This is a genomic window from Microbispora sp. NPDC049633 (assembly GCF_040675265.1).
In the GTDB taxonomy this organism is placed as follows: domain Bacteria; phylum Actinomycetota; class Actinomycetes; order Streptosporangiales; family Streptosporangiaceae; genus Microbispora; species Microbispora maris.
Map to the genome: position 1 here is coordinate 1 of NZ_JBFAOO010000039.1, position 49,867 is coordinate 49,867.

At 72.1% G+C, this 49,867-nt stretch carries 51 protein-coding genes and 1 tRNA gene; 35 read left to right on the plus strand and 17 right to left on the minus strand.

The annotated features are described in order from the left end of the window. From AB0J39_RS13025 to hisF, 8 genes are all read left to right on the plus strand, one after another. Positions 1–557, plus strand: a 557-nt coding sequence (locus AB0J39_RS13025; protein ID WP_363463860.1) for an aminotransferase class I/II-fold pyridoxal phosphate-dependent enzyme, incomplete at its 5' end; no start/stop codon positions are given. After that, on the plus strand, positions 554–1,159 hold the full coding sequence (hisB, locus tag AB0J39_RS13030; RefSeq protein ID WP_363463861.1) for an imidazoleglycerol-phosphate dehydratase HisB: 606 nt from the start codon (positions 554–556) through the stop codon (positions 1,157–1,159). The genes AB0J39_RS13025 and hisB, both read left to right, overlap by 4 nt. Then, a complete protein-coding gene (locus AB0J39_RS13035; RefSeq protein ID WP_346227694.1) occupies positions 1,159–1,311 on the plus strand; it encodes a hypothetical protein in 153 nt (50 codons plus the stop codon). Before hisB ends, AB0J39_RS13035 begins: the two co-directional genes overlap by 1 nt. Further along, positions 1,308–1,940, plus strand: coding sequence for an imidazole glycerol phosphate synthase subunit HisH (gene hisH / locus AB0J39_RS13040; RefSeq protein WP_363463930.1), 633 nt, complete (start codon positions 1,308–1,310; stop codon positions 1,938–1,940). The genes AB0J39_RS13035 and hisH overlap by 4 nt, the downstream gene beginning before the upstream one ends. 108 nt (positions 1,941–2,048) lie before the next feature. Further along, positions 2,049–2,414 carry a hypothetical protein gene (locus tag AB0J39_RS13045; RefSeq protein ID WP_346227696.1) on the plus strand — a complete coding sequence of 122 codons (366 nt, stop codon included), beginning with the start codon at positions 2,049–2,051 and terminating at the stop codon, positions 2,412–2,414. A gap of 4 nt (positions 2,415–2,418) precedes the next feature. Further along, entirely contained in the window at positions 2,419–3,144 is a 726-nt protein-coding gene (gene priA, locus AB0J39_RS13050) for a bifunctional 1-(5-phosphoribosyl)-5-((5-phosphoribosylamino)methylideneamino)imidazole-4-carboxamide isomerase/phosphoribosylanthranilate isomerase PriA (RefSeq protein WP_363463862.1), read from the plus strand. Continuing rightward, positions 3,141–3,560, plus strand: coding sequence for a RidA family protein (locus AB0J39_RS13055; RefSeq protein ID WP_363463863.1), 420 nt, complete (start codon positions 3,141–3,143; stop codon positions 3,558–3,560). The genes priA and AB0J39_RS13055 overlap by 4 nt, the downstream gene beginning before the upstream one ends. Positions 3,561–3,563: 3 nt before the next feature. Further along, positions 3,564–4,334: an imidazole glycerol phosphate synthase subunit HisF gene (hisF, locus tag AB0J39_RS13060; RefSeq protein WP_363463865.1), complete on the plus strand. Its 771-nt coding sequence runs from the start codon at positions 3,564–3,566 to the stop codon at positions 4,332–4,334. 41 nt (positions 4,335–4,375) lie between these two features. Here the strand turns inward: hisF and AB0J39_RS13065 are convergent, their stop codons facing one another. After that, positions 4,376–4,606, minus strand: coding sequence for a hypothetical protein (locus AB0J39_RS13065; RefSeq protein ID WP_363463866.1), 231 nt, complete (start codon positions 4,604–4,606; stop codon positions 4,376–4,378). Between the two features lie 234 nt (positions 4,607–4,840). Between AB0J39_RS13065 and AB0J39_RS13070 the strand changes: the two genes are divergently transcribed. Continuing rightward, a complete protein-coding gene (locus tag AB0J39_RS13070; protein ID WP_363463868.1) occupies positions 4,841–5,128 on the plus strand; it encodes a chorismate mutase in 288 nt (95 codons plus the stop codon). 172 nt (positions 5,129–5,300) lie between these two features. Here AB0J39_RS13070 and AB0J39_RS13075 read toward each other — a convergent pair whose 3' ends face one another. From AB0J39_RS13075 to AB0J39_RS13085, 3 genes are all read right to left on the minus strand, one after another. Further along, positions 5,301–5,462: a hypothetical protein gene (locus tag AB0J39_RS13075; RefSeq protein ID WP_167530286.1), complete on the minus strand. Its 162-nt coding sequence runs from the start codon at positions 5,460–5,462 to the stop codon at positions 5,301–5,303. A gap of 136 nt (positions 5,463–5,598) precedes the next feature. After that, on the minus strand, positions 5,599–5,763 hold the full coding sequence (locus AB0J39_RS13080) for a hypothetical protein (protein ID WP_363463870.1): 165 nt from the start codon (positions 5,761–5,763) through the stop codon (positions 5,599–5,601). A 101-nt stretch (positions 5,764–5,864) separates the two neighbouring features. After that, positions 5,865–6,500, minus strand: a complete 636-nt coding sequence (locus tag AB0J39_RS13085; protein WP_363463871.1) for a TIGR03085 family metal-binding protein — start codon at positions 6,498–6,500, stop codon at positions 5,865–5,867. A 264-nt stretch (positions 6,501–6,764) separates the two neighbouring features. Between AB0J39_RS13085 and AB0J39_RS13090 the strand changes: the two genes are divergently transcribed. Both AB0J39_RS13090 and AB0J39_RS13095 read left to right on the plus strand, forming a co-directional pair. Continuing rightward, complete coding sequence (locus AB0J39_RS13090) at positions 6,765–8,555, plus strand: ABC transporter ATP-binding protein (protein ID WP_363463932.1); 1,791 nt, start codon at positions 6,765–6,767, stop codon at positions 8,553–8,555. Continuing rightward, complete coding sequence (locus AB0J39_RS13095; RefSeq protein WP_363463873.1) at positions 8,552–10,348, plus strand: ABC transporter ATP-binding protein; 1,797 nt, start codon at positions 8,552–8,554, stop codon at positions 10,346–10,348. The genes AB0J39_RS13090 and AB0J39_RS13095 overlap by 4 nt, the downstream gene beginning before the upstream one ends. 19 nt (positions 10,349–10,367) lie before the next feature. Here the strand turns inward: AB0J39_RS13095 and AB0J39_RS13100 are convergent, their stop codons facing one another. After that, complete coding sequence (locus AB0J39_RS13100) at positions 10,368–12,026, minus strand: TIGR03767 family metallophosphoesterase (protein ID WP_363463874.1); 1,659 nt, start codon at positions 12,024–12,026, stop codon at positions 10,368–10,370. 243 nt (positions 12,027–12,269) lie between these two features. Between AB0J39_RS13100 and hisI the strand changes: the two genes are divergently transcribed. From hisI to AB0J39_RS13170, 14 genes are all read left to right on the plus strand, one after another. Next, positions 12,270–12,620: a phosphoribosyl-AMP cyclohydrolase gene (hisI, locus tag AB0J39_RS13105; RefSeq protein ID WP_346227706.1), complete on the plus strand. Its 351-nt coding sequence runs from the start codon at positions 12,270–12,272 to the stop codon at positions 12,618–12,620. After that, entirely contained in the window at positions 12,617–13,243 is a 627-nt protein-coding gene (locus AB0J39_RS13110; protein ID WP_363463877.1) for a Trp biosynthesis-associated membrane protein, read from the plus strand. The genes hisI and AB0J39_RS13110 overlap by 4 nt, the downstream gene beginning before the upstream one ends. Before the next feature lie 155 nt (positions 13,244–13,398). Beyond that, positions 13,399–13,536, plus strand: a complete 138-nt coding sequence (locus AB0J39_RS13115; RefSeq protein ID WP_363463878.1) for a hypothetical protein — start codon at positions 13,399–13,401, stop codon at positions 13,534–13,536. Positions 13,537–13,627: 91 nt separating this feature from the next. Next, positions 13,628–13,981, plus strand: a complete 354-nt coding sequence (locus tag AB0J39_RS13120) for a CD225/dispanin family protein (RefSeq protein ID WP_363463880.1) — start codon at positions 13,628–13,630, stop codon at positions 13,979–13,981. 5 nt (positions 13,982–13,986) lie between these two features. Continuing rightward, positions 13,987–14,418, plus strand: coding sequence for a DUF2752 domain-containing protein (locus tag AB0J39_RS13125; RefSeq protein WP_363463882.1), 432 nt, complete (start codon positions 13,987–13,989; stop codon positions 14,416–14,418). Positions 14,419–14,562: 144 nt separating this feature from the next. Next, positions 14,563–15,387: an indole-3-glycerol phosphate synthase TrpC gene (gene trpC / locus AB0J39_RS13130; RefSeq protein WP_363463883.1), complete on the plus strand. Its 825-nt coding sequence runs from the start codon at positions 14,563–14,565 to the stop codon at positions 15,385–15,387. 47 nt (positions 15,388–15,434) lie between these two features. Beyond that, on the plus strand, positions 15,435–16,658 hold the full coding sequence (trpB, locus tag AB0J39_RS13135) for a tryptophan synthase subunit beta (protein WP_363463934.1): 1,224 nt from the start codon (positions 15,435–15,437) through the stop codon (positions 16,656–16,658). Positions 16,659–16,680: 22 nt separating this feature from the next. Further along, complete coding sequence (gene trpA, locus AB0J39_RS13140) at positions 16,681–17,475, plus strand: tryptophan synthase subunit alpha (RefSeq protein ID WP_363463884.1); 795 nt, start codon at positions 16,681–16,683, stop codon at positions 17,473–17,475. A gap of 137 nt (positions 17,476–17,612) precedes the next feature. Next, positions 17,613–18,182, plus strand: coding sequence for a MauE/DoxX family redox-associated membrane protein (locus AB0J39_RS13145; RefSeq protein ID WP_363463885.1), 570 nt, complete (start codon positions 17,613–17,615; stop codon positions 18,180–18,182). Between the two features lie 51 nt (positions 18,183–18,233). Further along, entirely contained in the window at positions 18,234–18,980 is a 747-nt protein-coding gene (locus AB0J39_RS13150; protein ID WP_363463886.1) for a thioredoxin domain-containing protein, read from the plus strand. Then, positions 18,977–19,936: an ADP-ribosylglycohydrolase family protein gene (locus AB0J39_RS13155; RefSeq protein ID WP_363463888.1), complete on the plus strand. Its 960-nt coding sequence runs from the start codon at positions 18,977–18,979 to the stop codon at positions 19,934–19,936. Before AB0J39_RS13150 ends, AB0J39_RS13155 begins: the two co-directional genes overlap by 4 nt. A gap of 91 nt (positions 19,937–20,027) precedes the next feature. Further along, positions 20,028–21,032: a prolipoprotein diacylglyceryl transferase gene (gene lgt, locus AB0J39_RS13160; protein ID WP_363463890.1), complete on the plus strand. Its 1,005-nt coding sequence runs from the start codon at positions 20,028–20,030 to the stop codon at positions 21,030–21,032. Beyond that, positions 21,029–21,748 carry a VIT1/CCC1 transporter family protein gene (locus tag AB0J39_RS13165; protein ID WP_363463891.1) on the plus strand — a complete coding sequence of 240 codons (720 nt, stop codon included), beginning with the start codon at positions 21,029–21,031 and terminating at the stop codon, positions 21,746–21,748. The genes lgt and AB0J39_RS13165 overlap by 4 nt, the downstream gene beginning before the upstream one ends. Continuing rightward, entirely contained in the window at positions 21,745–22,653 is a 909-nt protein-coding gene (locus AB0J39_RS13170) for a hypothetical protein (RefSeq protein WP_363463892.1), read from the plus strand. Before AB0J39_RS13165 ends, AB0J39_RS13170 begins: the two co-directional genes overlap by 4 nt. On the opposite strand, the gene AB0J39_RS13175 is transcribed toward AB0J39_RS13170, so the two are convergent. Next, the gene (locus tag AB0J39_RS13175; RefSeq protein ID WP_363463894.1) at positions 22,627–24,201 is read right to left on the minus strand and encodes a bis-aminopropyl spermidine synthase family protein; all 1,575 of its coding nucleotides are present in this window, start codon (positions 24,199–24,201) and stop codon (positions 22,627–22,629) included. The genes AB0J39_RS13170 and AB0J39_RS13175 overlap by 27 nt on opposite strands. Before the next feature lie 159 nt (positions 24,202–24,360). On the opposite strand from AB0J39_RS13175, the gene gltB reads away from it, so the two are divergent. From gltB to AB0J39_RS13195, 4 genes are all read left to right on the plus strand, one after another. Next, positions 24,361–28,887, plus strand: a complete 4,527-nt coding sequence (gene gltB, locus AB0J39_RS13180; protein ID WP_363463896.1) for a glutamate synthase large subunit — start codon at positions 24,361–24,363, stop codon at positions 28,885–28,887. 13 nt (positions 28,888–28,900) lie between these two features. After that, positions 28,901–30,385, plus strand: coding sequence for a glutamate synthase subunit beta (locus AB0J39_RS13185; protein WP_363463898.1), 1,485 nt, complete (start codon positions 28,901–28,903; stop codon positions 30,383–30,385). Between the two features lie 179 nt (positions 30,386–30,564). Then, the gene (locus AB0J39_RS13190) at positions 30,565–32,202 is read left to right on the plus strand and encodes a S8 family serine peptidase (RefSeq protein ID WP_363463900.1); all 1,638 of its coding nucleotides are present in this window, start codon (positions 30,565–30,567) and stop codon (positions 32,200–32,202) included. A gap of 123 nt (positions 32,203–32,325) precedes the next feature. Beyond that, positions 32,326–32,742 (plus strand): DUF2784 domain-containing protein, encoded by a 417-nt coding sequence (locus AB0J39_RS13195; RefSeq protein WP_363463902.1) that lies wholly within the window; start codon positions 32,326–32,328, stop codon positions 32,740–32,742. On the opposite strand, the gene AB0J39_RS13200 is transcribed toward AB0J39_RS13195, so the two are convergent. After that, positions 32,663–33,517, minus strand: a complete 855-nt coding sequence (locus AB0J39_RS13200) for a hypothetical protein (protein ID WP_363463904.1) — start codon at positions 33,515–33,517, stop codon at positions 32,663–32,665. The genes AB0J39_RS13195 and AB0J39_RS13200 overlap by 80 nt on opposite strands. 107 nt (positions 33,518–33,624) lie before the next feature. Between AB0J39_RS13200 and pyk the strand changes: the two genes are divergently transcribed. From pyk to AB0J39_RS13215, 3 genes are all read left to right on the plus strand, one after another. After that, a complete protein-coding gene (gene pyk, locus AB0J39_RS13205; protein WP_363463905.1) occupies positions 33,625–35,055 on the plus strand; it encodes a pyruvate kinase in 1,431 nt (476 codons plus the stop codon). Positions 35,056–35,211: 156 nt separating this feature from the next. Beyond that, on the plus strand, positions 35,212–37,011 hold the full coding sequence (locus AB0J39_RS13210) for an ABC transporter ATP-binding protein (RefSeq protein WP_363463908.1): 1,800 nt from the start codon (positions 35,212–35,214) through the stop codon (positions 37,009–37,011). Then, the gene (locus AB0J39_RS13215) at positions 37,008–38,891 is read left to right on the plus strand and encodes an ABC transporter ATP-binding protein (protein WP_363463910.1); all 1,884 of its coding nucleotides are present in this window, start codon (positions 37,008–37,010) and stop codon (positions 38,889–38,891) included. The genes AB0J39_RS13210 and AB0J39_RS13215 overlap by 4 nt, the downstream gene beginning before the upstream one ends. Before the next feature lie 46 nt (positions 38,892–38,937). Here the strand turns inward: AB0J39_RS13215 and AB0J39_RS13220 are convergent, their stop codons facing one another. The 7 genes from AB0J39_RS13220 to AB0J39_RS13250 form a co-directional block, all read right to left on the minus strand. Then, entirely contained in the window at positions 38,938–39,363 is a 426-nt protein-coding gene (locus tag AB0J39_RS13220; RefSeq protein WP_363463911.1) for a thioesterase family protein, read from the minus strand. Next, a complete protein-coding gene (locus AB0J39_RS13225; RefSeq protein WP_363463913.1) occupies positions 39,360–40,505 on the minus strand; it encodes an acyl-CoA dehydrogenase family protein in 1,146 nt (381 codons plus the stop codon). Before AB0J39_RS13225 ends, AB0J39_RS13220 begins: the two co-directional genes overlap by 4 nt. A gap of 74 nt (positions 40,506–40,579) precedes the next feature. Beyond that, on the minus strand, positions 40,580–41,863 hold the full coding sequence (locus AB0J39_RS13230; protein WP_363463914.1) for an ABC transporter substrate-binding protein: 1,284 nt from the start codon (positions 41,861–41,863) through the stop codon (positions 40,580–40,582). After that, positions 41,824–42,858 (minus strand): branched-chain amino acid ABC transporter permease, encoded by a 1,035-nt coding sequence (locus AB0J39_RS13235; RefSeq protein WP_363463936.1) that lies wholly within the window; start codon positions 42,856–42,858, stop codon positions 41,824–41,826. Before AB0J39_RS13235 ends, AB0J39_RS13230 begins: the two co-directional genes overlap by 40 nt. 85 nt (positions 42,859–42,943) lie before the next feature. Continuing rightward, positions 42,944–43,834, minus strand: a complete 891-nt coding sequence (locus AB0J39_RS13240; RefSeq protein WP_363463916.1) for a branched-chain amino acid ABC transporter permease — start codon at positions 43,832–43,834, stop codon at positions 42,944–42,946. Then, positions 43,834–44,610 (minus strand): ABC transporter ATP-binding protein, encoded by a 777-nt coding sequence (locus AB0J39_RS13245; protein WP_363463918.1) that lies wholly within the window; start codon positions 44,608–44,610, stop codon positions 43,834–43,836. Before AB0J39_RS13245 ends, AB0J39_RS13240 begins: the two co-directional genes overlap by 1 nt. Positions 44,611–44,714: 104 nt before the next feature. Further along, complete coding sequence (locus AB0J39_RS13250) at positions 44,715–45,581, minus strand: ABC transporter ATP-binding protein (protein ID WP_363463920.1); 867 nt, start codon at positions 45,579–45,581, stop codon at positions 44,715–44,717. 187 nt (positions 45,582–45,768) lie between these two features. Between AB0J39_RS13250 and AB0J39_RS13255 the strand changes: the two genes are divergently transcribed. Continuing rightward, positions 45,769–46,950, plus strand: coding sequence for a helix-turn-helix domain-containing protein (locus AB0J39_RS13255; protein WP_363463921.1), 1,182 nt, complete (start codon positions 45,769–45,771; stop codon positions 46,948–46,950). Positions 46,951–46,959: 9 nt separating this feature from the next. On the opposite strand, the gene AB0J39_RS13260 is transcribed toward AB0J39_RS13255, so the two are convergent. Continuing rightward, positions 46,960–47,139 carry a hypothetical protein gene (locus AB0J39_RS13260; protein ID WP_363463923.1) on the minus strand — a complete coding sequence of 60 codons (180 nt, stop codon included), beginning with the start codon at positions 47,137–47,139 and terminating at the stop codon, positions 46,960–46,962. A 33-nt stretch (positions 47,140–47,172) separates the two neighbouring features. Then, positions 47,173–47,246: transfer RNA gene (locus tag AB0J39_RS13265), tRNA-Leu, on the minus strand. Between the two features lie 118 nt (positions 47,247–47,364). Between AB0J39_RS13265 and AB0J39_RS13270 the strand changes: the two genes are divergently transcribed. Together AB0J39_RS13270 and AB0J39_RS13275 are read left to right on the plus strand one after the other, a co-directional pair. After that, entirely contained in the window at positions 47,365–47,961 is a 597-nt protein-coding gene (locus AB0J39_RS13270; RefSeq protein ID WP_363463925.1) for a response regulator, read from the plus strand. Between the two features lie 208 nt (positions 47,962–48,169). After that, complete coding sequence (locus AB0J39_RS13275) at positions 48,170–49,474, plus strand: ABC transporter substrate-binding protein (RefSeq protein ID WP_363463927.1); 1,305 nt, start codon at positions 48,170–48,172, stop codon at positions 49,472–49,474. Positions 49,475–49,539: 65 nt separating this feature from the next. Here the strand turns inward: AB0J39_RS13275 and AB0J39_RS13280 are convergent. Continuing rightward, positions 49,540–49,867 (minus strand): hypothetical protein (locus AB0J39_RS13280; RefSeq protein WP_363463929.1); only part of this gene is annotated, 328 nt, incomplete at its 5' end.

Genomic DNA, 49,867 nt, shown 5'->3' on the forward strand with positions numbered 1-49,867 from the left:
TTGAGGTGATCGAGCGGATCCTCGCCGCGGCGCCCGGCATGGTCGTGGTCGACGAGGCGTACGCCGAGTTCGCCCGCACCGGCACGCCGTCGGCGCTGACCCTGCTGCCGGGCAACCCCCGGCTGATCGTCACGCGGACCATGTCCAAGGCGTTCGCGATGGCCGGCACCCGGCTCGGCTATCTCGCCGCCGACCCGGCGGTGGTCGACGCCCTGCTGCTGGTCCGCCTGCCCTACCACCTGTCCACGCTGACCCAGGCGGCGGCGCGGGTGGCGCTGGCGCACCGCGAGGAGCTGCTCGGCACGGTGGACGCGCTGCGCGCCGAGCGGGACGCCACCGTGGACTGGCTGCGGGAGCGCGGCCTCACGGTCGCCGACTCCGACGCCAACTTCGTGCTGTTCGGTACGTTTGCGGATCGGCGGTCCGTGTGGGAGGGACTGCTCGATCGCGGGGTGCTGATCCGGGAGACCGGCCCCGCGGGCTGGCTGCGCGTGTCGATCGGCACGCCGGAAGAGATGGCGGCGTTCCGCGCCGCGCTGGAAGGGGTCCTCGCATGACCGAGCTCAACGAGCGCCGCGGCCGCGTCGAGCGCACGACGAAGGAGACGTCGGTGCTGGTCGAGGTGGGCCTCGACGGCACCGGGATCGTCGACGTGTCGACCGGCGTCGGCTTCTACGACCACATGCTCGCCCAGCTCGGCAAGCACGGCCTGTTCGACCTGACCGTGAAGACCGAGGGCGACCTGCACATCGACGCCCACCACACCATCGAGGACACCTCGCTCGCGCTCGGCGCGGCGTTCCGCGAGGCCCTGGGCGACAAGTCGGGCATCCGGCGGTTCGGCAACGCCTCCTGCCCGCTGGACGAGTCGCTGGCGCAGGTCACGGTCGACCTGTCCGGCCGGCCCTACCTCGTCCACACCGAGCCCGAGGGCATGGCCCCGATGATCGGGCCCGACTACGACACCACCATGACCCGGCACATCCTGGAGTCGTTCGTCGCGCAGGCGGCGGTCTGCCTCCACGTGCACGTGCCGTACGGGCGCAACGCGCACCACATCGTGGAGGCGCAGTTCAAGGCGCTCGCGCGGGCGCTGCGGGAGGCGTCGGAGCGGGACCCGCGGGCGAGCGGGGTGCCCAGCACCAAGGGCGTTCTCTGATGACCTTCGCGTCCGGAGGCATGATCTTCATCGGCCTCTTCCTGATCGGCGGGGTCATCTCGGGCATACGACAGGGCCTCAAGCTGCTGGCGGCGCTCGCCGGCGTCGGCGCGGCCCTGGCGATCACCGCGGGGGTGATGTGGTGGCAGTGAACAAGCGGGTGGTCGTGCTCGACTACGGCTCGGGCAACCTCCGCTCGGCCGAGCGGGCGCTGGCCCGGGTGGGGGCGGACGTCACCGTCACCGCCGACTTCGACGCGGCCCTCGACGCGGACGGGCTCGTCGTCCCCGGCGTCGGGGCGTTCGCGGCGTGCATGGAGGGCCTGAAGGCCGTGCGCGGCGACCAGATCGTCGGCCGCCGCCTGGCCGGCGGGCGCCCGGTGCTCGGCATCTGCGTCGGCATGCAGATCCTGTTCGAGAAGGGCGTCGAGCACGGCGTCCACACGGAGGGCTGCGGCGAGTGGCCGGGCACGGTCGAGCGGCTCGACGCGCCCGTGCTGCCCCACATGGGGTGGAACACCGTCACCGTGCCCGAGGGCAGCGTGCTGTTCCGCGGTCTGGACGAGGACGCGCGCTTCTACTTCGTGCACTCCTACGGTGTGCGCGACTGGGTGCTCAAGGCCGGCGACGGCTTCCACGAGCCGCTGGTCACCTGGGCCGAGCACGGCGTGCCGTTCGTGGCCGCCGCCGAGAACGGCGCCCTCATGGCCACCCAGTTCCACCCGGAGAAGTCCGGGGACGCGGGGGCCGTGCTGCTCGACAACTGGCTGAGCACGTTGTGAGCGTGTCCGGCACGCGAAATCTCGAGGCAGCGGTGCGACACTGGGGAACGGCGGGGCTGCGGCGCGTACGGCCGGCCAGGCCGTGACCGGACCTGAGCGGGAGGCCCGATGAGCAAGGAACGGGCCCGCCGGAGGGCGGAGCGCGAAGCCGAGCGCGAACGCCTCGCGGCGGCCCGCGCCGCTCGCGAGGCGAAGGCCGCCAGGCGCCGCGAGGTGCGCGACCGGCTCGTCGGACCCGTCGCCGGAGCCGTGGCCGCGGTGCTGCCCCGGCGACCGGTGCGGGTGGCCCGGCAGCGGGGCTACCTCGCCCGCCGCCGCCGCACGGAGAACGGCGTCGTCGCCGTGCTGTGGTTCCTCGTCCAGGTGCTCGCCTGGATCCTGCTCGACTCGTGGACGGCCCGGCTGGGCGTGTTCCTCGGCTCGATCCTGCTGCTCCCGGTGCTCGTCACCATCGTTTTCGACCGGAGGTCATGACCCAATGTCGCTCGTATTGCTCCCCGCCGTCGACGTCGCCGACGGCCAAGCCGTCCGCCTCGTGCAGGGCGAGGCGGGGACGGAGACCTCGTACGGGGATCCGCTCGCCGCCGCCCTCGCCTGGCAGAAGGCCGGCGCGGAGTGGATCCATCTGGTCGACCTCGACGCGGCGTTCGGCCGGGGGAGCAACCGCGAGCTGCTCGCCTCCGTCGTCGGCGCGCTCGACGTGCACGTGGAGCTGTCCGGCGGGATCCGCGACGACGCCTCGCTCGAGGCCGCGCTGAGCACCGGCTGCCGCCGCGTGAACATCGGCACCGCCGCGCTGGAGAACCCCGAGTGGTGCGCCAAGGCGCTCGCCGAGTACGGCGACCGCATCGCCGTGGGGCTGGACGTGCGCGGCACCACGCTGGCCGCCCGCGGCTGGACGCAGGAGGGCGGCGACCTGTGGGAGGTGCTCGACCGGCTGGAGTCCGAGGGCTGCCCCCGCTACGTCGTCACCGACGTCACCAAGGACGGCACGCTGCGCGGCCCCAACCTCGACCTGCTGCGCCAGGTGTGCGCGCGTACCGACCGCCCGGTCATCGCCAGCGGCGGGGTGTCCTCGCTCGACGATCTGCGGGCGATCGCGACGCTCGTGCCGGACGGCGTCGAGGGCGCCATCGTGGGCAAGGCGCTGTACGCCCAGGCGTTCACGCTGGAGGAGGCGCTCGCGGCGGTGAAGAACGCATGAGTGAGCAGATGCCCGAAGGGCGGATCTCCTCCGGCGGCCCCTGGGAGGACCGTTACGGCTACGCCCGCGCGGTCGTGGCCGGGCCGCACGTGCTCGTGTCCGGCTGCACCGCCACCGTGGGCGGCGAGGTCCAGCACGTGGGCGACGCCTACCAGCAGACGCTCACCGCCTTCTCCATCGCGCTGGACGCCGTCGAGAAGGCCGGCACCACCCGGGCCGACGTGGTGCGCACCCGCCTGTACGTGGTGAACGCCGGCGACTTCGACGCCGTCGGCAAGGCCCACGGTGAGATCTTCGGCGACGTACGGCCCGTCTGCACGAGCGTGCAGGTCGCCGGGCTGGTCGACGAGCGCATGCTGGTCGAGGTCGAGGTAGAGGCGTACCGGGCGGTGGAACGTGGCAACGACGGGGGCTGAGCGATGACGGTGGCGGTGCGGGTGATCCCCTGCCTGGACGTGGACGCGGGCCGGGTCGTCAAGGGGGTCAACTTCGAGAACCTCAGGGACGCCGGCGACCCCGTCGAGCTGGCCGCGCGCTACGACGCCGAGGGGGCCGACGAGCTGACCTTCCTCGACATCACCGCGTCCTCGGGCGAGCGGGAGACCATGCTCGACGTGGTACGCCGTACGGCCGAGCAGGTGTTCATCCCGCTGACCGTCGGCGGGGGAGTGCGTTCGGTCGACGACGTGGACCGGCTGCTGCGCGCGGGCGCCGACAAGGTGGGCGTCAACACCGCCGCCATCGCCAGGCCGGAACTGCTGACCGAGGCCTCCCGCAGGTTCGGGTCGCAGTGCATCGTGCTGTCGGTGGACGCGCGCCGGGTTGTCGACGGGCCGCCCACGCCCTCCGGTTTCGAGGTGACCACCCACGGCGGACGCCGGAGGACCGGCATCGACGCGGTGGAGTGGGCCAGGCGCGGGGAGGAGCTCGGCGTCGGCGAGATCCTGCTCAACTCGATGGACGGCGACGGCACCAAGTCGGGATTCGACCTGGAGATGCTGCGGGCCGTACGAGCGGCGGTGAGCGTCCCGCTGATCGCCTCCGGCGGCGCCGGGCGGCTGGAGGACTTCCCGCCCGCGGTGGACGCCGGAGCGGACGCCGTGCTGGCCGCCTCGGTCTTCCACTTCGGCCAGCTGAAGATCCACGAGGTCAAGGACACGCTGCGCGCGGCCGGTCACCCGGTCCGCTGAGCGCCGCCGGGGGCCGGATCCCGGCCCCCGGTCGCCGCTCCTCAGTCGATGTCGACGATCGCCGTGGGGTAGGCGTCCGGGCCGGTGCCGAGCGAGGAGGACGCCATCGACTGGTACTGCCACTGGCTCTGGTGGGAGCCACCGAAGCCGCACCCGCCGTCGCCCCAGCAGGTCGTGGCGGCGGACGCCTCGTGGGCCGGCTGGGCCGCCGCGAGACCGACGGCCGCGAGGAACGCCAGGCCCAGCAGGCTCGGGAAACGCTTGGCACGCATGGCTGTCTCCTGTCCGTAGAGGGATCCTGCGGCGCTCCGGAGCCCCGCCTTATCATGGTCAGCCGATCGTGGAGGAAGCGTCCATACCAATCGCCCCAAATAGGGCGATAACGGGCGAAAACCGGCATGTGTGATTGTGTGGCCTTTTATCGGTCATGCCCGGCTGACGTGCCCTAAGGTTGCCAGTGATCATCCAGTGATTCGGTGATCATCGCTGACCATCGGAGGGAACGCATGTCCGACCCCACCTCGCTCGACGAGGTCCGCCACCGGATCGACGAGATCGACGCCCGTCTGACGACGCTGCTGGCCGAACGGCAGCGACTCGTCCGCGCGGCGGCGGCGTTCAAGACAGACGAGCAGGCCGTACGGGCTCCCGACCGGGTGGAGCGCGTCGTGACGGCGGCGCGGGAGAGGGCGGAGCGCGAGGGGCTGTCCCCGGAGGTCGCCGAGGCCGTCTGGCGGGCGATGATCGGGGCGTTCGTCGAGTACGAGCTCACCGAGCACCGGCGGGCCGGGTAGGTCGCGCGGAGGGTCGCGGAAGGATCGGAGGGTCGCGGAAGGAGAGGCCGGCGGAGCAAGGCGGATGCCCTGCCGGCCCTTGTGTGCGCGGAGAGCCTCGCGGCTCGGGTCAGTCGAAGTGGTTATTGGCGGGGCCGCCGGGACGGAGAGCGGGAGCGGGGGGTCCGCCGCCTCAACTCAGGACCGAGGTGAAGAAGGTCGCCAGCCGGCTGGCTCCGGTGTTGACCGTGTCGAACACGCCTCGCACGGCACCTGCCGCCGCTTGCGGCTGGCTGTAGAGGTAGAAGACCACGAACGCGATGGCCGCGTACGTAAGAACCTTCTTCGCCTTCATCGGGGGGCCTCCTGCAGTCGGTATCCCGGTCGTTTGTACCCGGCGGCAGTTTTGATCATAACTAGCCGCGAGGACATGAGGCCGTTCCGCCCTCATCGTGAGACGGGCGGGGACGGCCTCGTGGCGGACCGCCCGATCAGCCCGAGAACAGCGAGGTGAAGAACGCGGACAGGCTTTCGGCCCCCGTGGTGATGCCCCCGAACAGGCTCCTGACCGCGCCGGCGGCGTTCGCGGGCTGCGTGAACAAATAGAAGATCACGAACGCGATGGCCAGGTAGGTCAGGACCTTCTTGAGGTTCATCCGGGGCTCCCAAACGCTCCCACTCATCGTGGCTGGTCCCATGCTGCCCCATTGCGCGACGTTTACGTGGAGGATTCCGGACAAGTCTGGAGAGTCCTTTCTCATGGCCCCAATCGGGCCACCCGCAGCCGGGCGACGGCCGCGTCGTCCCCGTCGTACGTCACCCGGGCGTGCGCCTGCCGGCCGAAGGCGAACAGCATCAGCTCCGACGGCTCGCCGGTGACCACCACGGCCGGCTCGGCCATGCGCCCGGCCGCCTTCGCCCCGTCGGGACGGCGGAGCACGACCCCCACCGGGGCCTTGCGCAGGAAGAGCCGGGCGGTTCCGCGCAGCCGGTGCCAGAGGGCCTCCTGCAGGTCCCTCGGGACGACGCGGGGCTCCCATCCGGTCTGCGCCCGGCGCACGTCCTCGTGGTGGACGAACAGCTCGACGGTGTTGACGATCTCGTCCAGACGGGGGACCAGGCCGTACGGAGTCCAGCGCGGCGGCCCCTGCCGGACGAGCCCGACCAGTTCGGAGTAGGGGTGGCGCCGCTTGAGGCGCTCCTGCACGGCGGCGGTGTGCCCGGCCAGGAGCGGCAGCGCGATGCCGGGCGCGGCGTCGAGCCGGCGCTCGCGCAGGACGAGGTGGGCCGCGAGGTCCTCGGTCGTCCATCCCTCGCACAGCGTGGGCGCCCCGGGACCGAGGCGGTCGAGCAGGTCGCAGAGCGTCGCGCGCTCCGTCTGGGCGTGTGTCACGTGATCAGCCTATGCGCCGGTCACGCCACCCGGATCTGAAGACCGGGCACGACCGAGGAATAAACGGCTTGATCAGGATGATAGGGAGTATCTAGGACCATGGGCTCGGGTGGCGTCGGTCTGGTGACCGATCCGGCGGCGTCCCCGAGTGGGTAACGTCCCCCTCCGGGGCGCTCGCAGGGAGCGGCCCCGGCTGGTCCCCGATCGGAAGGAACGCACCGCGTGCCGACGAAGGAGTCTCCCGCGCGGCCCCGCAGCTCAGTCATGCTCCAGGGTCTCAAGGTCATCGGTGTGGCGATCAGAACCGAGCCGAGGATCTTCACCGGCGCGGTCCTCGCCAGCGCCCTGTACGGCGCGATGACCGTCGTCTCGTCCTGGGCGCTCGGCTGGGCGACCGACAACGCCGTGCTGCCCGCCTTCCGGGACGGCGCGGCGAGCAGCGGCGCGCTGGTCACCGCGGCCCTGCTGATCGTGGGCGTGGCGGTGCTCAAGGCGGCGGGGATCATGGGCCGGCGCATCATGGCCGGCATCCACCAGTACCGCATGCAGGCCCACTCCCGCCGCGCGGTCACCCGGCAGTACCTGCGGCTGCCCCTCGCCTGGCACCACCGTCACCCGACCGGGCAGCTGCTGTCCAACGCCAACTCCGACGTCGAGGCGGCCTGGGGGCCGCTCGCGCCGCTGCCGATGGCGGTGGGCGTGGTCGTGATGCTCGTGACGGCCGCCGCGGCGATCGTGCTGGTCGACCCGGTGCTCGCCCTCGTCGGGTTCCTGATCTTCCCGGCCGTGGCCGTGCTCAACCTGGTCTACCAGCGCAGGCTCTCGCCGCTCGCGATGCGGGCGCAGCAACTGCGGGCCGAGGTGAGCGAGGTCGCGCACGAGAGCTTCGACGGCGCGCTCGTCGTCAAGACCCTCGGCCGCGAGGACGCCGAGACCGCGCGGTTCCAGGCGAAGGCCGACGCGCTGCGGGACGCCAACGTCGCCGTCGGCCGGGTCCGCGGGCTGTTCGACCCCATGCTGGAGGCGCTGCCCACGCTGGGCGTGCTGGCCGTGCTGCTCGTCGGGTCGCTGCGGCTGGAGTCGGGCGGCGTGGCGGCCGGCGACCTGATCCAGGTCGCCTACCTGTTCACCCTCCTCGCCTTCCCGATCCGGGCGCTCGGCTGGGTGCTGGCCGAGCTGCCGCGCAGCGTCGTCGGCTGGACGCGGGTCAGGGACGTCCTCGACGCCTCCGGCTCCATGGAGTACGGCACGGCCCGGCTGGACGCCTCCGGTCCGGCCGGGGTGGAGGCCGAGGGCGTCGGCTACGCGTACGTGCCGGGGAGCCCGGTGCTGACGGACGTGACCTTCACGGTCGCGCCGGGCCGCACGATCGCGGTCGTCGGACCGACCGGAGCGGGCAAGTCGACGCTCACCCAGCTGCTGGCGCGGCTGATCGACCCCGACAAGGGCGTCGTCCGCGTCGACGGCGTCGACCTGCGCGCGGTGGCCAGGGGCGGGGTCAGCGACTCGGTGGCGCTCGTCCCGCAGCAGACGTTCCTGTTCGACGACACCGTGCGCGGCAACCTCGCGCTCGGCGCGGCGGTGCCCGACGAGCGGATCTGGGCCGCGCTGCGGCTCGCGCAGGCCGACGGCTTCGTCAGCGCGCTGCCGTCCGGCCTGGACACCAGGATCGGCGAGCGCGGCGCGACGCTGTCGGGCGGGCAGCGGCAGCGCCTGGCGCTGGCCCGCGCGATCGTGCGCGAGCCCCGGCTGCTCATCCTCGACGACGCCACCTCCAGCGTCGATCCACAGGTGGAGAAGCGCATCCTGTACGGCCTGCGCGACGGCGCGGCCGAGGCCACCGTGATCGTGGTCGCCTACCGGATGGCGACGATCGCGCTGGCCGACGAGGTCGTGTACCTGGAGCAGGGCGTGGTCGCCGACCACGGCACCCACGAGGAGTTGCTGACGCGCTGCGCGGGCTACCGCGACCTCGTCACCGCCTACGAGCGCGAGGAGGCCGAGCGGGCCGAACTCGACATCCGCGACGACACCGATGAGGAGGTCATCGCATGACCGTCACGGCCACAGGACAGACTTCGTCCCTCCGGTCGGCCGACCGGGGCGCGCTGGAGACGCTCAGGCAGGGCCTGCGGCTGTCGCCGGAGTTCCGCCGCGGGCTCACCGGGACGCTCGTGCTGGCCGTGCTGGCCACGCTGGGTAAGGTCGTCGTGCCGATCGCCGTGCAGCAGGTCATCGACCGGGGCCTGGGGTCGGGCGTGCCCGACCTGCCGTTCATCCGGAACGCGGTCGCGCTGTGCGCGCTCGCGGTGGTGTTGACCGCGTTCTGCGGCTACCTGATGAACGTGCGGCTCTACCGCTCCACCGAATCGGGCCTGGCGGCCCTGCGGGGCAAGGGCTTCCGTCACGTGCACGACCTGTCGGTGCTGACGCAGAACACCGAGCGGCGCGGCGGCCTGGTCTCCCGGGTGACCGGCGACGTGGACCAGATCAGCACGTTCATGCAGTGGGGCGGGCTGATGGTCATCGTGTCGGCCGGCCAGCTGGTGGTGGCGACCGTGCTCATGGCCGTCTACTCCTGGCAGCTCACGCTGCTCGTGTGGGCCTGCTTCCTGCCGCTGATGCTGGCCCTGCCCCGGTTCCAGCGCCTGGTGGCGAAGGCGTACACCCGGGTGCGCGAGCGCGCCGGCGACGTGCTCGCCGCCGTCAGCGAGTCGGTCGTCGGCAGCGCGGTGATCCGGGCGTACGGCTCGGAGGACCGCACGGCCGAGCGGATCGACACGGCGGTGGACGGCATGCGCGCGGCGCAGACCCGGGCCCAGAAGATCGTCGGGTTCACGTTCCCGACCACCGAGCTGGTCGCCTCGATCTCGGTGGCGCTGGTGGTCGTGGCCGGGGTCTGGCTGGGCGTCGCCGACTCGATCACGGCGGGGCGGCTCATCGCGTTCCTGTTCCTGATCACGCTGTTCATCAGCCCGCTGCAGACCGCGACCGAGGTGCTGAACGAGGCGCAGAACGCGATCGCCGGGTGGCGGCGCATCCTCGGCGTGCTCGACACCCCGGCCGACGTGGCCGACCCGGTGAACGGCGCGACGCTGCCGCGCGGCCCGATCTCGGTCCGCTTCGACGGCGTGGGCTTCGCCTACCCGGGCGGACCGCCCGTGCTCCACGACGTGTCCGTGGACATCCCGCCGCGCACGCGGATCGCGGTGGTGGGGGAGACCGGCTCGGGCAAGACGACCTTCGCCAAGCTGCTCACCCGGCTCATGGACCCGACCTCCGGCCGGATCCTCGTGGACGGTGTCGACCTGCGCACCCTGAGCTTCTCCTCGCTCAGGGAGCGGATCGTGATGGTTCCGCAGGACGGCTTCCTGTTCGACTCGACGCTGGAGGACAACATCCGCTTCGGCCGGCCTTCGGCGACCCGGGAGGAGATCACCCGGGCGCTGACCGAGCTCGGCCTGGCGGACTGGCTCGACGGCCTGCCCGCCGGCCTGGACACCCCCGTGGGCCAGCGGGGCGAGTCGCTGTCGGCCGGGGAGCGGCAGCTCGTCGCCCTCGCCCGGGCCTACCTCGCCGACCCCGACCTGCTGCTGCTCGACGAGGCCACCTCCGCCGTGGACCCCGCCACCGAGGTGCGGCTCGCCCGCGCTCTCGACGGCGTCACCCGGGGCCGTACGGCGGTCTCGATCGCCCATCGCCTGTCCACCGCCCAGGCGGCCGACGAGGTCCTGGTGTTCGAGCACGGCCGGATCGTGCAGCGCGGCCCGCACGCCGTCCTGGTCGAGCAGCCCGGCGTGTACGCCGACCTCTACGCCTCCTGGACGACCGCCACCACCACACGCTGACGCGGGCTGCCGGCCGCCTTCAGCGCCTTCTCAGCAGAAGCTCGGTGTTGCGGTCACCGGGCAGGCCGGCCAGCCCGCTCCGCGTGCCGGGGGAGTTGAACGAGAGCTCCCGGTAGAGCGCGGCCAGGCCGCTCTGGGACAGGTCGCCGAAGTCGGTGCGGTGCGGCGCGGCCGACTCCACCAGCGTGGTGAACAGGGACAGTGTCCCGTCGCGGTTGTCGGCCAGCTCGACGACTCTCGCCAGCTGCGGGTAGTCGACGTGGGAGGCGGTGGAGATCTCCCAGAAGCCGCCCTGCGGGACGATCTTGTTGAGGTGGGAGTGGCCGTTGATCCACGCGGCCACGTTGCCGTGCTTCCTCAGCACTGCCAGCAACTCCTGCCCGCCGTGGCGCTTGTCGTGCGGGCGGGCCGGATCGGGGGCGAGGTTGGTCATGGACCAGCTCGGGTGATGACTGAAGATCAGGGCGATGTCGTCCGCGTGGGTCTTCAGGGTCCGCTCCAGCCAGGCCAGCTGCCGGGTGCCGACCGATCCGCGGTAGTCGCCGCCGCGGTCGGTGGTGTCCAGGCTGACGCCGACGACCCCGTCGGCGATCCGGAAGGAGTAGTCCAGCCGGCCGCTGTCGAGGTTGTCCCGCGTGTAGCCATGGCCGACGGGTCCCGCGCCGGTGTACGCCGGGTCGAGGTGGGCGGCGATGTAGGCGTGCGGGCTCAACGGGGCGCGGCGCTCGTCGGCGGTGACCGTCCGGGCCTTGCCCCGGTAGCGCTTCCACGCGGCGCGGAAACGGGCGCCCGTGGGGTCGCCCCGGCGTAGCGCCCGGTAGACCGCGCCGGCCTCGGAGGCGGGCAGGGCGAACAGCTTGCGCGAGCCGGTGGCCAGGTCGGCGAAGAAACCGCCGGCCGCGGAATAGGCGCCGCCGAAGAGCCGGTCGTGGTTGCCGACGGTGGAATACCACGGCACGGCCAGGCCGGGGCTGCTCACCTCGCGAATGGCCGCCTCCAGGAAGCCGTCCAGGTGAGGGAACCCTGCCCGCTTGTCGATGTCGCGCACGCGGGAACCGGGCTGCCAGTAGAGGCCCAGGCCGGAGCTCTGCACGCCCTCGTACGCGCCGGGGTCGCCGGTGTTGGGGGTGAATCGGCCGCCGGTCATGGCGGTGAGGAACCACTCCATCTCGATCCGGGAGTTGTTGTCGGTGTTGTCACCGGTGGTCATGACGAAGCCGATCGGCGCCCGGGTGGCCGGGCCGTACCGCAGGGTGTTGACCTGTTCGATCAGCGAGACGGCGCCGACGGCGGTCAACGCCTCCTGCGGGCGCCAGGAGCTCATGTCTCCCGCGCGCAGGAACTCGTAGCGCTGCGGGTTCTGCACGTCGGTGATGTGCAGGTCGGTGAACTGGACGAAGCAGGCCAGCGCCGTACGGCGGTCGGCCCTGCCCTTCCTGGCCTCGGCCAGCTCCGTGCGTGTCACGCGGCGCCAGCCGGGGCCGTCGGACAGCCTGCGGTATCCGCCGGCGCCGTGCGGCCTGGCGACGGCGCGGATCGTCGTCAGGGGGGTGGTGGCCGAGGGCGTCGCGGCCGAGGAGGCGGCAGGAGTGGAGGCGAGTGCGATCTCCAGCGCGACGCCCGAGGCGGTCATGCCGGAGGCGACGAGGAAGGCGCGGCGACTGAGGGCGGGATCCATGATGCTCCCCGGTGGTGGCGTCGAGGGATGCGTCCACTGGGGATGGTTGACACCGGGAATGACTCCCGGCCTAACACGGCTGAAACGCCGTCCAGCCATATAGCGCCGAGAAATGACCGCATGTCATCCGGACACCTGATGGCAGCAGGCCGGAAGCCTGCCGCTTTCCCGCCGTTCAGAAGAGCGCGGCCCGGTAGCGGCGGCGGAGAGGGGGGCGGCCGGGACCTGCGGCACAATTGCCTCATGGCCCTCGACCCGAAGATCGCCGACCGGCTCAAGCGCACCCCGGACGGCCTGGTGCCCGCGATCGTCCAGCAGCACGACACCGGCGAGGTGCTCATGCTCGCCTGGATGGACGACGAGGCGCTGCACCGCACCCTCACCACCGGCCGGGCGACCTACTGGTCCCGCAGCCGGGGGGAGTACTGGGTGAAGGGCGACACCTCCGGCCACGTGCAGTGGGTCAGGCACGTGGCGCTCGACTGCGACGGCGACACGATCCTGCTCAAGGTCGACCAGGTGGGGGCGGCCTGCCACACCGGTGACCGCACCTGCTTCGACGCCGACGTCCTCGATGTGAGCGGCGCGCCGTGACCGCTCCGGCGCCCGTCCACGACCGGACGCGCAGGGCTCGGCGCTCGCTGCTCGCCTGGCTGACCGCCTGCGCGGTGGGCGGCGGGCTCGCGCTGCTGGCCGCGGGCCGCGTCTGGGTCACGCTCGGCACGGCGGGGAGCCCCGCCGGAGCGGGCGGCGGCACCCTAACCGGCAACGACCTGGTCGCCTGGCTGACCCCCGCGGCGCTGGCCGCGCTCGCCGCCGTGCTGGCCGTACTCGCGGCCCGGGGGGTCGCGCGGCGGGTGACGAGCGTGGTCGTGGCCCTCCTCGGCGCGGCGGTCGCGGCCGGGGCGTGGGACGGCACGCGCGGCGGCACCATCGCCGCGGCGGCCGCCGGGCACATGACGACCGCGGTGACGTCCGCCGGTCACATCTCCGTGGAGTCGCGCGCCTGGGTGTGGCCGGTGCTGGCCGCCGCAGGCGGGATCGTCCTGGCCGGCGCGGGCGCCGCGGCGGCGGTGCTGAGCGCGCGCTGGCCCGGCATGTCGAGCAGGTTCGAGCGGGGGGCCGGGCGCGCGGGAACCGGCGGTCCGGCCCGGGTGAAGGACGCCGACAGGGCGATGTGGGACGCCATCGACGAGGGCGACGACCCCACCGCGTGAACGCCCCCGCAAGGGCGGCAGCGCCAGCGCGGGCGATGTTGGACCGTTCCCAACTGTTTGATCACAAGTTGCCCACAAAGCTCGGTTTTGCCCTGAACGGCCCTTCCTTCTCGCTAAGCTTCCCGCCGACCTGAAGGATTTCACGGGAGCTTCGGATGAGCTACCAGCACCAGCCGTACGGGTGCCCGCCTTCCCCGGGGCGGGACACCGGCGGCCCGCTCCTGTGCGCCCTCGCGTCGTTCATCGGTGTGATTCCCGGCCACGTCGCTGTGGACCGGATCGCGGTGCTCTGATCAAGCCCCCGCGGCGGACGCGAAGAAGCGGCCGCCGATCCGGCTTCCGTCTCATACCGAACTCTCTCCCTACCGACAGCAGGAGCGACAAATGAGCTACGACCCCGGCAACCCCGGCGGCTTCCCTCCGCCCCCGCCTCCCGGCGGCGGTTACGGCGCCCCGATGCCGCCCGGCGGTGCCCCCCCGAACAACCACCTGGTGATGGCCATCGTCACGACGATCCTGTGCTGCCTCCCGCTGGGTGTCGTGTCGATCGTCTTCGCCAGCCAGGTCAACTCCAAGTGGATGGCGGGCGACTACCAGGGCGCGGTCGCGGCCTCGGAGTCGGCCAAGAAGTGGTGGATGGCGTCGCTGATCACCGGCATCGTGCTGCTGGTCCTGTACATCCTCTTCGTCGTCGTGCTGGGGGTCTTCAGCTTCAGCACCTCGACCACGTCATACTGAGGGTCATGACATCGACCGTCCCGGCGCGGCGCCCGGCGGACCGCTTGCGGTCCCTGCTGGCGCCGCTCGGCGTGGCGGCCGTCGCGTCGGCGGCGGCCGCGTACGTCGCCGCCGTGGACCCGAACGAGCCCGGGCACTATCCGACTTGCCCGCTCCTCTTCCTCACCGGGCTCTACTGCCCCGGATGCGGTTCGCTGCGCGCCGTCCACGCCTTGGGACACGCCGACGTGCTGAGCGCCCTGCACCTCAATCCGCTGCTGGTCGCGGCCGTCCCGTTCCTGTTCTACCGGTGGGCCCTCTGGGCATTACGATCATGGCAGGGACGGCCTGTGCGCACGAACCTCGCGCACCCCGCGTACCTGTGGGGACTTCTCGCCATCGTGATCGTTTTTTGGGTAATACGGAACACGCCTTTCGGGCATTTCCTCGCACCCTGAATCGACCCGGTGGCGGATCGACGCGAGACGGGCCGATACCATCGCAGGGCAGGACACGCAGAGCAGCCGACCGGAGGGACCCTTACGCGTGAGCGAGCGGACAGGCAAATCGCGCGAGCTCCGAGCCGAGAGCGAGGAGGACGCGTGAGTGTTCTTGAGGACATCATCCTGGGCGTGCGGGAGGACCTCGAAGAGCGGCAGCGCGACGTGCCGATCGAGGAGCTCAAGCGGCTCGCCGCCCGTGCCCCCGAGCCCCGTGACGCCTATGCCGCGCTCGGCGGCGACCGGGTGTCGGTCATCGCGGAGGTGAAGCGGTCGAGCCCCTCGAAGGGCGCGCTCGCCGCCATCGCCGACCCCGCCGCGCTCGCGGCGGACTACGAGGAGGGCGGCGCCCACGTCATCAGCGTGCTGACGGAGCGGCGCAGGTTCGGCGGCACCCTCGCCGACCTCGCCGCCGTGCGCGCGGCCGTGGACATCCCCATCCTGCGCAAGGACTTCATCGTCACCTCCTATCAGCTGTGGGAGGCCAGGGCGCACGGCGCGGACCTCGCCCTGCTCATCGTGGCGGCCCTCGACCAGCAGGCGCTCGTCTCGCTGATCGAGCGGGCCGAGTCGATCGGGCTCGCCCCGCTCGTCGAGGTGCACACCGAGGAGGAGCTGGTCCGGGCGGTCGACGCCGGCGCGAAGATCATCGGGGTCAACGCCCGCAACCTCAAGACGCTCGAGGTGGACCGCGAGGTGTTCGCCAAGCTCGCGCCCAAGGTGCCGGACGGCGTCATCAAGATCGCCGAGTCCGGCGTGCGCGGCCCGCACGACCTGCTCGCGTACGCGCGGGCGGGGGCGGACGCGGTGCTGGTGGGCGAGAGCCTGGTCACCGGCAAGGACCCCAAGGCCGCGGTCAACGACCTGGTGACCGCCGGCGCCCACCCGGCCTCGCGGCAGGACACCGGCTCCGAGAGGCACTCGTGAACGACAGCGCTGCAGAGGGAGGCCGCGTGACCCCGACGGAAGGGACCATGATCACCCCCGCCGACCTGGCCGGTGGCGGGGTCCGCGGCGACGACCCGGACGTCCACGGCAAGTTCGGCAGGTTCGGCGGCAGGTATGTCCCCGAGGCGCTCATCCCGGCCCTCGACGAGGTCGCCGCGGAGTACGAGAAGGCCAAGACCGACCTCGAGTTCATCCGCGAGTTCGACCACCTGCTGCGCACGTACGCCGGGCGTCCGACCACGCTGACCGAGGTGCCGCGGTTCGCTGAGCACGCGGGCGGCGCGCGGATCGTGCTCAAGCGCGAGGATCTGACCCACACGGGCGCACACAAGATCAACAACGTGCTCGGCCAGGCGCTGCTGACCAAGCGGCTCGGCAAGCGGCGCGTCATCGCGGAGACCGGGGCGGGGCAGCACGGCGTCGCCACCGCCACCGCCGCGGCGCTGATGGGCCTGGAGTGCGTCATCTACATGGGCGCCGTCGACTGCGAGCGCCAGGCGCTCAACGTGGCCAGGATGAAGCTCCTCGGCGCGACGGTCGTGCCGGTGACCAACGGCAGCCAGACCCTCAAGGACGCCATCAACGAGGCGTTCCGCGACTGGGTCACCAACGTCGACCACACCCATTACCTGTTCGGCACGGTCGCCGGGCCGCACCCGTTCCCGGAGATCGTCCGGGACTTCGCCCGGATCATCGGGGTCGAGGCGCGCCGTCAGGTCCTCGAGCTGACCGGCCGCCTGCCCGACGCCGTCTGCGCCGCCGTCGGCGGCGGGTCGAACGCCATCGGCGTCTTCCACGCCTTCATGGAGGACCAGGACGTCAAGCTGTACGGCTACGAGGCCGGCGGCCGGGGCCTGGACACGGGCGAACACGCGCTGACCCTGACCGAGGGCAGCGTCGGCGTGCTGCACGGCGCCCGCACCTACGTCCTGCAGGACGAGGAGGGCCAGACGATCGAGTCGCACTCGATCTCGGCCGGCCTCGACTACCCCGGCGTCGGCCCCGAGCACGCGTGGCTCAAGGACACCGGCCGCGCCACCTACGAGGGCGTGACCGACGAGGAGGCCATGGAGGCCTTCGCCCTGCTCGCCCGCACCGAGGGCATCATCCCGGCCATCGAGTCCTCGCACGCGCTCGCGGGCGCGCTGCGGCTGGGCCGCGAGCTCGGTCCCGACGCCGTCATCCTGGTGAACCTGTCGGGCCGCGGCGACAAGGACATGGGCACCGCGATGAAATACTTCAACCTCTGATCAGCATCGACAGGACATCCCGATGACGACACTCCAAGCGGTGTTCGACAAGGCCCGCGCCGAGGACAGGGCCGCGCTGGTCGGCTACCTGCCGGCCGGCTTCCCGACCAAGGACGGCGCGGTCGCCGCGGCGACCGCGATGGTCGAGGCCGGCTGCGACGTGATCGAGATCGGCCTGCCGTACTCCGATCCGCTCATGGACGGCCCGACCATCCAGGACGCGGTGCACCGGTCGCTGACCAACGGCACCCGCATCGCCGACGTGCTGCGCACCGTCGAGGGCGTGGCGAAGTCGGGGGCCGCGACGCTGGTCATGACGTACTGGAACCCGATCGACCGCTACGGCGCCGAGCGCTTCGCGCGCGACCTCGCCGCCGCGGGCGGCGTCGGGACCATCACCCCCGACCTGACGCCCGAGGAGTCCGAGCCCTGGCTCGCCGCGAGCAAGGAGGCCGGCATCGACACGGTCTTCCTCGTCGCGCCCAGCTCGCCGGACGAGCGCATCGAGCGGGTCGCCGCCTGCTGCACCGGCTTCGTGTACGCGGCGTCGCTGATGGGCGTGACCGGCGCGAGGGAGACCGTCAGCTCGGCGGCCGAGGGCCTGGTCAAGCGCACCAGGGCGCACACGGGGCTGCCCGTCTGCGTCGGCCTGGGCGTCGGCAACGGCACCCAGGCGGCCGAGGTCGCGGCGTACGCCGACGGCGTCATCGTCGGGTCCGCCTTCATCCGGCGCCTGCTCGACGCCCCGGACGAGAAGTCCGGTCTCGCGGCCGTTCGCGAACTCGGGTACGAACTCGCCCGGGGTGTCCGGCGCTGATCCGCCCTGAGGTTTCCTTCCCGTAGGTGCGCCACGACCGGCCGAGATAAGGCGGCTTACCATGCTCTTATCCAGCACATGGTGAGGTTGGGTCCCGGTACTGTTCAGTCGGTGTTGCCTACCGGGCGAGGAGACTCATGGTTCAGTTGGCATCCGGCACCTCGGTGTCCGAGCGGTTACAGCCTGCGAAGCCCGCGCTCTCCTGGGTCACGACCGCCGCACGGGTCGTGCTCGCCGGCGTACTGATCGTCGCCGGTGCGCTCAAGATCGGCGCGCCCGCGTTGTCGGTGCAGGCGGTGCGGGCCTACCAGCTCCTGCCCGACTCCGTCGCGCAGGTCGTGGGGTACGGCCTGCCCGTCTTGGAGATCATCACCGGCCTGCTGCTGCTCGTCGGCCTGTTCACACGCGCGGCGGCGGTCGTCGGCGGGGTGCTGATGGTGGCCTTCGTCGTCGGCATCGCGTCGGCCTGGGCCAGGGGGCTGCGCATCGACTGCGGCTGCTTCGGCGGCGACGGCACGCTGGCCGCGGGACAGGACCCCGACTACTTCTGGGAGCTGCTGCGCGACCTCGGGCTGCTCGTCTGCGCGGCGTGGATCGTCGTCAGGCCGGCGGGCCGCTTCTCGCTGGACTCCGCGCTGGGCTTCACCGGGGAGCGGGATACGACGGACGAGGACGGCTCGGACGACGGTGAGAACGACGGCGCGTGACCGCGGACGACCGCGGAACGTGGCCGAGGGGATAGCCAGGGGGGAAGTTTCGTGAGCAAGCGTACGAGCGAGGCGGCCAGGGCCCGCATCGCGGCCCAGCGGGAGGCCCTGCGCAAGCAGGAGCAGCGCAAGCGCGTCACGATGATCGTGACCATCGCGGTGGTCGCCGTGATCGCGGTCGCCTTCGCCGTGTGGTCGGTGCGCCAGGGGGCCTCGGAGAAGGTCGCGGGCGGCCTCGCTCCCGTCAGCGTGGAGAAGGACGGCACGGTCGTGATGGCCAAGTCCGGCGTGAACGCGCCCGTGGTCGACGTGTTCGAGGACTTCCAGTGCCCGGCGTGCAAGCAGTTCGAGGAGACCAGCGGCTCCACGCTGAAGAACCTGGCGGCCGAGGGCAAGGCCAAGGTCGTGTACCACCCGATCACGATCTTCGGGCAGGAGCCCACCAAGGGCAACTCGCTGCGGGCGGCCTCCGCGGCCCGGTGCGTGACCGACGGTCAGCAGTGGCTGGCGTACCACGACAAGCTCTACAAGAACCAGCCGAGTGAGACCGTGACCGGCTTCACCGCCGACGAGCTGATCAAGTGGGGCAAGGAGGCCGGCGTCACCGCCGACGATTTCGACACCTGCGTGCGGGAGCAGCGCAACGTCGCCGCTCACCAGCAGTTCACCGAGAAGACCATGAGCACGCAGAAGCTGACCGGCACGCCGACCGTCAAGCTCAACGGCAAGGACCTCGACACCAACGTCGCCTTCGTGCCGGCCTCGCTGCGCGACGCGGTGGAGAGCGCCGGCAAGTGACCTCCCGGGAGCGGAGGATCCACGCGGCGATGCTCGCCTTCGCGGCGGGCGACGCGCTCGGCGTGCCGTGGGAGGGCCGCCCGCCGGAGCGCGTCGACCCGGCCGAGGTCGTCCGGCTGCCCGCGCCGGACCGGGGCTGGCCGCGCGGCGCGACCTCCGACGACACGGCGCAGATGGTGCTGGTCGCCCGGTGCCTGGCCGATACGGGCGGGCGCCCCTCCTCGTTGGACTTCCTCACCCGGCTGGCCGGCGCGGCGCCCGCGGTGCGCGGCCTCGGGCCGACGACGCGGCGTGCCCTCGCGCGCTTCGCCGAGACGGGGGAGATCCCCGCGCCCTCGGCGGACGATCTGCCCACCAACGGCGCGGCCATGCGCGTCGCCCCGGCCGGGTGGGCCGTGCCGCCGGACCGCCCCGGACGCCGCCGGGACCTGTGCGAGGTGCTGTCCGTCGCGACGCACCGGGCGCCCGCGGCCGTGGCGGCGGCCTGCGTGATCGCGGCCATGGCGTCGTACGCGGTCGAGGGGGCCGGCCCGGCGGACCTGCTGGACGCGGCGGCGGCCGAGGCCCGCTGGGCGGGTGAACGCTACGGCCCGATGGACACCGTTATGGACACCGTTATGGACACCGTCATGGACACCGTGACGGCCGCCGCGCGCGGGCGGTGGTCGCCCCCGCCCGAGGGGGTCTCGCTGGACGCCGTGGAGACGGCCGCCGCGGTGGTCCACGTGATTCGCGAGGCTCCGGACCCGGCTGCCGCGCTGCCGTACGCCGTGTCGCTAGGCGGGGACGCCGACACGGTCGCGGCGCTCGCGGGAGGCGTACTCGGCGCGTGCGACCCCGAGGGGGTGACCGGGCTGGGCTGGCTCGGGCTGGTGGATCTCGGTGAGTACCCCGGCCTGGAGGACCTCGCCGCGCGCCTGTCCGCCCTCCGCGAGGACGCCGCCGCCGGACTCTGAACGGGGTGCGCCGGGGGGTCGGCGCAGGTCGGGCAGGCGATGCCCGTGCCTCGCTCCGGGGCCGCCCTCTCTTGCGGTAACGTCACGTTACATGCCCCTCCTCGCCTCGATTCCCAGCCCGTCACAGGGGGTCTGGAATCTCGGACCGATCCCGATCCGCGCGTACGCGCTGTGCATCGTGCTCGGTGTCATCGTCGCCGTCTGGATCGGCGAACGCCGCTGGCGCGCCCGTGGCGGCGCCCCCGGGACGATCACCGACCTCGCGGTCTGGGCCGTGCCGTTCGGCCTCGTCGGCGGACGTCTCTACCACGTCATCACCGACTGGCAGATCTACTTCGGCTCGGACGCGCCCAAGCGGCCGATCGACGCCCTGTTCATCTGGGAGGGCGGCCTCGGCATCTGGGGCGCGATCGCCCTCGGCGCGCTCGGTGTCTATATCGCCTGCCGCCGGCGCGGCATCTCCTTCACCGCCGTCGCCGACACCCTCGCCCCCGGTGTGGCCGTGGCCCAGGCCATCGGCCGCTGGGGCAACTACTTCAACCAGGAGCTGTTCGGCGGCCCCACCGACCTGCCGTGGGGCCTGGAGATCGAGCCGGGCCGCCCCGGCACCGTCCCCGGCGCGACCACGTACCACCCGGCGTTCCTGTACGAGTCGCTGTGGGACCTCGCGCTCGCCGTCGTGCTGATCCTGGCCGCCCGCCGGCTCACGCTGCGGCACGGCCGGGTGTTCGCGCTGTACGTGGCGGGCTACACGCTCGGCCGGTTCTGGATCGAGGGGCTGCGGGTGGATCCCGCCCACCAGATCCTCGGCCTGCGGCTGAACCAGTGGACCTCGATCGTCATCTTCCTGTGCGCGCTGGCGTACCTGTGGCTGGCCCGCAACCGCGCGGGCGAGGAGCCGCTGGGCGCGCAGATCGGCGACGGCGACCCCGCCCACGCCGACCCCGCTCACGGGCGGGACCAGGCCGACGAGCCGGAACTGCTGCGTGAGGAGGAACAGGACGAGACGCCAGGGGATCCCCAGGAGACGGCGGCCGCGGGCGCGAACGCCGCGAACGAGGCCGGCCCGGCGGAGGGGGAGGCCGACCGGCGATGACGAAGGCCACGACGGGGGCGCGGGCCGAGATCCATCACGAGCACCGGGACGTCAACGGCGGCTGGTTACGCCCGGCGGTGTTCGGCGCGATGGACGGGCTGGTCTCCAACTTCGCGTTGATCGCGGGCGTCGCCGGCGGCACCGCCGAGACCAGGATCATCGCGCTCGCGGGCATCGCCGGCCTGGCCGCCGGAGCGTTCTCCATGGCGGGCGGCGAGTACGTGTCGGTCGCCAGCCAGCGCGAGCTCGCGCAGGCCGAGATCGACGTCGAGCGGCGGGAGCTGGAGCGGCACCCGGAGGCCGAGGAGGCCGAGCTCGCCCGCATGTACGAACAGCGGGGTGTGGACCCGGAGACCGCCAGGGAGGTCGCCCGGCAGATCTCCCGCGACCCGGAGGAGGCCCTGGCCGTCCACACGCGGGCCGAGCTGGGCGTGGACCCCGGCGACCTGCCCTCTCCGGTGCTCGCCGCCGTGTCGTCGTTCCTGTCGTTCAGCCTGGGCGCGATCGTCCCGCTCCTGCCGTACCTGCTGGGTGTGCGGGGGCTGTGGATCTCCGCCGTGGCGTCCATGGTGGCGCTGTTCGCCGCCGGGGCCGTGGTCTCCCGGGTGACGGCCCGCAGCTGGTGGTTCAGCGGCCTGCGCCAGCTCGTGGTGGGCGCCGTGGCCGCGGCGCTGACCTGGGGCCTGGGCTCGTTGATTGGAACCGGCGGTCTATGACCAAGCGCAAGCGCCGGTCGTCCGCGCCGGCCCCGGGCAGGACCGGGGCCGCCCTCACCGAGCTGGGGCTGGACGACCGGAAGCAGCGGGTGTTCGTGTGGTCGGTCGTCGGTGCGGGAGTGCTGGCGATCGCCCTGGTGCTGACGCTGACGATCAACGCGATCGGCGGGGCGCCGCCGCCGGCGGCGCAGGCGGCGGGCGGCGTGGTCGGGGAGGGACTTCCCGCGTCCTTCCAGTCCTGGCCGACGCTGAAGGAACTGGCCCCGGTGCGGGATCGGAAGGCCGACTCCGCGCCGCTGACCGCCCAGGAGGTGTTCGGCGCGCGGACGCTCGCGGCGGGGAAGGTCACGCTGCGCAGGCTCGCCAGCCGTCTGGACCAGTCCTGCGCCGGCGCGGTGTGGGGAGCCGACCTCGCCGACGCCCTGGCCGAGGCCGGATGCACACAGGCGGTCCGCGGCCTGTACACCACGGCCGACGGCGCGTACGTCGCGCAGTACACCCTGTTCAACCTCGCGGACGTCGCGGCGGCCGACTCGCTGGCGAAGTCGCTCACGTCGCTCTACCGGGGCGCCTGGGTGCAGCCGCTGGACTCGCCCCGAGCGAGGTTCGGCGCCTACAGCGAGGCCAACGCCTACGTCCTGGGGCACTACCTCGGGGTGGCCTGGGTCGGCAGGACCGACGGCGCGGAACCGGGGGAGAGGGACGACTTCATCATGCTCGGCCTGGCCGTGCGGGAGGCCGAGAAGGCGGTCTTCCGCCGCGTGGTCAAGGTCGCCGGGGTGCCGTCGGACCCCACGCAGCCGCCGGGCCCGGCCGACACCGCCCAGCCCTCGGAGGCTCCTCCCACCGACCCCGGCGCGACCACTTCGGTGCAGCCGTCAGCCTCCCTCCCCGCCGCCCGGTAGCCGCGTCGCGGTGATCAGCGCCGCCATCTGGGCGAACCGGTGGAGGGGGAGTTCGAGCGGCGTGGCGTCCAGTGCCCACGGCGCGGCCTCCTCGACGGCCGCCCTGGCCTGCCGCTTGGTGAGCCCGGCCGTCTCGGTGAGCGCCTCCCGCCAGGTGTTGGCGACCTTCCCGTGCGCGTTGTCCATGATCGTGCGCACCGCCCGGTCCGTGCCGCCGTCCGGCCGCGCGAGCCGTACGGCGTCGAGCACGTGGCCCGTTTCCGGGGGCGCGACAGTCAGCGAGTAGACGGGGGCCAGCAGCGCGGCCAGCGCGGCCGGGTCCGTGATCGGACCGGCCGTGAGCACGCGCACGTGCCGGGCGCGCGTCGCGAGCAGCAGGCGGGGCAGCGCCGCCTCCAGCCCGGCCGGCACGGCGATCGCCACGCGCCCGGGATCCGAGGCGTACGGCTTGGCCAGCAGGGTGGCGAGCCGGGTGCGCGGCACCTGGGGCAGCAGGCCGCGCGGCCAGTCGCCGGCGAGCAGGTCCGGCCCGAACGCCGTCACGGCCGCCTCGCCGGGCGGCGCCGCCGGGGCGGACTCGACGGCCTGGGGGCCCTGCGTGTAGATGGCCGTGGCGAGGCGGTCGAGCCGGGCGGCGATCGCCGGCCACGTCTTCGTGGTGGGGCGCAGCACGTACAGGTCCGCCGCGCTGCCGATCGCCTCCGCGCCGTGATACCGGTTGAAGTGCGGAAATATCGCCTCTTGCAGCAGGTTGAGGTCGATGAGTGCCTTCTGCACTTTGAGGGCGAGCATCGGAGTGCGCTCGGACGCGCCGTAGGCCACCAGGATGCGTCCCCGGTCGCGGTCGCGCAGGCCCTCGGCGGCGCGGGCGGCGAACAGCCCGATCCCGTCCGGCGTGTACGGCGGGTCGGTGATCGCGAGGTCGGCCCAGCCGCGCAGCGACGGCGGCAGGCCGAGGCGCAGATCCGCCCAGCGGGTGCGCACTCCCAGATCCTGGGCGTCGATGTACTCCAGGATGCGGTCGTCGATGTCGGCCACGGCGACCTCGACCTCGGGGTGGACCATCCGCACGGCCAGCGAGGTCAGATCGTGGTCGCCGACGCACAGCAGGCGGGCGCCGGGCAGCCAGAACCGCCGCCCCAGCAGCAGGGCCCGGCGCAGAACCGTCTCCGCGGTCGCGGAGACGTGGTCGAGCGCGTGCCGCCCCCGGGGGGCTCCGGCGATCAGGGTCTCCAGGCGGTCGAGCGTCTCGGCGTGCGCCGCGACCATTTCGGAGACCGGATTCCCGAGACCGGAAATATCCGTATCAATTGGGACGTTGTAGCGGTTGACCTGATCGCTGGGAATACGGACACGGTCACCGCTGTGCTCAAGGGGGAGCACCCGCAGCAGCGACTCGATCGTCCGCCGCGACGTCGCGGTCTCCCTGACCAGGTCGGACAAGGTCCACCAGCGGCCGCCGGACAGGAGCGCCAGCGCTCCGCGCAGGCGCAGGCCGTCCACGCCGGCCTCCGCGAGCAGTTCGTCGATCGCCTCATGACCACTCATGCGCAAACCATATCCACGGCGCTGACCTGTGAAGGTTCGCGAAGCGGACCTGGGGGGCACTATTCCGGCAGCGTGTTGTAATCTCTAAAGCACTCAACCCGCAGCAGGGCCAGCGTCGTCCCTCTGTTCCACGCAGACGTTGACGACGGGAGTGACTACATGCCTGCTGCCCGCCTTGGCCTTCCCGGAGGTCTCCCCGAGCCCCAGGGACTCTACGACCCCGGATTCGAGCACGACGCCTGTGGCGTAGCAATGGTGGCCGATGTCGCCGGCCGCCGCAGCTACGACATCGTCGCCAAGGCACTGACCGCGCTCCGCAACCTCGACCACCGGGGTGCCAGCGGCAGCGAGCCGGACACCGGCGACGGTGCGGGCATCCTCACCCAGATCCCCGACGCGTTCTTCCGCGCGACAGTGGACTTCCCGCTGCCGCCCGAGGGCGCGTACGCCGCGGGCACCGCGTTCCTGCCGCTGGACGAGCAGGCGAGGGCCTCCGCGGTCGGCCTCATCGAGGAGATCGCCGCCGAGGAGGGCGTCACCGTCCTCGGCTGGCGCGACCTGCCGGTGGACCGCGACCTGCCCGGCGCCACCGCACGCGCGGTCATGCCCCACTTCGCCCAGCTGTTCGTCACCTCGCCCGGCGGTGAGACCGGCGTCGACCTCGACCGGATCGTGTTCGCCTTCCGCAAGCGGGCCGAGCACGAGGCGGACGTCTACTTCGCCTCGCTGTCTTCGCGGACGATCGTCTACAAGGGCATGCTGACCTCGCTCCAGGTCGACCCGTTCTTCGCCGACCTGTCCGACGAGCGCTACGTCAGCGCCATCGCGCTGGTCCACTCGCGCTTCTCGACCAACACCTTCCCCTCCTGGCCGCTGGCCCACCCGTACCGGTACGTCGCGCACAACGGCGAGATCAACACCGTGCGCGGCAACCGCAACTGGATGCGCGCCCGCGAGGCGATGCTCGCCACCGGCCTGATCCCGGGCGACCTGCGGCGGCTGTTCCCGATCTGCGACCCCGACGGCTCCGACACCGCGTCGTTCGACGAGACGCTGGAGCTGCTGCACCTCGGCGGCCGGTCGCTGCCGCACGCCGTGCTGATGATGATCCCGGAGGCGTGGGAGAACCACACGGAGATGGACCCGGCCCGCCGGGCCTTCTACGAGTTCCACTCCACGCTCATGGAGGCGTGGGACGGCCCCGCGTCGATCACCTTCTCCGACGGCACGCTGGTCGGCGCGGTCCTCGACCGCAACGGCCTGCGCCCGGGCCGGTTCTGGGTCACCGACGACGGCCTCGTCGTGCTCGCCTCCGAGGCGGGCGTGCTGTCCGACATCCCGCAGGAGAAGGTCGTCCGCAAGGGCCGCCTGCAGCCGGGCCGCATGTTCCTGGTCGACACCGCGCGCGGCCGGATCATCGAGGACGACGAGATCAAGGCCGAGCTCGCCGCCGCCGAGCCGTACGGCGAGTGGCTGCACGCGGGCCTGGTCCGCTTCGAGGAGCTGCCCGAGCGCGAGCACGAGCACCCGACCCACGAGGCGCTGGTCAAGCGGCAGCAGACCTTCGGCTACACCGAGGAGGAGCTGCGGGTCATCCTCACGCCGATGGCGAAGAACGGCGCCGAGCCCATCGGCTCGATGGGCACCGACACCCCGGTGGCGGTGCTGAGCGAGAAGCCGCGGCTGCTGTTCGACTACTTCAGCCAGCTGTTCGCACAGGTCACCAACCCGCCGCTGGACGCCATCCGCGAGGAGCTCGTCACCTCGCTGCAGTCGACGATCGGCCCCGAGGGCAACCTGCTCGACCCCGGCCCGGCCTCCTGCCGCCGGCTCGTGCTGCCCTACCCGGTGATCGACAACGACGAGCTCGCGAAGATCGTCCACATCAACGACGAGGGCGCGCTGCCCGGCTTCCAGCCGTACGTCGTGTCCGGCCTGTTCGACGCGGCCGGCGGCGGCGAGGCGCTGGTGCGGCGGCTGGAGGAGATCCGCCAGGAGGTCTCCCGGGCCATCGAGGACGGCGCGCGGATCATCGTGCTGTCCGACCGCGGGTCGTCCCGCGAGCGGGCGCCGATCCCGTCGCTGATGCTCACCGGCGCGGTGCACCACCACCTCATCCGGGAGAAGTCCCGCACCCGGGTCGGTCTCGTGATCGAGACCGGCGAGGCCCGCGAGTGCCACCACATGGCCCTGCTCATCGGCTACGGCGCGAGCGCGATCAACCCCTACCTCGCCCTGGAGACGGTCGAGGACATGATCGCGACGGGCCGGCTCGACCTCGACCCGCGCAAGGCCGTGCGCAACCTGATCAAGGCGTACGGCAAGGGCGTGCTCAAGGTCATGTCCAAGATGGGCGTGTCCACGGTCGCCTCCTACACCGGCGCGCAGATCTTCGAGGCACTCGGCCTCGGCGCCGAGGTCATCGACCAGTGCTTCACCGGCACCACCTCCCGCCTCGGCGGCGTCGGCTTCGACGTGCTCGCGACGGAGGCCCTGGAGCGGCACGCGCGGGCCTACCCCCGCGCGGAGAACCCGCACCGGCGGCTGGAGGTCGGCGGCGAGTACCAGTGGCGCCGCGAGGGCGAGCCGCACCTGTTCAACCCGACCACCGTCTTCAAGCTGCAGCACTCCACCCGCACCCGGCGGTACGAGATCTTCAAGGAGTACACGTCCCTCGTGGACGGGCAGTCCGAGAATCTCATGACGCTGCGCGGTCTGTTCAAGCTGCGTCCCGCCGGCGCGCCCGTGCCGATCGACGAGGTCGAGCCGGTCGAGTCGATCGTCAGGCGGTTCTCCACCGGCGCCATGTCGTACGGCTCCATCTCGATGGAGGCGCACGAGACGCTGGCCATCGCGATGAACCGGCTCGGAGCCAAGTCGAACACCGGCGAGGGCGGGGAGGACCCCGAGCGGCTGTACGACCCCGCGCGGCGCAGCGCGATCAAGCAGGTGGCCTCCGGCCGCTTCGGCGTGACCAGCGAGTACCTCGTCAACGCCGACGACCTGCAGATCAAGATGGCGCAGGGCGCCAAGCCCGGCGAGGGCGGCCAGCTGCCCGGCCACAAGGTGTACCCGTGGATCGCCAAGACCCGGCACTCCACGCCCGGCGTCGGCCTCATCTCGCCGCCGCCGCACCACGACATCTACTCGATCGAGGACCTGGCCCAGCTCATCCACGACCTGAAGAACTCCAACCCGCGCGCCCGCGTCCACGTGAAGCTGGTCGCCGAGGTCGGGGTCGGGACCGTGGCGGCGGGCGTCAGCAAGGCCCACGCCGACGTCGTGCTGATCTCCGGTCACGACGGCGGCACCGGCGCCTCCCCGCTGACCTCGGTCAAGCACGCGGGCGCCCCCTGGGAGCTCGGCCTGGCCGAGACCCAGCAGACGCTGCTGCTCAACGGGCTGCGCGACCGCATCGTCGTGCAGGCCGACGGCCAGCTCAAGACCGGCCGCGACGTGATCATCGCGGCGCTGCTCGGCGCCGAGGAGTACGGCTTCGCCACCGCTCCGCTGGTCGTCTCCGGCTGCGTCATGATGCGGGTCTGCCACCTCGACACCTGCCCGGTGGGCGTGGCCACGCAGAACCCCGAGCTGCGCAAGCGGTTCACCGGCAAGCCCGAGTTCGTGGTGAACTTCTTCGAGTTCATCGCCCAGGAGGTGCGCGAGTACCTCGCCGAGCTCGGCTACCGCTCGCTGGACGAGGTCATCGGGCGGGCCGACCTGCTCGACACCACCCAGGCCGTCGAGCACTGGAAGGCCTCCGGCCTCGACCTGTCGCCGATCCTGCACCAGCCGGAGCTGCCCGAGGGCACCCCGCGCCGCAAGGTCGTCGAGCAGGACCACGGGCTCGACAAGGCGCTGGACAACACCCTGATCCAGCTCGCCGAGGGCGCGCTGAACCTCGGCGAGCCGGTGACGCTGGAGCTGCCCATCCGCAACGTCAACCGCACGGTCGGCACGATGCTCGGCCACGAGGTGACCAAGCGGTACGGCGGCGCCGGACTGCCGGACAACACGATCGACGTGTCGTTCACCGGGTCGGCCGGCAACTCGTTCGGCGCGTTCGTGCCGCGCGGCGTCACGCTGCGGCTGACCGGCGACGCCAACGACTACCTCGGCAAGGGCCTGTCGGGCGGCCGGATCGTCGTCCGCCCGCACCCCGACGCGCCGTTCGAGGCCGAGACGCAGGTCATCTCCGGCAACGTCGGCCTGTACGGCGCGACGTCCGGCGAGGTCTTCGTCCGCGGCGTCGTGGGCGAGCGGTTCTGCGTCCGCAACTCCGGCGCGACCGCCGTCGTCGAGGGCGTGGGCGACCACGGCTGCGAGTACATGACCGGCGGCCGGGCCGTCGTCCTCGGGCCGACCGGCCGCAACTTCGCCGCGGGCATGTCGGGCGGCGTCGCGTACGTGCTCGACCTGCGGCCCGAGCGGGTCAACCGCGAGATGGTCGAGCTGGAGGCGCTGGACGACGAGGACGCCGAGTTCCTGCGGGAGATCGTCGACAGGCACTTCGCGGAGACCGGGTCCACGGTGGCCAAGGCGCTGCTCGCCGACTGGGACGTCGCGCTCGGCCGCTTCTCCAAGGTGATGCCGTCGGACTACAAGCGGGTCCTGCTGGCGCGGGCCGCCGCCGAGGCCGAGGGCCGCGACATCGACGAGGCGGTCATGGCCGCCGCACACGGATAAGGGGGGTACACCGATGGCTGACCCGAAGGGGTTCCTGACACACGGGCGCGAGCTGCCGGCGCGCCGCCCGGTCGACGTCCGCATCCGCGACTGGCGCGAGGTCTACGAGGACTTCCCCAAGCCCGCGCTCACCAAGCAGGCGGCCCGCTGCATGGACTGCGGCATCCCGTTCTGCCACAACGGCTGCCCGCTCGGGAACCTCATCCCCGAGTGGAACGACCTCGTCTACCGCGACGACTGGCGTGAGGCGATCGAGCGGCTGCACGCGACCAACAACTTTCCGGAGTTCACCGGCCGTCTGTGCCCGGCGCCGTGCGAGTCGGCGTGCGTGCTCGGCATCAACTCCGACCCGGTCGCGATCAAGCGGGTCGAGGTCGAGATCGTCGACCGCGCCTTCGCCGAGGGCTGGGTCACGCCGCAGCCGCCCGCCGTGAAGACGGGCCGCAAGGTCGCGGTCGTCGGCTCGGGCCCGGCGGGCCTTGCCGCCGCGCAACAGCTCACCCGCGCGGGGCACGACGTGGTCGTGTTCGAGCGGGCCGACCGGATCGGCGGGCTGCTCCGCTACGGCATCCCCGAGTTCAAGATGGAGAAGCGGCACGTCGACCGCCGCATCGCCCAGATGGAGGCCGAGGGCACCGAGTTCCGCACCGGTGTCGACGTCGGCGTGGACGTCACGGTGGAGCGGCTCCGCGAGGAGTTCGACGCGGTCGTGCTGGCGGGCGGCGCCACGGCGTGGCGCGACCTGCCGGTGCCCGGCCGCGAGCTCAAGGGCGTCTACCAGGCGATGGAGTACCTCCCGCCGGCCAACAAGGCGCAGGAGGGCGACTTCCCCGAGTCGCCGATCTCGGCGAAGGGCAAGCACGTCGTCGTGATCGGCGGCGGTGACACCGGCGCCGACTGCATCGGCACGGCGATCCGGCAGGGGGCCCTGTCCGTCACCCAGCTGGAGATCATGCCGAGGCCGCCGGCGGCCCGCCCGGGCAGCCAGCCGTGGCCGACCTACCCGCTGCTGTTCAAGATGGAGAGCGCGCACGAGGAGCTCGAGGCCGGGGCGGGCGACCGCGTGTACGCCGTGTCCACCACGGAGTTCGCCGGCGACGACGAGGGCAACGTGCGGGCGCTGCGCCTGGTCGAGGTCGAGGGCCCGGCGGCGGGGTTCAAGCCGATCCCCGGCACCGAGCGGGAGATCCCGGCCGAGCTGGTCACGCTCGCGATGGGCTTCCTCGGCCCGGAGAAGGGCCCGCTGCTGAACGACCTCGCGGCGCTGTCCGGCGACGCGGAGTCGTTCTTCGACGCCCGGGGCAACGTGGCCAGGAACGCGTCGTACGAGACGTCGGTCGAGGGCGTGTTCGCGGCCGGCGACATGGGCCGGGGCCAGTCGCTGATCGTGTGGGCGATCGCCGAGGGCCGGTCGGCGGCGGCGGCGGTCGACCGCTACCTGAGCGGGCGGACCGTCCTGCCCGTTCCCATCCCGCCGACGGCGCGGCCTCTCGTCTGAGGGGTGATCCGGCGGCCGTGGTCCCAGGGGACCGGACCACGGCCGTCCGGCTTTGAGGGGATAAAACGGGCATATCCCTTTTCGGTGGCCGGCTTGCGAGCGTGCGCGGCCGCCGGGAGGATGCTTGAGCCCGGATCGAGGGGGCCCCGGCACCGGGGGCCCGCAACCGAGGAGGATCGTTGCACGCACGGGGGCGGCTCGCCGGGGCCATCATGTCCATCACGCTGCTCGGCGGGCTGGGGGCCGCGGGCCTGCAGGGGACGGCGGCCGCGTCCGAACCTTCGCAGGACTACCTGGTCTTCTACACCGACGGCGGCCGGGCCGCCGCTCAGCGGGCGGTCGAGGCGGCCGGAGGCACGGTGCGGGGGCGGGACGACAAGCTCGGCTACCTCGTCGTGCGCGCGTCCGACCCGGTGAAGATCGGCGCCGACCCCTCCGTGGTCGGCGTCACGCTCGACCGTCCCGTCGGCAGGACCGCGGACGTGCCCGCCTCGGCCGGCGCGCGGGCCCTCGGGACGGGCGCGGCGGACGTCAGGAAGGCGCCCGGCGGCGACCCGCTGTCGGACCGTCAGTGGGACATGAAGATGATCGGCGCCACGCCAAGCGGCTCGTACGCCAAGGCCCGGGGCAGCCACAAGGTGCTCGTGGGCGTCATCGACACCGGGATCGACGGCAAGCACCCCGACATCGCGCCGAACTTCAACCGGGCGCTGAGCCGCAACTTCGTGATCGACCAGCCCACCGACGAGAACGGCAAGAAGCTCGACGGCCCCTGCGAGCACAAGGGCTGCAAGGACCCGGCGGACGTCGACGACGACGGCCACGGCACCCACGTCGCGAGCACGATCGGCTCGCCGATCAACGGCCTCGGCGTCAGCGGGGTCGCGCCCGACGTCTCGCTGGTCAACCTCCGCGCCGGCACCGACTCGGGCTTCTTCTTCCTCAAGCCCACCATGGACGCCCTGGAGTACGCCGCCGACGTCGGGGTCGACGTGGTCAACATGAGCTTCTACGTCGACCCCTGGACGTTCAACTGCGCGAACAACCCGAGCGACAGCCCCAGGGAGCGGCTGGAGCAGCGGGCGATCCTGGAGGGGATGCGCCGGGCGGTCAAGTACGCCCGGGCGCACGGCGTCACGCTGATCACCGCCATCGGCAACTCCGGCGGCGACCTCGGCAAGCCGAAGACGGACACCGCCAGCCCGGACTTCCCGCGCGGGGCGGAGAGGAAGCGGCCCGTCGACAACACCTGCCTGAACGTCCCCGCCGAGCTCGACGGCGTCATCTCGGTGTCCTCGGTCGGCCCCAGCGGGCGTAAGGCGGGGTATTCCGACTACGGCGTCGAGCAGACCGACATCGCCGCGCCGGGCGGCGACATGTTCGACGGCGGCACCGACCTCAAGGGCGCCACCCGGGAGATCCTGGCCGCCGCCCCCGAGCACGTCCTGCGTGCCAAGGGCCTCCTGTTCGCGAACGGCAAGCCGAAGACGCCCTCGGTGATCCGCGACTGCCAGGGCGGCAGATGCGCCTACTACCAGTACATGGAGGGCACGTCCATGGCCGCGCCGCACGTCACCGGCGTGGCGGCGCTGATCATCGGCCGGTTCGGCAAGCCGGGCAAGGGCGGGCTCCAGATGGACCCCGCGCAGGTGGAGCGCCTGCTGTACGCGACGGCGATCCCGAAGGGCTGCCCCACGCCGCGGACCTACCGCTACGGCACCGGCGAGACCCACGTCTGCGAGGGGCCCACGGACAAGAACGGCTTCTTCGGCCACGGCCTGGTCGACGCCGCCCGGGCGGCCACCGTCTCGCCCTGAGCCGCGTCGTCCCGAGCACGCGTCGATCTGAGCACGCGTCGATCTGAGTACGCGCCTGAGTAGCCCGCCGGATGCCCCGGCGGGCGGCGGCGGCCTACCCTCCTTCGCGGAGGAGGGCAGACCATGATCTACCGGCTCGTCTGGCAGGCCACGATGGTGGCGCATTTCCTCGTCATCGCCTACATCGCCCTGGGCGGCTTCCTCGCCTGGCGGCGGCCCCGGCTGATCTGGCCGCACCTCGGGCTGTGCGCCTGGGGGCTGGTGCAGCTCGCCGGGCTCGTGGAGTGCCCGCTGACCGCGCTGGAGAACTGGGGGCGGGCCAGGGCGGGGGAGCGCGGCCTGCTGCCCGGCGGCTTCATCGACACCTACATCGAGGGCGTCGTCTACCCGGAGGCGTACGTCACGCACGTGCGGGTGGCCGTGATCGCCGTCGTGCTCGCCTCCTGGGCCGGTCTCGCGGTCAGGATCCGCCGACGCCGCACACGTCCTGCGCGTACGACAGGAACGTCCGCTGCACCGGAGCCGGAGGCGTCGCGATGAGGTAGCGCCTCTCTCCGCCGCCCACGACGGCGTAGACCGGGAACAGGTAGGCCTTCTTGGCCTCGGCGAAGGCGTGCCAGTCGCAGCGCATCGGGGTGACCTCCACGGGGATCTCCAGCCGCGTGGCGTCCGCCGCGAGCACCGCCACCGGCCGGCGCTTCCCGGAGCGGGGGAACAGCGTGTAGTGCGTGGTGGCGCCGAGGTCGTCGATCGTGACCGGCTCCGATCCGCCCTTCCTGGTGACGACGAGGTCGCCGTGGAGGGCCCGGCCCGCCCTGGTCCACGCGTCCCCGAACGTCACGTCCACCGACCGGCGCAGGATGTACGCCCCGCACTCGGCCTTCACCAGGCCGTCCAGGGTGGGATCGGGGTGGCGGACCGGGAACACCGCCTTGCGCGGCGGTCCGCCGGCGACCTGGACGTGCGCGACCACCGTGGCGGGCTCGACCGGCGGGATCGTCACCGGATCGCAACGCGCCTCGCCGTACGGGATTCGCAGGTCCGTGCGCGGCGTCCTGCCGAGGGTGGCGTCCACGCGGGCCGGTGGGAGCGTCGCGAACGAGCCGGTGACCAGCTGGACGTCCAGGAAGCGCACGGGCGTCGCGGTGTCGTTGCGCACGGAGACTTCCAGCGCGTGGGACGCCTCGTCGCTGCGCCATTGGTTGAGCGATACCGAAACGCCCGTCGGAGGGGCCGTCGATTCGGTACCCTGGCCTCCGCACGCGGCCAGGGTGAACAGCGCCGTTATTACCCCCCAGGTCCGGGTACGTCCCATGGCTGCCAAGGCTAGGGCACGCGGATGATCGCGTGAAGTGTCTGAACATCAGGCGACGGCTGTGTGCGCCGTCACTGCAAGTGGTCTGTACCAATTAGGGTAGTGCTGTGAGTCGTCGAGCAAAGATCGTCTGTACCCTCGGGCCCGCCACCTCCTCGCCGGAGCGCCTACGCGAGCTCATCAAGGCGGGCATGAACGTCGCCCGCTTCAACCTCTCGCACGGCAGCCACGAGCTGCACAAGGAGGTGTTCGACCGGGTCAGGGCCGCCGCCGACGAGCTGGGCTGCGCCGTCGGCGTCCTCGCCGACCTGCAGGGGCCCAAGATTCGTGTCGGCCGCTTCGCCTCCGGTCCCGTACGTCTCGGCTACGGCGACGTCTTCACCATCACCACCGAGGACGTCCCCGGCGACCGGGACATCGTCTCCACCACGTACGAGGGCCTTCCGGGGGACGTCAAGCCCGGTGACACGATCCTCGTGGACGACGGCCGGCTGAACTTCGAGGTGACCGCCGTCGAAGGGCCGCGCGTCGTCACCCGCGTCGTCATCGGTGGCATGATCTCGGACAACAAGGGCCTCAACCTCCCCGGCGTCGCCGTCAGCGCACCCGCGCTCACGGACAAGGACGAGGAGGACCTGCGCTGGGCGCTGCGCACCGGCTTCGACATGATCGCCCTGTCGTTCGTCCGGTCGCCGGACGACGCCGCGCTCGTCCACGCGATCATGGAGGAGGAGGGCGTCAGGCTCCCCCTCCTCGCCAAGATCGAGAAGCCGCAGGCCGTCGACCGTCTCGAGGAGATCGTCGACGCCTTCGACGGCGTGATGGTCGCCCGCGGCGACCTCGGCGTCGAGCTTCCGCTGGAGCAGGTGCCGATCGTCCAGCGCCGCATCATCGAGCTGTGCCGGGAGAAGGCCCACCCGGTCATCGTGGCCACCCAGATGCTCGACTCGATGATGAGCGCCCCCAGGCCCACCCGCGCTGAGGCGTCCGACGTCGCGTACGCGGTGATGGACGGCGCCGACGCGGTGATGCTGTCCGGCGAGACCTCGGTGGGCACCTACCCGATCGAGTCGGTCGCCACGATGGCCCGCATCGCGGTCGCCGCGGAGGGCACCTACCTGCAGGCCACCCACACCCTGGAGCGCCTGCCGGAGACGACCGGCGGCGCCATCGCCCGCGCCGCGGCCGAGGTCGGCGCCATCGTCGGGGCCAAAGCCCTGGTGGCGTTCACGATGTCCGGTGAGACCGCCCGGCGGCTGGCCCGCTACCGCTCGCCCATCCCGCTGCTGGCCTTCACCTCCAACCCGCAGGTACGCGGCCAGCTCGCGCTGACCTGGGGCGTGGAGACGTTCGAGGTCCCGTTCGTCCACCACACCGACGACATGGTCCGCCAGGTGGAGGCCTCGCTGCTGTCGCTCGGTGTCTGCGAGAAGGGCGACAAGGTCGTCGTCGTGGCCGGCTCGCCGCCCGGCAACCACGGGTCCACCAACGCGCTGCGCGTCCACACCATCGGCTCGGCGGTCGCCCACCCGCGCTGAGGCGGCTCCGCCGGGCTGCGCCCCGGCCCGGCTCCGCCGGGCTGTGACACCCGGCGGCGGGCGAAAACCCCTTGAAGGCGCGGCGCCCTTCGACGGAGCATGGCAGGAGCGAGTCGTCCTGTCCTGTCAGACGCCGGAGGAGCGCTGCGCCCGTTGATGGACTCCCCACAGGCACAGGCACCGGAAAAGGCACTGGGGCCCGGTGTCCGCCGGTCCTCGTGGGGCTCGTTGTGGCGGTTGCGGTCCTATTTACGCCCGTACCGGCGCAGCCTGGTGGTGTCCTGGCTCGCGGCGCTGCTCGGGATCGCCGCCGGCACGGTGATCCCGCTCGTGGGCAAGGAGATCATCGACGGACCCGTGGCCCACGGGGATCACGGCGGGCTGGTCCCGCTCGGGCTGCTGGCCCTCGGCCTCGGCGTCGCCGAGGCGGTCCTCACGTTCGTCCGCCGATGGTCGCAGGCGGGGCCGGTCCTCGGCCTGGAGACCGCCATCCGCGACGACCTCTACCGGCACCTCCAGCGGCTGCCGATGAGCTTCCACGACCGGTGGCAGTCGGGCCAGCTCCTGTCCCGGGCGACGACCGACCTGTCCACGATCCGCCGGTTCCTCGGCTTCGGCGTGCTGTTCCTGATCATGAACATCCTGCAGCTCACCGCGGTCGCCGTGGTGCTCCTGCGGATGTACTGGCCGCTCGGCCTGGTCGTCGCCGTCTCCGCCGTCCCGGTCGTGGCCCTGTCGCTGCGGTTCGAGCGGCGCTACATCGTCATCTCCCGGCAGGTGCAGGACCAGCAGGGCGACCTCGCCACACTGGTCGAGGAGTCGGCCGTGGGAATCCGCACGGTCAAGGCGTTCGGCCGGCGCGGGTACGTCTTCGCGAACTTCGCCGCCGCCGCGCGCGAGATCCGCCGCACCTCGCTGGAGAAGGTGCGACTGGCCTCGCGGTTCTTCACCTTCCTCGAGGTCGTGCCGAACGTCACCCTCGCCCTGGTCCTGCTGCTGGGCGCGATCGCGGTCGGCGCCGGCGCGCTGACGCTCGGCACGCTGGTCGCCTTCACCACGCTGGTCCTCCAGCTCGTCTGGCCGGTCGCCTCGCTCGGATACATCCTCGCCATGGGCCAGGAGGCGATGACCTCGGCCGACCGGGTGGTCGAGGTGCTCGACACGGTGCCCGCGATCAGCGGCGGCCCGGCCGTCATCGATCGCCCGCGCGGTCACGTGCGCTTCGAGGGCGCGGGGTTCCGCTTCCCGGGAGCCGACCGTCCGGTGCTGCGCGACGTGTGGCTGGAGGTGCGGCCGGGGGAGACCGTCGCGCTCGTGGGGGCCACCGGGTCGGGCAAGACCACGCTGACCGCGCTCGTGCCCCGCCTGCTCGACGTCACCGCCGGCCGCGTCACGATCGACGGGCGCGACGTGCGGGACCTGTCGCTGACCTCGCTGCGCTCGGTGGTCGCCACCGCGTTCGAGGAGCCCACGCTCTTCTCGATGAGCGTGCGCGAGAACGTGACGCTCGGCCACGGGCACGCCTCCGAGGAGCAGATCAGGCAGGCGCTGGAGATCGCGCAGGCGACGTTCGCCTACGACCTGCCGTGGGGCCTCGACACCCGCATCGGGGAGCAGGGGATGTCGCTGTCGGGCGGTCAGCGGCAGCGGCTCGCGCTGGCCAGGGCCGTGCTCGGCAGGCCGCGGGTGCTCGTCCTCGACGACACCCTGTCGGCGCTCGACGTGGAGACCGAGGCGCTGGTCGAGGAGGCGCTGCGGCGGGTGCTCGCGGAGGCCACCGGCATCGTCGTGGCGCACCGCGCCTCGACCGTGCTGCTCGCCGACCGGGTGGCGCTGCTGCGCGACGGCACCGTCACCCACGTCGGCCGCCACGGCGACCTGCTGTCGGACGTGCCGGAGTATCGCGAACTGCTCGCCCAGGACGCCGACCTCGACCCCGAGGGTTCGATCCGATGACCCGCGAAGCGGGCAACACCGAGCGAGCGGGGAACACCGAGCGAGCGGGGAACACCGAGCGAGCGGGGAACACAGCCTGGCGGGGGGTGGCGGCGGAGGACCGGGACGAGATCCCGGAGCGCGTCTCCCTGCTGCTGCGCACCCGGTCGCGCCGGCTGCTCGGCGACCTGCTGCGCCCGCACCGCCGGGCGATCGCCGTGCTCACCGCGGTCATCGTGGTGTCCAACGTGGCCGGACTGGCCCTGCCGTACCTGGTGAAGGCGGGCATCGACGACGGCATCCCGCCCATGCTGCGCGGGCAGGGCGCGGGCACGCTGCTCGCGATCGTCGGCGCGGTGCTGGCCGCGGCGCTCACGCAGGCGTTCACCCGGCAGGCGTTCCTGCAGATGTCGGGCCGGATCGGCCAGGACATCCTGCTGGAGCTGCGCCGCCGGGTCTTCGACCACTTCCAGCGGCTGTCGCTGCCGTTCCACGAGAAGTACACCTCGGGGCGGGTCATCTCCCGGCTCACCTCCGACGTGGACGCCATCGCGGAGCTGCTCGAGTCCGGATTCGACGGCCTGGTCACGGCCGTGCTCACGCTGTGCGGCACCGCCGTCATGCTGCTCGTGCTCGACGTGCGCCTCGGTCTGGTGGCGCTGCTGCCGCTGCCGGTCCTGCTGCTGTTCACCCGGTGGTTCCGCCGCCAGTCGAGCGTCGTCTACCGCCGTACGCGGGAGGCGGTCGCGCTGGTCATCGTCCACTTCGTGGAGTCGATGACCGGGATCCGCGCGGTGCAGGCGTTCCGCAGGGAGCCGCGCAACCAGGAGATCTTCGAGCGGCTCAACGACGGCTACCGGGCCGCCAACACCCGCGGCATGCGCCTGGTCGCGGTGTTCATGCCCGGCATCAAGCTGATCGGCAACGTGACGGTCGCCGCCGTCCTGCTGTACGGCGGCCTGCTCGCGCTGCGCGGCACGGTCACGGTCGGCGTGCTGGCCGCGTTCCTTCTCTACCTGCGGCAGTTCTACGAGCCGATGCAGGAGATCTCGCAGTTCTACAACGCCCTGCAGTCCGCGGGGGCGGCGCTGGAGAAGCTGTCGGGCGTGCTGGAGGAGCGGCCCTCGGTGGCCGAACCGCGCCGCCCGGTGCCGCTGCCGCGCGCCGCCGGGGCGCTGCGTTTCGAGGCCGTCCGGTTCGCCTACGGCGACGGCCCGCCGGTGCTGCCGCTGCTCGACCTGGAGATCCCCGCGGGGCAGACCGTGGCCGTCGTCGGCACCACGGGCGCGGGCAAGACCACGCTGGCCAAGCTCATCGCCCGGTTCCACGACCCGGTCGCCGGGCGGGTGCTGCTCGACGGCGTCGACCTGCGCGACCTGGATGAGGACACGCTGCGCCGCCACGTGGTGATGGTCACCCAGGAGAACTACCTGTTCAGCGGGACGATCGCGGACAACGTGCGGTTCGGGCGGCCCGGGGCGCCGGACGCGGAGATCGAGCGGGCCGTCGAGGCCATCGGCGCCCACACGTTCGTCTCGGCGCTCCCCGGCCGGTACGAGACGCAGGTCGGCAAGCGCGGCGGCCGCATGTCGGCGGGGCAGCGGCAGCTCGTCGCGTTCGCCCGGGCCTTCCTCGCCGACCCCGCCGTGCTGATCCTGGACGAGGCCACCTCCAGCCTCGACGTACCGAGTGAGCGGCTGGTGCAGCGGGCGCTGCGGACGATCCTCGCCGACCGGACCGCGCTCATCATCGCCCACCGCCTGTCCACCGTGGAGATCGCCGATCGGGTGCTCGTCATGGAGCACGGCCGCATCGTGGAGGACGGCCCGCCCGACCGTCTCATCGCCGGCGCCGGCCGGTTCGCCCGTCTCCACCGCGCCTGGCTCGACAGCCTCGCCTGACCTGCTTCCCGCGTACCGGTGCACGGCCGCTGAGCCGGCCACGCGATCACGCCGGGGGCCGGGGTAGGAGGCGTTCCATTGCGGGACGCAGGGGCGGGCCGATCTCCACGGGGCGGCGGGTGTGCCGGTCCACGAAGACGTGGGTGAAGTCGCCCTCGGCGACCAGTGTGTCCCCGGTGAACAGGCCGAGCTCGTAGCGGACGCTGGAGCGGCCCAGATGACCGATCCGCAGACCCACGCTGATCACCTGGGGGAAGGACACCGAGGCCCGGTAGGAGCAGCGCGACTCGACGCACAGCCCGATGGCCGGGCCCTCGTGGATGTCCAACCCGGCCTCCTCGATCAGCCAGGTGTTGATCACGGTGTCCATCAGCGAGTAGTGCACGACGTTGTTGACGTGCCCGTAGACGTCGTTGTCCTTCCACCGGGTGGGCACGTCCCGCCAGTGGGGGTATGCCGTCCGGTCGTTCACAGGCCCAGATCCCGGCCGACGATCTCGCGCATGATCTCGTTGGATCCCGCCCAGATCCGGGTCACCCGGGCGTCCATCCAGGCCCGCGCCACGCGGTACTCCTTCATGTAGCCGTAGCCGCCGTAGAGCTGCACGCAGGCGTCGATCACCTGGTTCTGCACCTCGGCGGTCCACATCTTGGCCTTGGCCGCGTCGACCGCCGTCAGCTCGCCGTCGGCGTGGGCGGCCACGCACTGGTCGACGTACGCCCGGGTCACCTCGACCTTGGTGACGAGGTCGGCGAGGGTGAACTTGTTGTACTGGAAGCTGCCGATCGCCTGGCCGAACGCCTTGCGCTCCTTCACGTACGACAGGGTCTCGGCGAGCACGGCGGCGGCGTGCGAGATGTTGGTGACCGCGCTGCCGAGCCGTTCCTGGGGGAGGCGCTCCATCATCGCGACGAATCCCCGGTCCACCTCGCCGATCACGTTGGCGGCCGGCACTCGCACGCCCTCGAAGAACAGCTCGGCCGTGTCGGCCTCCGGCTGGCCGACCTTGTCGAGCTTGCGCCCCCGGTGGAAGCCGGGCATGCCCTCCTCGACCGCGAACAGCGTGATGCCCTTGGCCCGTTTCTCCGGGCTGGTCCGGGCCGCGACCACGACGAGGTCGGCCTGGTAGCCGTTGGTGATGAACGTCTTGGAGCCGTCGACGATCCAGTCGGAGCCGTCCCTGACGGCGGTGGTGCGCAGTGCCGCCAGGTCCGACCCGCCGCTCGGCTCGGTCATGCCGATCGCCGTGATCATCTCTCCCGAGCAGAACGGCGGCAGCCAGCGCTTCCTCTGCTCGTCCGTCGTCAGCTCCACCAGGTACGGCGCGACCACGTCGAAGTGGATGCTGAAACTGGACGCCAGAGCCATGCCCACCCCGGCCAGTTCCTCGGTGAGCACGGCGTTGAAGCGGTAGTCGCCCGCCGCCGCGCCGTCGTACTCCTCGGGGACCTCCAGGCCGAGGAGTCCCTGCCGGCCGGCCTCCCGCCACACCTCGCGGTCGATCAGCCGGCGCTCGATGAACTCCTCGGCCCTCGGGGCGACCGAGCGGATCACGAACTGCCGCACGGAGTCGCGGAAGGCCTCGTGGTCCTCGCCGTAGATGGTGCGTCGCATCGATTCTCCAGACGATTGTTCGGCATGGGGATACTAGCCAGTGCCCCACCGGCGCGGACGTGGCCCCTCGCGGGTCAGCCCACCGGCACCGGGTAGTCCTTCGCCAGCTCGGAGACCTCCGGCTCCCTGAAGACCACCGCGCCGCCGAGCGCCGCCTTGTCGGGCTTGAGCACGTACGACGAGCGGGAGGCGGGCTTGTCGAAGAACGTGAAGTCCATCGGCGTGCCGAAGTCGCCGCCGAAGCTCGACTGCGAGCGGTGGGCGGTCAGGACGCCGTCCCGGCTGAGGTCCTTGGCCTCGCACGCCTTCTTCATCGCCTCGTCCACGATCATCGCGGCGCTCCAGCCGCTGGCCACCCCGCTGTCGAGCGTCTCGCCGGGGTACTTCGCCTGGTAGTCGGCCACCAGCTTCTGCATCGCCGGGTTCTTCGCGCTGACCGGCGTCCCCGCCGTCACGTAGTAGAAGTCCTTGAGCAGGGCCGGCGCGGCCGGCGTGCCGAGCAGCTGCGGCGAGTACGCCGAGTTGCTGCCGACGAACGGCACGTCCATGCCCTTGGCGAGGGACACGCCGACCAGCGAGGCCGTCTGCCGGGGGCCCACCGAGACGAGCACGGCCTTCACCCCGGCCGCCTTGAACGCCGCCACCTGCGCGCTCATGTCCTGGTCGGTCGCCTTGATCTTCTGCTCGACGAGCTGCAGGCCGAGCTTGTCCGCGGCGTACTTCGAGCCGTTCAGCGAGCTCTCGCCGTAGTCGCCCTCGAAGTACAGGTGACCGATCTTGTCGCCGGACTTGACGCCCTTCTCCTTCCTGAGGAACTCGACCCCGTTGATCATGTCGATGTCGTACGTCGTGCCGGTCACCTGGATGGCCCGGCTGCCGAGCAGCGTGGTCGCCCACGCCATCGGGATCGTCAGCAGCTTGTCGCCGTCGATGCGCTGCTTCAGCGCGGTGATCATCGGGGATCCGATGAACTGCGCGATCGCCGCCGACCTGGGCGCGACCTCGGTGTAGGCCGCCACCGCCTTCTGCGTGTCGTAGCCGTGGTCGCGGACGACCAGCTCGTACTTGCGGCCGCAGACCCCGCCGCCGGCGTTGACCTGGTCGAAGTACAGCTGCTGCGCCTGCGTCTGGCTCTTGCCGAACGACGCGTACGGGCCGGTCAGGTCGGTGAGCGCGCCCACGGTGATCGTGGTGGCCGTGACACCGGGGCCGGTCTTGACCCCGTCCCCGCTCACCGCCCCGGCGTTCGCGCCGCCGCCCGTCGCCTTGTCGCTGGCACACCCCGCGGCCGAGGTCGCGACGGCCAGGGACAGCAGGGCTAACGCCGCGATGCCGGCGCGGGTGCCGATTTCGCCCATTTGAGCTCCTTGAGTCGAACGCGGCCCAGCCGCGTGGCGAGCCCGGCCAGACCGCCGGGCAGGAACAGCACCACCGCGACGACGGCGGCGCCGTAGAGGATCCGCGCGGCCTCGGCGGGGGAGACCCCGCCGGAACCCGGCTCGGCCACCAGCGGCAGCGCGTCGCTGTAGCGGGTGAGCAACTGGGGGAGCAGGGAGACGAACGCGGCCCCGGCGACCGCCCCGGCGACCGATCCCAGGCCGCCGATCACGATCATCGCGAGGTAGTCGAGCGACAGCAGCATGCCGAAGTAATCCGGCACGACCTGCTGGAAGACCAGGGCGACCAGCACCCCGGCGAGCCCGCCGTACATGGACGACAGGACGAACACGCCCGCGCGGTACCGGGCGACCGGGACGCCCATGACGCCCGCGGCGATCTCGTGGTCCCTGATCGTGTTCATCGCCAGACCGGGACGGCCGCGCAGCACGCCCCGGGCGAACGCCGCCGCGCCCGCGAGCAGCGCGATCCCGAGGAACCACAGCCGTTCGAGCGACCCGAACGGCACGTTCAGCACCACCAGCTCCGGGGTGTCGGCGAAGACGAACCCGAACAGCTCCATCGGCGGCACCGGCCGCCCGTTGAAGCCGCCGGTCACGGGCTCGGCGTTGAACAGGATGTGCTGGCCGACGAAGATCAGGGCGAGCGTGGCGATGCCGAGGTAGGCGCCCCTGAGGCGGCCCGCGATCGGGCTGAACAGCCCGCCGCACACGCCCGCGACGGCCACCGCCGCCACGGCCGCGAGCGGTGTGGGCAGCCCCAGGTCCGACGACAGGTAGACGTAGGAGTACGCGCCGGCCGCGAGGAAGAAGGCATGCCCCAGGGACAGCTGCCCGGTCGCCCCGGTCAGCAGGTTGATCCCGATGGCGCCGATCGCCGCCGACATCGCGAACAGCCCCGCCTGCAGCCAGAACCCCTCCAGGTAGAACGGCACCACCACGGCCGCCGCGAGCACCGTGAGCCAGAGCGCGGCCCGGAGGGGCCGGTACGCGCGCCGTGCGGGCGTACCGGGGGTGGACGTCGCGGCTGTGGGTGTGGAGTCAGACACGGGCCCGCTCCTTCGTGCCGAACAGCCCGGAGGGCCGCAGCAGCAGGATCACGATCATCACGAGGAACGGCGCCGCGTCGCCGATGCCGCGGCCCAGGAAGGCGAGCTCGCTCTGGTAGCCGCTCATCAGCGTCTCGGTGACGCCCACGATCAGCCCTCCTGCCAGCGCCCCGGTGGTCGAGTCGAGCCCGCCGAGGATGGCCGCGGGGAACGCCTTCATCGCGGCCGCGGCCGTGCCCCGGTCGAGGCCCGGCGTCGGGAAGACGCACAGGAACATCGCCGCGACCGCGGCCAGCGCCCCGGCGACGGCCCACGCGCTGAGCGAGACCCGGCCGAGCCGTACGCCCATCAGCGCGGCGGTCTCGGCGTCCTCGGCCGTGGCGCGCATCGCCACGCCCCAGCCGGTGAACTTGAAGGCGAGCAGGAACACCACGATCAGCGCGGCCGCGACCGCGAGGGCCACGACACGGGTCTCGGCGACCGTGATCGGGCCCAGACGCAGCACCCGGTCGCCCCAGGGGTCGCCCAGGGCGAGCACCTCGGTGCCGATCCGACGGGTGAGCTCGGTCGTGAGCAGGATGTCCACGCCGATCGTGACGATGGCCAGCACGCCGCGCGAGCCGACGTGCGCCCGGCGCAGGATCAGGAACTCCACCAGCGCACCGACCACCGCCGCCGCCGCGATCCCCGCCGCCAGCGCCGCCCAGAACCCGGCCAGCGGGTGCAGCCTGGCGACCACATAACCGCCGGCCAGCAGCAGCGACGCGTGCGTGAAGTTGACCACCTCGGTCGCCTTGAAGATCACCACGAAGCCGAGCGCGATCAGCGCGTACACGGCCCCGACCGAGATCCCGTTGACGAGCAGCTCCAGGAAGACCGCCATCACGCCTCCCCGCCCAAACCGCCGGAGCCGAAGTCGCCGAGGTAGGCGCGGACGACCTCGGGGTCGCGCTGGACCTGCGCGGGCGGGCCGTCCGCGATCCGCCTGCCGAAGTCGAGCACGGTCACCGCGTCGGCGATCCGCATGACCATGCCCATGTCGTGCTCGACCAGCAGGATCGAGATGCCGAGGCTCTCGCGCGCCGACTGGATGAGGGCGGCCATCTCCCGCCGCTCGCCGCCGTTCATCCCCGCGACCGGCTCGTCCAGCAGGAGCAGCCGCGGCTCCATGCACAGCGCCCGGGCCAGCTCCACCCGCTTCTGCACGCCGTACGGCAGCAGGCCCACCGGCACGGGCAGCGCCTCGCCGACGCCCGCGAACTCGGCGATCTCCTCGACCCGCGCGCCGTGCCGTACGGCCTCGCGCCTGGCCGAGGGCAGCCGCAGACCGGCCGAGACGAATCCCGCCCTGGTCAGGCGGTGCCGGCCGAGCATGAGGTTGTCGCGGACCGTGAGGTGCGGGGACAGGGCGATGTTCTGGAAGGTCCGGGCCACGCCCAGCGCCGCCACCCGGTGCGGGCGCAGCGTGGTCAGCTCGGCGCCGCCGAAGCGCACGCTTCCGGAGGTGGCGCGGTAGACGCCCGACAGCACGTTGAAGCAGGTGGACTTGCCCGCGCCGTTCGGGCCGATCAGCGCGTGCACGCTGCCCGGAGCCACGGTGAAGCCGACCGCGTCGAGCGCGGTGAGCCCGGCGAAGCGGACCGTCACCTCGCTGACCACGAGTTCCGCCGGACCGTCCTCGGCGGACGTACCGACCGGTTGGTTTGCGGGGGACGTGCGGAGGCGCCTCGCGGGGAGTGTGTGCGATGCGCCGCGGTGGCGGGTCATGCCGTCCATCTCGCCAGCCTGGTCCTCTCGTGCCTCTCGTGGCCGTCGGCGGCGCCGGGGTCGCCGGGGTCGGTACCGACCGGTCGGTCTGTGTGGGGCGCGCCGACGCCGAGGTAGCGGCGGCGCACCTCGTCGCTGGACGCCAGGTCCGCCGCCGGTCCCGCCAGCGTCACCTCGCCCACCTCCAGCACGTACGCCCGCTCGGCCAGCGCGAGCGCCATCGCCGCGTTCTGCTCCACCAGCAGCACCGACGTGCCCTGGACGTTGATCTGCCGCACGGTGTCGGCGATCCGGGCCGCCGCCAACGGCGCGAGTCCGAGCGTGGGCTCGTCGAGCAGCAACAGCGAGGGACCGGCCATGAGCGCCCGGCCGATCGCCAGCATCTGCTGCTCGCCGCCCGACAGCAGGCCCGCGCGCTGGTGCGCCCGCTCGGCCAGCACCGGGAACAGCTCCAGCACCCGCTCGCGGGCCGCCGCCGCGCGCCTGCCGGGCACGCCCAGTGCCCCGGCGCGCAGGTTCTCCGCCACGGTCATCCGGGCGAACACCCGCCGTCCCTCCGGCACCTGGACCACGCCGCGCCGTACGACGGCCGCCGCCTGCGCGCCGTCGAGGCGGGACCCGCCGAAGGAGACTGTCCCCGACGTGATCGCGCCCCGGTGGAACCGCAGCGTCCCCGACACCGCGCGCAGCAGCGTCGTCTTGCCCGCGCCGTTCGCGCCGAGCACCGCGGCCACCGTGCCCAGGGGCACGGCCAGGTCGACGCCGCGCAGGGCGCGCACGGGGCCGTACCGCACCTCCAGACCCTTGATCTCGAGGCCCCCGGTCTTTGGGCCACCGGTCCGCCGGCCCGACTCACCAGACATCCGCGCCTCCTGTGACTTCGATGAAGGCACACCCAACCCAGCGCGGTCGAGGGCCGTCCAGCGCCGGGAGTCAAGTCGGGACCCCAGCCCATGCCCGCCGGTCGTGCCCTGTGCTCCAGCACAATCCCGCATCACGAAACGAGAACCGAACCTTGTTCCGGACGCCGCCGGCTGGCACATTCGGGACATGAGGTCCAGGACGGACTCCGAGGTCCGGGAACTGCTGCGGACCTCCGCCGCAGGACTGCTGGAACGGCTTCCCCAGCTCGCAGACGAGCTGGTGAAGCGCGGCAGGGACAGCGACGAGGCCTACCGCATGACGGTCCCCTACGAGGACCATTGGAAGAGCACCCACGAAGGGCTGCGGATCGGCATCACCGCGATCCTGCAGCCCCGGCACGAGCGGCGTGACGTCGCCTACGCCCAGACGGTCGGGCGCAGACGGGCCGAGTTCGGCCTTCCGCTGGACTCGCTCATGCGCAGCTACCGCCTGGCCGCGCAGGTCACCTGGAACGGCGTGATCGACATCATCGGCGACCAGGGCCAGGAGCGGCTGCCCGCCCTGCTGCGCAGCGCCACCCACGTGTGGCACGCCATCGACAGGCAGGCCGTGGCGGCGGCCGACGCCTACCGCCGCCGGGAGAACGAGCTGCTCGGCCGGACCAACCAGCGCGTCAACGCCATGCTCGACGCCCTCCTGGAGGGCCGCGCCGACCCGGCGGTGGCCGGCGTGGCCGCCGGCGCCCTCGGCCTGCCGGAGCACGGCCGCTATGCGGTCGTCACAACGCGGCTGCCCGCGCAGCCCGACCGGGTGCACCGCCCCGACGAGATCGGCGGGCTGCGCTTCCTGTGGCGCATGCGCCCGGACCTGGAGATGGCGGTCGTGTACCTCGGCGACCGGGAGCTGGACGACCTGGTCGCCGCCATCACCCCGGTCGTCTGCGCGAGCGCCGGTGTCAGCCCGGTGGTGGAGAGCCTCGCCGACCTCGGCACGGCCCGCCGCCTGGCGGAGGTGGCGATGCGCACCTGCTCGGGGAGCGCGCCGGAGGTCGCGCGGCTCGACCGGCGGCTGCCCGCCGCCCTGGTGGTCTGCCAGCCGGAGCTGGCCGGGCACCTCGCGGGCGGCGTCCTCGGCCCGATCCTCGCCTCACCCGACGGCGGCGTGCTGCTGGCGACGCTGGAGGCGTGGCTGCGCTGCGAGGGGTCCGCGGCCCGGGCGGCGGCCGAGCTCTACTGTCACCGCAACACCGTCTTCAACCGGGTGCGCCGCATCGAGCAGCTCACCGGCCGGTCGCTGGCCCGGCCGCTGGACGTCGTCGAGCTCTCCCTCGCCCTCGACGCCGTACGCCTCCTCCCGGGCGGCTGGTGATCGCGGGGCTCAGAACTTCGGACCCACGAACTCGTCGAGGCGGGCCACGGCGTCCCGCCTGGCGACCGAGATCTCGTTGCGTTTGTTGTAGCGCCATGCGACGCCGAGACGGTCCAGCGCCTCCCCGTACAGCCTGAGGATGCCGGCGGACTCGTTCTTGAACAGGTAGCGCGGGGTGGCAGTGACCACTGGCAGTTCTCGGGTGACCGCTAAGGGTGAGAGTGCCCCGAGTGGGATTCGAACCCACACTGAATGGATTTTGAGGCCATCGACTCTGCCGATTGGTCTATCGGGGCTATCCAGATTTGTCCGGTTTGGCAGAGGGTGGCACCCTAACGGTCGATCTTCTTGGAGATCGCTTAGGGCATCCCCTGCCGTGTTCCTAATGTAGCGGACCTCGGTAACCTCTTGTGCGTGAGTACGCAGCGGCGAGTGGTGATCGCGGAAGACGAGGCGCTGATCCGCCTCGACCTGAAGGAGATGCTCGAAGAGGACGGTTACGCAGTGGTCGGCGAGGCCGGCGACGGAGAGACGGCGGTCAAGCTCGCCATGGAGCTCCGCCCCGACCTGGTGATCCTCGACGTCAAGATGCCCGTGCTCGACGGCATCTCGGCGGCCGAGCGGATCGTCTCCGAACGGATCGCGCCGTGCCTCATCCTCACCGCGTTCTCCCAGCGTGACCTGGTCGAGCGCGCCAGGGACGCGGGCGCGATGGCCTACCTGGTCAAGCCGTTCACCAAGGGCGACCTGGTTCCCGCGATCGAGATGGCGGTCAGCAGGCACGAGGAGATCGCCGCGCTGGAGAAGGAGGTCTCCACGCTGTCGGAGCGGCTGGAGACCAGGAAGCTCGTGGAGCGGGCGAAGGGCCTGCTCATGGCCCAGCACGGGTGGACCGAGCCGCAGGCCTTCCGGTGGATCCAGAAGGCGTCCATGGACCGGCGTCTGAGCATGCGCCAGGTCGCCCAGATCGTGGTGAACGAGAGCGGCGGCGAGGCCCAGCCGCCGGCCTGAACGTCCCCCTGCTGGACTCGGAGGAGAAGACTCCTGGTCAGGGGCCGTCCCGCTAAGTTGAGGAGTTATTACGACTCCGCATCCAAGTGCGGACAGTTCTGATGCATCCCTGGTCGGGCCGTGCCCGGCCTATGTACCTTTCAGCCATTCGATCGGGACCAGTCGGCTGCGCTGACGATTCCCGGGCCTGGATGAAGGAGATGCTTTCATGATCCGCATTGCCCCCCTCGGGCGGGCGCTGGCCGTCGCCGCGGCCGCCAGCCTCGCGCTGACGGCCTGTAGCGGTGGTGAGGACAGCGCCGCGCCGGCTTCCTCGGCGCCGGCGGCGCAGTCGTCCTCGGCGCCCGCCGCCGACACGGCGCAGGGCGACGGCGTTCTCACCGTCGGCACGCTGCTGCCGCAGACCGGTTCGCTCGCCTTCCTCGGTCCGCCGGAGTTCGCGGGTGTCGGGCTGGCGGTGAAGGAGATCAACGACGCCGGCGGCGTCCTCGGCAAGCCGGTGGTCCAGATCGACACCGACTCGGGTGACACGTCGACCAACATTGCGTCCCAGTCTGTCGACAAGTTGCTGCAGCAGAAGGCCGACGTGGTCGTGGGTGCCGCCTCGTCCTCGGTGTCGCTGTCGGTCATCGACAAGATCACTGGTGCGGGCGTCGTGCAGATCTCGCCGGCGAACACCTCCGACCAGTTCACCACCTACAACGACAAGGGCCTGTACTTCCGTACGGCTCCGCCGGACGTGCTGCAGGGCCGTGTCCTCGGCGACCTTATCCTCGCCGACGGCAACGACACGGTCGGCATCCTGGCCCTCCAGGACGCGTACGGCACGGGCCTCGCGGACAACGTCCAGAAGGCGGTCGAGGGCGGCGGCGGCCAGGTCGTGGAGAAGGTCATCTACGACCCGAAGGCGGCCGACTACTCGGCGGACGTCGCCAAGATCAAGGAAGCCAACCCGAAGGCCATCGCGCTGATCGGCTTCGACGAGACCAAGAAGATCATTCCTGAGCTCGTCAAGCAGGGCCTGACCGCCAAGAAGGTCAAGTACTACTTCGTCGACGGCAACCTGTCCAACTACGGCACGGGCAAGGACGGCTTCCCCAAGGGGACGCTCGACGGCGCGAAGGGCACCCAGCCGGGCGCCCAGGTCTCCGACGACTTCAAGGCCAAGCTGATGACGGTCGACCCGAACCTCAAGGACTTCAACTACGGCCCCGAGTCGTACGACGCCACGATCCTCAGCGCGCTCGCGGCGATCGCGGCCAAGAGCGACGCGCCGAAGGACATCGCGGCCAAGCTGCAGGAGGTCTCCAGCGGCGGCGAGAAGTGCAAGGACTTCAAGTCCTGCAACGACCTGCTGTCGGCCGGCAAGGACATCGACTTCGACGGCGCGTCCGGCCCGATCGAGTTCAACGAGGCCGGTGACCCGGCCGAGGCGACGATCGGCATCTACGAGTACGGCGCCGACAACACCAACAAGAACGTCGCCTTCAACACCGGCAAGATCGCCGGCTGATCCACAGCGCGACCGACTCACAGCACGAGGGGGCCCGCTCGGTGGAGCGGGCCCCTTCCGCGTTCTCAGGAACGGCCGCAGGCGGCCAGGACGGCGTCCGACGCCGCGCGATACCGGCGCAACAGGCCCGGACGCCGGGAGGCGGCCGTGCCGGCCCGGGACAGGGTCTCCGCGACGCCGTTGACGGCCGCGACGGCGTCCGCGGCCGACGCCGGCAGGCGAGGGCCGTACATCTCCAGCGTGCCGCGCAGATAACCGAACCGGCCGCGTACGTCGCCGTCCCAGTGCTGGGCCTCCTCCCGCCCCGGCGGCAGCAGCGACAGCCCCAGATAGCCGATGGCCGACTCCGCACTGCGGAGCATCGCCCCGAAGCTGATCGAGATGGCGGCCGAC

Excerpts from the sequence above, each read along its gene's own strand:
- AB0J39_RS13175 (WP_363463894.1), bottom strand. The coding sequence starts at position 24,201 with ATGAGTGGTCATGAGGCGATCGACGAACTGCTCGCGGAGGCCGGCGTG.
- trpB (WP_363463934.1), top strand. The coding sequence starts at position 15,435 with ATGATCACCCCCGCCGACCTGGCCGGTGGCGGGGTCCGCGGCGACGAC.
- AB0J39_RS13120 (WP_363463880.1), top strand. The coding sequence starts at position 13,628 with ATGAGCTACGACCCCGGCAACCCCGGCGGCTTCCCTCCGCCCCCGCCT.
- AB0J39_RS13100 (WP_363463874.1), bottom strand. The coding sequence starts at position 12,026 with ATGGATCCCGCCCTCAGTCGCCGCGCCTTCCTCGTCGCCTCCGGCATG.
- gltB (WP_363463896.1), top strand. The coding sequence starts at position 24,361 with ATGCCTGCTGCCCGCCTTGGCCTTCCCGGAGGTCTCCCCGAGCCCCAG.
- AB0J39_RS13070 (WP_363463868.1), top strand. The coding sequence starts at position 4,841 with ATGTCCGACCCCACCTCGCTCGACGAGGTCCGCCACCGGATCGACGAG.
- AB0J39_RS13275 (WP_363463927.1), top strand. The coding sequence starts at position 48,170 with ATGATCCGCATTGCCCCCCTCGGGCGGGCGCTGGCCGTCGCCGCGGCC.
- priA (WP_363463862.1), top strand. The coding sequence starts at position 2,419 with ATGTCGCTCGTATTGCTCCCCGCCGTCGACGTCGCCGACGGCCAAGCC.
- AB0J39_RS13115 (WP_363463878.1), top strand. The coding sequence starts at position 13,399 with ATGAGCTACCAGCACCAGCCGTACGGGTGCCCGCCTTCCCCGGGGCGG.
- AB0J39_RS13240 (WP_363463916.1), bottom strand. The coding sequence starts at position 43,834 with ATGGCGGTCTTCCTGGAGCTGCTCGTCAACGGGATCTCGGTCGGGGCC.
- hisF (WP_363463865.1), top strand. The coding sequence starts at position 3,564 with ATGACGGTGGCGGTGCGGGTGATCCCCTGCCTGGACGTGGACGCGGGC.
- AB0J39_RS13200 (WP_363463904.1), bottom strand. The coding sequence starts at position 33,517 with ATGGGACGTACCCGGACCTGGGGGGTAATAACGGCGCTGTTCACCCTG.
- AB0J39_RS13210 (WP_363463908.1), top strand. The coding sequence starts at position 35,212 with ATGGACTCCCCACAGGCACAGGCACCGGAAAAGGCACTGGGGCCCGGT.
- AB0J39_RS13145 (WP_363463885.1), top strand. The coding sequence starts at position 17,613 with ATGGTTCAGTTGGCATCCGGCACCTCGGTGTCCGAGCGGTTACAGCCT.
- AB0J39_RS13230 (WP_363463914.1), bottom strand. The coding sequence starts at position 41,863 with ATGGGCGAAATCGGCACCCGCGCCGGCATCGCGGCGTTAGCCCTGCTG.
- AB0J39_RS13095 (WP_363463873.1), top strand. The coding sequence starts at position 8,552 with ATGACCGTCACGGCCACAGGACAGACTTCGTCCCTCCGGTCGGCCGAC.
- AB0J39_RS13045 (WP_346227696.1), top strand. The coding sequence starts at position 2,049 with ATGAGCAAGGAACGGGCCCGCCGGAGGGCGGAGCGCGAAGCCGAGCGC.
- AB0J39_RS13170 (WP_363463892.1), top strand. The coding sequence starts at position 21,745 with ATGACCAAGCGCAAGCGCCGGTCGTCCGCGCCGGCCCCGGGCAGGACC.
- AB0J39_RS13090 (WP_363463932.1), top strand. The coding sequence starts at position 6,765 with ATGCTCCAGGGTCTCAAGGTCATCGGTGTGGCGATCAGAACCGAGCCG.
- AB0J39_RS13225 (WP_363463913.1), bottom strand. The coding sequence starts at position 40,505 with ATGCGACGCACCATCTACGGCGAGGACCACGAGGCCTTCCGCGACTCC.
- trpA (WP_363463884.1), top strand. The coding sequence starts at position 16,681 with ATGACGACACTCCAAGCGGTGTTCGACAAGGCCCGCGCCGAGGACAGG.
- hisI (WP_346227706.1), top strand. The coding sequence starts at position 12,270 with ATGGCCCTCGACCCGAAGATCGCCGACCGGCTCAAGCGCACCCCGGAC.
- AB0J39_RS13185 (WP_363463898.1), top strand. The coding sequence starts at position 28,901 with ATGGCTGACCCGAAGGGGTTCCTGACACACGGGCGCGAGCTGCCGGCG.
- AB0J39_RS13075 (WP_167530286.1), bottom strand. The coding sequence starts at position 5,462 with ATGAAGGCGAAGAAGGTTCTTACGTACGCGGCCATCGCGTTCGTGGTC.
- AB0J39_RS13125 (WP_363463882.1), top strand. The coding sequence starts at position 13,987 with ATGACATCGACCGTCCCGGCGCGGCGCCCGGCGGACCGCTTGCGGTCC.
- AB0J39_RS13165 (WP_363463891.1), top strand. The coding sequence starts at position 21,029 with ATGACGAAGGCCACGACGGGGGCGCGGGCCGAGATCCATCACGAGCAC.
- AB0J39_RS13055 (WP_363463863.1), top strand. The coding sequence starts at position 3,141 with ATGAGTGAGCAGATGCCCGAAGGGCGGATCTCCTCCGGCGGCCCCTGG.
- AB0J39_RS13250 (WP_363463920.1), bottom strand. The coding sequence starts at position 45,581 with ATGTCTGGTGAGTCGGGCCGGCGGACCGGTGGCCCAAAGACCGGGGGC.
- AB0J39_RS13035 (WP_346227694.1), top strand. The coding sequence starts at position 1,159 with ATGACCTTCGCGTCCGGAGGCATGATCTTCATCGGCCTCTTCCTGATC.
- AB0J39_RS13080 (WP_363463870.1), bottom strand. The coding sequence starts at position 5,763 with ATGAACCTCAAGAAGGTCCTGACCTACCTGGCCATCGCGTTCGTGATC.
- AB0J39_RS13255 (WP_363463921.1), top strand. The coding sequence starts at position 45,769 with ATGAGGTCCAGGACGGACTCCGAGGTCCGGGAACTGCTGCGGACCTCC.
- AB0J39_RS13195 (WP_363463902.1), top strand. The coding sequence starts at position 32,326 with ATGATCTACCGGCTCGTCTGGCAGGCCACGATGGTGGCGCATTTCCTC.
- AB0J39_RS13065 (WP_363463866.1), bottom strand. The coding sequence starts at position 4,606 with ATGCGTGCCAAGCGTTTCCCGAGCCTGCTGGGCCTGGCGTTCCTCGCG.
- AB0J39_RS13215 (WP_363463910.1), top strand. The coding sequence starts at position 37,008 with ATGACCCGCGAAGCGGGCAACACCGAGCGAGCGGGGAACACCGAGCGA.
- hisB (WP_363463861.1), top strand. The coding sequence starts at position 554 with ATGACCGAGCTCAACGAGCGCCGCGGCCGCGTCGAGCGCACGACGAAG.
- lgt (WP_363463890.1), top strand. The coding sequence starts at position 20,028 with ATGCCCCTCCTCGCCTCGATTCCCAGCCCGTCACAGGGGGTCTGGAAT.